The sequence below is a fragment of the Methylocapsa aurea genome, assembly GCF_000746085.1.
GTDB classification, from domain to species: domain Bacteria; phylum Pseudomonadota; class Alphaproteobacteria; order Rhizobiales; family Beijerinckiaceae; genus Methylocapsa; species Methylocapsa aurea.
Window position 1 is genome coordinate 173,015 of sequence record NZ_JQKO01000010.1, and the last position, 45,176, is coordinate 218,190.

Sequence of the window (45,176 nt, forward strand, 5' to 3'; positions counted from 1 at the left end):
GAGAGCCGGCTGGTCGGCCAGTCGCAGATCGTCTCGAAACCAGACGATGGAAGGTCTCGCTGAAGCATTCACCATGGCGACATTGGCAAAGGAGGTCCTTGCGCGGGCAGGAGCGATCGCCTAATCGAGCTTTTTGTCAGAAGGACGCGCTCGATGGCGGGTGAAGATCTGCATAAGGACATTGTCGGGCGTCGCGACAAGGTTTTGCACGACAAAGTTTTGATCGTGGATTTCGGCTCGCAGGTCACGCAATTGATCGCCCGCCGGGTCCGCGAGGCGGGAGTCTATTGCGAGATCGCGCCCTTTCAATCGGCCGAGAAAGCCTTCGCGGCGCTGGCGCCCAAGGCCGTGATCCTCTCAGGCGGCCCTTGCTCCGTGCATGACGAAGGCGCGCCGCGCGCGCCGGACGCGCTGTTTGAGGCGGGTGCGCCTGTGCTTGGCATCTGCTACGGCGAGCAGGTGATGGCGCTCCAACTCGGCGGCAAGGTGGCTCCAGGGGACCATCGCGAATTCGGCCGCGCCGAAATCGCGGTTTGCGCCGACAGCGCCCTCTTCGAAGGGGTGTGGGACAAGGCCAAACGCTACCCGGTCTGGATGAGCCATGGCGACGCCGTGACGCAACTGCCGCCGGGATTTGCCGTCATCGCGACGTCGGAAAGCGCGCCGATGGCGGCGATCGCCGACGAGGCGCGGCGCCTTTATGGCGTGCAGTTTCATCTCGAAGTCATGCATACGCCGGACGGCGCCAAACTGCTCTCCAATTTCGTCCATAAGATTGCCGGCCTCAAGGCCGACTGGACCATGGGCGCGTTCCGGCAGGAGGCGATTGCTTCGATCAGGGCGCAGGTTAGCTCTGGCCGCGTGCTGTGCGGCCTCTCGGGCGGGGTCGATTCGGCGGTCGCCGCCGTGTTGATCCACGAGGCGATCGGTGACAAGCTGACCTGCGTTTTTGTCGATCACGGTCTGTTGCGCCAGGGCGAAGCCGAAGAGGTCGTCAGCCTCTTTCGCGGCCATTACAATATTCCGCTCGTTCATGTCGAGGCGCAGGCGCTGTTTCTCAACGCGCTGATCGGGATCAGGGACCCGGAGGAAAAGCGTAAAATCATTGGTCGGCTGTTCGTCGCGACTTTTGAGGCCGAGGCCAAGAAGATCGCCGCCGACGGGCGCGGCGCGCCGGAGTTCCTGGCCCAAGGCACGCTTTATCCGGATGTGATCGAGAGCGTCTCCTTCAGCGGCGGACCCTCGGTCACGATCAAGTCGCATCACAATGTCGGCGGTCTGCCCGAACGCATGAATATGAAGCTGGTCGAACCTTTGCGCGAATTGTTCAAGGACGAGGTGCGCGTGCTTGGCCGCGAACTGGGCCTGCCCGAGGCCTTTGTCGGGCGGCATCCGTTTCCGGGCCCGGGCCTCGCCATCCGCTGTCCTGGCGGCGTCACGCCGGAAAAGCTCGCGATCCTGCGCCAGGCTGACGCGATCTATCTGGACGAAATCCGCAAGAGCGGCCTCTATGATGAAATCTGGCAGGCCTTCGCCGTGCTCCTTCCGGTGCAGACCGTCGGCGTCATGGGCGATGGGCGCACCTATGAATTCGTCTGCGCGCTCCGCGCCGTCACCTCGGTCGATGGCATGACGGCGGATTTCTATCCGTTCGACATGGCCATTCTGGGCCGCGCCGCCACCCGCATCATCAACGAGGTCAAGGGCGTCAACCGCGTCGTCTACGATGTGACCTCGAAGCCGCCGGGCACGATCGAGTGGGAGTGATGTTTTCTATCAACCTGATATGGCCGCACGAATTACAGGCCGGCTCGAAGATCCGGCAAAGACCGGAACCCTCATTCTCATTGGCGATCCTGGGCGCGCTGATTTGCCCCGCGAAAAGCTTTGCTCGCTCGCCTTTTATGATGTTTCAACGCTGCTTGCTTTAGAAGATGCCATGATGAAGCGGACAGACGTTTGGAGCTTTGTCCGAAAGCTTGAAACATTCGGCGCGTCATGCCGCCGATAAGCGCTCATTCCACTGTCCAGCCGCTGTTGATCGAAAGAAAGGCGTCGAGCGAGGTCGTTGAGCCGCTGACCGCTACGCGACACGGACGATGATCCTTGAAAAGATCATCGACGCTCAACATCCGGGTTCGCTTCCTCAAAAAAACCGAGTTCGCGATAAATATGCCTCGTTTCAGCGGCTGGAGCCACGATCACGCTGAGGATATCAAACTCCTGGCCCTGCGAACAAGTCCGCGAAAGTCGCCGCCTGATTGGTTACAGCCCAGCAGCTGTAATTGCTCAGCAGGTTCACCTCAGTCGCGGTGAGCGACGTATCCAGCGTGTTATAGTGTGGAAAGTTGTTGGACGTGCGAGCCGCTGTCACAAGAGCAGCGACGTCCGGGTTATTTGCGAACAGGTCCGCCCAACTCTGGGCAAAATTCAAGTAGCACCACACTACCTTCACCGTCTTGCCGCCGGTGATGCCGAACCAAGTATTGCACATCACCGACAGGCTCTGCGTGAAGATCGCGCTATTCCTGGTGAAGCCCGCTCCGGCCGCAGCGGCGAGCCCCTGAAGCAATGCCGGGAACTGGTCCGATGGAAAAACTTGGTTTTGCGCGTAAGCGCTGAAATCGTTGTTCGTAGTGTCGGCATAAGGGACATAGCCCTGATATTGGCCGAGGCCGCCCGCTTCGTAAGGCTTGTAGCCAAATAGCGGTGGAATGCTCTCGTCGATGACGATCTGAGTGTTCGGGATGAAGCCGCCATGTCCATCCGAGACCCCAAAGTCGCCGCTCTGGATCGGCGCCTCGGTGTTCACGAAGGAAATCACGCTGTCGATGTCGGAATAGGCGAGCATGCCGTTGATTCCGGTATTCTCCAGGCTGCCGCCATCGGCGAAACGGGTCGGAGCCGGCTGCTGCACGACTTTTTGATGCGAGGGAGACCAATAATAATATTGCGGGATCAGGTCCTGCAGGTTCGGGAAGCTGAACTTCAGCGCGGACAAATCGGAGGGCCCGGTCGACGTCGCATAGCGCTGAATCATCGCGCGCGCCTCAGCTTGCTGCTGCAATGGCAGGTGCGATCGGATCCACTGTAGAAGTTCATCGAAGTATTCTACGATCTCCGCCGCGAATTCCAGAGGATTTTGCTCCCATATGGCAATCTGATTCTGTAGCGCATAAGCGATAGCTGCGCTGCTGGCGCCTACGGCATCGGTCAGCGACCATTGCCGCGTCTGCGCGATTGTTGCGGTTGTTGCTATCGCCCCTGCAAACAGAGAGTTGAACGCGAATGAGGTTACCGCGCCACCGCCAACGGGCAGCCCATTTCCGTCGACGCCGCTCGGCGCGCCCAGAATGCCCGTGATCAGGCCACCCGTCTGCACCGGCGCCAATGGCAGCACCCCCGTTTGATCAAGGAACATGGCCGTGTTGCAAATCAGGTAAGGCCGCGTCACCCGGCCTGTGGCCGCAGCAAAATGGTCGATGATTTCGTTCGCGATCGTTGGATTCAGTGGCGGATTTGCCGCGGAGTTTGTGACGGACGCGGCCTGGGTCGCCGCGTTCAAAGTAAAGGTGTCATCCGGCATCAGCTTGGCGGACATTGAGGAAAGGCCGTGCGCGGCCAGAATGTGTAGTGCGATTAGGGTCTGCCAGAGCATGTTCGGCGTAACTCCGAGCACCTCGTACAGGATCAACGCTTCCAGGGCGAGCATCGCAACACTAAACGAATCGGATGTTATTGGAGTCCCCGCGTTGCCGGCGGGCAGGACCGCTAGCTCCGCTGGCGTCAGCTTACTCTGCTCGGCGACATAGGGACCGAGATAGGCGTCGTCGCTTGCGGCGGTCGAGGGCAGGAAGGTGAATGGTACTCCGAGCCACGATCCGCCGGACACTGTGGACAGCGCACGAACCTGTCCGAGCACCGGTGCGCCGTTGACTGTCAACTGCTTCAGTGCGCGTAACTGGCCCATGCCAGCCGTCAATGCGCGCGATCCGCCCCCTGACAGGCACACGCCGACTCGTCCCGGCGTGGAGGGCAGAGTCAAGCCTGCCGCCTGATACAGTCTTTCGACCGAGAGGCCGCTCCCTGTTAGGGTGATATCGGTGGTAAAGCTGCCGGCCGCCATCTCATCCTCCCTCGCTGGCCTCAGCCGACGTTTCCGATTTAATCGGCTTTTTCGTGGGGGAGGCGTCTATTGGTAGCCGGCTTCATCGGCTTTGTCACGGTCCCAAAGAGAGTAGGTAGAAAATCAATTGGCAGGTGCTGTTCACGTCAGGGCTTGGACGCAATTGCCTAAAACCAAAAAGTGTGGGCTAGCAAGCCATTGATTTTTCGATACCCGATGTAGGGTGCTGCCTCGAGGCGGAGACTTCGCCAAGCTCAGCGGCTCCAGCTCGTTGCGCCATTCGCCGTCCGTCAAATCGCTTGCAGTGCGTTTAGAAATTACCCTACCGCCAATTAGCGCAATGGGGCGCGGCGGCTCCGGGCTCAGCGCGTGACGAGAGTCGCGATCAGGGCGTTCGCCGCATCGGTGAGACGGGAGAACATCGCGAAATCGACCCGGTTCACAGCGACGAACAGGCCAACGTTTCGGCCCGGCGCGAATGCTATGTAGCTCATAAAGCCGACGCCGCCGCCGCTCTTCGCCACAAGCGTCGGGTGGATGCTTCGGCCCGCCACGATCACCCAGCCGAGGCCGAGGCCAGCCATTGGTCCGGCCTCGTCAAAGCCGATCGCCGCCTGCAGGGCCTGGCGCTGGCGATAGACGGCATGGCTCAGCGCCAGCGCGCCGTCCGCGTCCTGAATATTGTGGCGCAGCCAACGCGCCATGTCGTTGCCCGTGCTGTAAAGCCCGCCGCTGCCGTCCGTCGCATGCGTGTTGACGCATGGGCCTGCGCCGCCGAGGCCAGTGCCGATCATCAGCCTGTCGCACTGTTCAGGCGTTGGCGCAAAGCCAGTGTCCCTCATGTCCAACGGCGCCGTGACATGCTTGCGGAGCAAGTCGGGATAGGCTTGGCCGCCGGCGGATGCGATAGCGTCGGCAAGGAGATCAAAACCGATATTGGAATAGGCGGCGATGGCGCCCGGCGCCCAGGGGAGCTTGTAGCTGGGGAGCCACTTCCAGCGATCCTCGCGCGTCGGCCAGGCGCGCGGGAGCGCGTCGGATGGGGCTTCTCCCATTTCGCGCGGCAATGCGGCTGAGTGGGTGGCGAGATCGAGCAGCGTGATCGGGCGCGCGCCGAAGGTGGGGACCGTCGCGTCACCGGCGTAGCGCTGCAGGGAATCGGTAAGGCTCAGCTTGCCCTCGGCGACGAGCGAGGCCAGCACCTCGGTCGCAAAGACCTTGGTGATTGAATTCAGGCGAAGAAGGCTGTCTCCGTCAGGCTTGCGCTTGTTGCCCTTCTTGGTCTCGCCATAGCCGAGGACGAGGCTATGATCGCCGCGCACGATCGCCAAGACCATGCCTGGGGCGCCGGACTCCATAAACATGACGGCGCCGGCGAGGTCGGTTGCTTCCGCGAGAACCGGATCGGCCGGCGGCGAATCAGCCGCGCGGGAGGGGGCAGTCGCCGCGATAGCTAGGATGAGTGTGAGGAAGATGGATCGCATTGCTACGGCGCTCCCTTAGCGCTAGCCGTCGCGTTAGCGATGCCTTCTCGGATGGCGGAAGCGCGCAGCAGGGAAGTCAGCGACAACGTCAATCGCTGGCCGAGCAGGATAAAAATATGCACGTTCCCTCCCATATGAGCGAGGCCCACTTGATCCCCACCGCATTTTCTATCCGTTTGTTCGGAATGAACCAGATTATCGCAACGATCACATAACGGGCGGGGCTCAGGTATGGGTAAATGAAGGCCAATGATAAGGAAACAAGGTAGATTAGCAGCGACGATTTTACCTTTTACATCCTTGCCCACGGCCTTTGCCAGCGCCAAGTCGTCGCCGTTGATCGAGCGCAGGGCTACGGCGATGACTCGGCGCGGCGAGCGATCTCGATCCGGTCGGCATATCCCTGCGCCACAACCTCCAGATGGCCGTAGCGCGTCGGCGCCAAGTAATTGCTATTCCTGTAGCGCGCGAGCGACATACTATTGCTGATTGCAGCCTAAATCAGCCTCTTGCCGTTAGCGTTTGACTGAATTGCGATATTCCATCTATGTCCCGCAAGTCCACGGTCATAGCTTGCGTCTGCGGATCGATGTTGACTTCACCGAAGAACTGGAAACCTGCAAACGGCGACATATTGGCGACGGGCGGGGCTTTTTGGAATACAACCTGCGGGCCAAAGGTATTGTCCAGCGTATTGGGACCAAAGCTGCCCGCGTTGAGCGGGCCAGCGACGAATTCCCAGAACGGGTCAAAGTTTTGGAAGGCTGCTTTCTCTGGCGCGTAATAATGAGCGGCGCAGTAATGGACATCGGCGGTGAGCCAGACGACATTGAGCACGCGAGCCTCTTTGATGCGCCTGAGCAGCCGCGCTATTTCGAGCTCGCGGCCGAGCGCCGGTCCATTAGCGCCGTTGGAAATAGCCTCCCAGCGCGCGCGTCCCTGGGCATCCTTGCCGTCCGGCACGTAAAGGCCGATTGGCATGTCCGCTGCAATCACTTTCCAGGTCGCACGCGACGACGCGAGTTTTTTCACCAGCCAATTGATTTGCTCCTCGCCGAGGAATGCGGTTTCGCTGCTTTCCGAGATTTGCAAGTTGTAGGTATTGGGGCCGCGATAGCTGCGCATGTCGAGGACGAAGACATCGAGCAATGGGCCATAAGGGATGTGGCGATATACGCGCTCGGGCAGTTTGTCCGAGTTAGATTCCCATGACTCCCTAAGAACCGTGGTCCGATGCAGAGCTTCCGGATACCAGCGCATCGGCGCATTTTCGAGGAAGGCGCGCCGGCCGCGCGCCACCAGCACGCTCACATCCTTTTCCGTGTAACGCGCATCGGCGGATAAATCCTTAGACCCAGACCAATTGTTGACGACTTCATGGTCGTCCCATTGCCAGATCTGCGGCACCTGTCTTGCAAATCGGCGCACATTGTCGTCCAGCAGATTGTAGCGATGACGGCCCCTAAATTCCTTAAGTGTTTCGGCCACCTTGCTCACTTCCTCGGTGACGATGTTCTTCCAGACGCGCCCATCCTCGGCGGTCACTTCGGCGGCTATTGGGCCATCGGCGTAAATGGTGTCGCCGCTGTGGATGAAGAAGTCCGGGTCGCGCTGACGCATCGCCTCATAAATGCGCGCGCCGCCGAATTCTGGATTGATTCCCCAGCCCTGCCCAGCCATATCGCCGGACCATTGAAAGCGTATCGGGCGGTGGGTGGTGAGCCCTGGAATGCGAAACCGGCCTTCGAGGTAGGGACCCTGTCCGCGGCGTTCGTTAGGGTTGTCAAAGGCCACACGCAAATAATAGGATCGCCCCGGTGCGACGCCGCTCAGAAACATGCGGGCGGTCAGGTCGGTGGCCTCTGTGGCCAAAGGACCGATGCGGCGTATGGGCCGGCGAAAATCGGGATCGAGGGAATATTCGACGACCATTTGAGCCGGGCGATCCGCGCGCGACCAGATCACCAGCCCGTCGAAGGACGGATCGCCAAGCTGCAATCCCAAAGGCAAGCCAGCGCGGCCGGCGGAGACGATCGCGGGAGCCGCCGGACTGGCGGCCGATGCGATGGAGGGCGTGCTGACGCCGAGCGCTCCAAGACCAAGGGAAACACTGGAATTGCGCAAGAATTGGCGGCGGTTTTGGTCTGAAGGTCTCATGGGCTGACGAATCCTGCTGCGATCGATAGAAAAGCATCGTGTGGAAGACGGTGGCCAAGGCGCCACGTGCTGGCGCTCACCATTCTTGCGATGTTCTATGACGGGCTGTTAACGCCTGATTCCGCGATTTTTGGCAGTGCTGCGGACCAATCCGCAATCATGAGGGTAAGAAGAGCCTCATGGAGGGGACACCTCAGGGTTTGTGCTCCAGACCGCACTAACTCAGACGAAACATGAATTATAAATCGCAGAGGCACAGTGTGCCGCGGCGGCTCCATCAGTCACCCAAATCGGGAGGCTTCGGCGGACGAGGGGGCATGGCTCTTCAAGAATCCGAGAAGCCACCGCTACCTACGATCTTCCCTTATTCTTGTCATCCATCCACTCGACGCAATAGTCCTGAACCGCGAAATGGCGAAGGCGGCGCCAACTTCAGGGATGTTTCTGCGCGAACGTCTCCGGCCTCCGCGTCCTTTCGCTCCCTTACGTATGGCTTACAGGGCGCCCCGCGTTTGCTTCCTCGGCTTCGAGGCGGCGGAGCGCATCCTTTGTGTCGACGTCGATTTCGATGGCGTCATCGTCGACCGGACATTCGAGCAGACCTTCACCGGCAGCCTCGATGAGGAGACGCGCGCCGCGGTCCCCTTCAAGATGAGCGACAGGATCGAACAAGGGGCGTCCGATCAGAACCGGATTGCCGCGCAAGCCGGCGCGCACTGGCGCTACCGCGTGCGGAGGTTTGACCGAGGCTTCGAATGCCTGGATCAGGCGATCTATGAGGGCGCCTGAAACGCGCGGCATGTCTGCGAGAAGGATGACCGCGCCTCGCGCCGTTTCGGGCAAAGCCGCGATCCCGGCTTTCAGGGAGCTCGATAGGCCGGCCTGGTGCTTCGGATTTTCGACCAAGGATAGATCGAGGCCCGCGAGAGCCGCCGCGATCTTCGGAGCGGCATGGCCGGTGACGACAAGGATCGGCCTTGCCCGCGAGGCCAGCGCGGCTTCGGCGACATGCCGGACCAAAGGCTTGCCTGAGAGGGGGACGACAAGCTTCGTATCATGCGGACCGGCGTTGAAGCGCGACGACCGGCCTGCGGCCAGGATGATCGCCGCGATCTCACCCATCGGATCGCGGCAGGGTCGAGACGACGCCGGCGCGAGGCGGGCAAAATGGCGCGACGCGGAAAGGCGATTCGGCGGCGACCGCCACTGCGGCGCCGCCGCTTTGGGCGACCGGAAAGGGACCAAATTTCACGCGGCCTTCTCCGTGTCGGCGCGCAAAGATTTGCGGCGCAGGGAGGCGATGACTTCGCCAAGGATCGCGATTGCGATCTCCCCCGGACTATCCGCCCCTATATCGAGTCCGATCGGGGCGCGTATGCGCGCGAGTCCCTCTTCGCTGAAACCTTTGCCGCGCATTCGCTCGAGCCTCTTGGCGTGAGTCTTCCTCGATCCCAGCGCGCCAATATAGAAGCAATCGGCCCGCAGGGCGTGGACGAGGGCTTGATCGTCGATGCGTGGATCATGGGTCAGCAGCGCTATGGCGGTATAGCGATCGAGCCGCAGGGCCGGCAGCGCCGCATCCGGCCATTCGGCGAGAAGCTGCGCATCCGGAAAGCGTTCAGGCGTTGCAAAAGCGGTGCGCGGATCGACGACGGTCATGTCGAAGCCGACGAGCTTGGCGGCCTGCGCAAGCGCCTGCGCAATATGAACGGCGCCGATCGTGATAAGGCGCGCGGGCGGCGCTGCGAAAGTGAGAAACAGCTCCTTGCCGGCCCAAATGGCCGAGTCGCTCTTGCCGAGCCGCAGCCGCTCGTCCAGAATTTCGGCCATAGGATCGGCGGCCAGATCCACGGCGCGGACGAGGCGCTGCTCGCCCGAAGCGACATCGGTTATGAGCGCGCACGGACGCCTTGCGGCGCGCTCGGCATTGAAGACCGCGAGGAGATCCGCCCGGTTCGCGTCAACGCTTTCGAGATAGACCCGGATCCGGCCGCCGCAGGAAAGGCCGACGCGCCAGGCCGTCTCGTCGGCGACGCCGAATTCGAGCATGCGCCGGCTGCCAATCTCGATCACATCCAGCGCTTCCGCGACGACATCGCCCTCGACGCAGCCTCCGGAGACGGAGCCAAGGAAATTGCCCTCGCCATCAATGACGAGATGGCTGCCGACGGGCCGCGGCGCCGACCCCCAGGTCTCCACGACGGTCGCAAGCGCGACGCCGCGGCCCGCCGTTTTCCATTCCTGCGCCTTGCGGAGAATGTCTTCATCGGATGCCAGCATGTGGCCGAGCCTTCCAAACATTGACGACATCAGCATCAAATCTCGATCGAATCTTATCGCCAATCGAGCCAAGAACATCGAGTCGCCATCCGCCCCTCATTCATTTTTTTGCGCGAACAGGTCGGCCCCTCGCCGAACTTGGAGGTCATACGACGCAGACCGCATGAGTCCAACTCACATCACCGCGAGCTCCTGTGGATCGACCGGCAGGGTGCGGATCCGTCGTCCAGTCGCCGCATAGATCGCGTTGCATATCGCCGCCGACACCGGAGGAACCCCGGGCTCTCCCACACCGCCCGGCGGCGCATCGCTTGGCACAATATGCACGCGCGTCTCCGGAGTTGAGTCCATGCGCGCAACCAGATAGTCGCCGAAATTGGTCTGCTGCGCCTGACCATTCTTGAACGTGAGCGAACTGAACATCGTGTTGCCGAGGCCCATGACCGCGGCCCCCTCGAATTGCGCCGTTACTCGGTCAGGGTTGAGCACCTGGCCGCAATCCACAGCCATATCGATCCTCTGCACGGAGGCGTTGCCGCGCACATCTACGGCCACCCGCGCAACCACCGCGACGTAAGTCAGAAAACTGCGATGGACAGCGATGCCGAATCCGGAGCGAGGCGGCAGCTTGCTTCCCCAGCCGGCGCGCTCCGCTGCGAGTTCGACGACGGCGCGATGACGGGCGGTGTCGATCGGGTAGTCGTCGAGAGAGGCGCCATAGTTGCCGTAGTTCACGCCCATGGCGCGCAGATCAACTTTACGCGGTTCGCCCAACAGTTCCAGAATATGCGCCACCGGGTCCTTGCCGGCGGCGGCCGCCAACTCGTCGACGAAGGAGCCGACAGCGAAGCCGTGCGGGATATTGTAGACGGAGCGGTACCAGCCGATGCGGATATGCGCCTTGGCGGGTCCGTTCTCGCATCGCACATTGGCGATGTCGTAGGGCAGGTCCACAACGCCCTGGTCCATCTCGCCTTGCGCGCCGTAGGTCACGTCAGGCTTGAAGGTCGTGGCAATGGACGGAAACACGCTGCGATGCAACCAGGCGACAGTCTTGCCGTCGGAGTCGAGTCCGGCTTCCAAATGATTGGCGCAGGCGGCGTGAAAGTAGTCATGCTTGATATCGTCCTCCCGCGTCCAGGTCACCTTCACCGGCGCACCGATCATGTTGGCGAGCACGGCGGCCTCGCCAACATAGTCGGGCTTCGACTTGCGGCCAAACCCTCCGCCAAGCAAAGTCACGTTGATCGTGACATTGGCCGGATCGACGCCGAGCGCCTCGGCGACAGTCTTACGCGCCTGCTGCGGGTTCTGGGTCGCGGTCCAAACCTCGCAGGCGCCATTCGTCACCTGAGCGACGGCGGCTTCCGGCTCCATCATGGCGTGCGCCAGGTGGGGGACGAAGTAATCGGCCGAGATGCGCTTGGCCGCGCCCGCCAGGGCCGCGTCGACATCGCCATTGTGGCGCATCACGCGCCCCGGCTTGCCCGCCGTTGCAACCAGCTCCTTGTAGTACGCGTCGGTGTCGAAGCTGCCGTTCGGGCCTTCGTCCCACTCCATCTCAAGCTGTTGGCGTCCTTGCTCGGCGGCCCAAGTGTTGCTGGCGATAACCGCGACGCCTCCGAGCGGCCTGAACCCGGCCGGCAGCGACGCGACGGGGATTTCCACCACGCGCTCTACGCCTGGCGTCGCCAGCGCCGCTTTTGCGTCATAACTCTTAAGTGTTGCGCCATAGACGGGCGGTCGCTCGATCGAGGCATATTTCATGCCCGGCAAGGTGAAATCGATCCCGTATACGGCTTTGCCGTGGACGATGTCGTCGAGATCGACGACAGGCAGCGGCTTGCCGATATAGCGCCAATCCTTGGACGGTTTCAAAATGAGGCTCTCGGGCGCCGGAACCGGCAGGCGCATCGCCGCCTCGACCAACTCGCCGTATCGCAGGCGTTGAGGCGCCTGCGGTCCAATCACTACCCCGGCCTGAGTTCGACATTTGGCGGGCAACACCTTCCACCGTTGCGCGGCCGCGGCGACCAACATTTGTCGCGCGGCGGCGCCCGCTCGCCGCAGCGGCAGCAGGAACTGCGTAACGCTGCGCGAGCCGTCCGTGTTCTGGTCGCCGTATTTTTCATCGCCTTGCGCCTGGATGATCTCGATATCGCTCCATTGGGCGTCCAGCTCGTCGGCCAAGGCCTGAGCCAGCGAGGTCTTGATGCCGGTGCCCATCTCGGAGCGATGGATGGTGATGCTTATGCGTCCCGACAGGTTAACGGCGACATAGACATTGGGCGCCAAGATCGCGTCGCGGCCCGCTGCGGCGGCGCTGAATATTGGATTGTAGCCCGCTACGTGGAAGCCAAGGACGAAGCCAGACGCTACGCCGCCGCGCAGCATGCCGCGACGGCTCAGATTCTTAATGGCGTCCATCATTCGGCCTCCCCTGCTGCGATCTTGATTGCGGCCTTGATGCGCTGGTAGGCGCCGCATCGGCAAATATTCCCCGCCATGGCGCTCGTGATCTGCTCGTCAGTAGGCTTTGGCGTCTGCGCCAGCAGCGCCGCGGCCTGCATGAGCTGGCCGGGCTGACAATAGCCGCATTGCGGCGCGTTGACTTGCTTCCAGGCGCGCTGAAGCGAATGGTCGCCATGGGCGCCGGCGAGGCCCTCGATCGTAGTGATGGCCTTGCCATGGGCCTCGGCGGCCGTCGTGATGCAGGCGCGGACGGCTTGGCCATCCAGATGGACAATGCAGGCCCCGCAAGCGCCGATCCCGCAACCGAATTTGGTTCCGCGCAGCCCAATAAGGTCGCGCAGCACCCAGACCAGCGGCATCTCGGGTGGGGCGTCGACCTGATGCGCCGCATCATTCACGCGAAGATCTAGCATCTCACTTAGCTCCTGTTCGACTTATCGGTGATAACGTCGCCTTTGCGGAATTGTTCGAGCCCGAACTATGCTGGGAGTTGGCGGTTGTGTTTGCCCATGACGGCGCGCAGCAGCGAGTCGGCGTGGGGCGCTGAACGATCTTGTGCCGCTACGAGCTAGAGGCCTTTGAGCAGGTTGACGACGTCCTCGATCTCGTCCCGCGTCGTGGCGCGGCCAAGGCTGAACCGGATCGCTCCCATGCCGATCTCGGGCGCGACGCCCATGGCTTCAAGGACAGGCGAAAGCTTGATCTCGCCCGAGTGGCAGGCCGAGCCTGTGGATGCGGCGACGCTCGGAATCTGGGCGAGGATGTCGGCGCCGACGCGGCCGACGAAAGAGACATTGAGCGTGTTTGGCAAACGATGCTCAGGATGGCCGTTAAGCACGACCCGGTCGCCGAAGGCCATGCGCAATTGCTCCCAAAACAGGTCTCGCAAGCGCTGTGTGGACGGCGCGCCGATCCAGGGTTGCGCGATCTCGCAGGCTTTGCCAAGGCCTGCGATCAGCAGCGCGCTCTCAGTGCCCGCGCGCCGCCCGCCCTCGTGTCCCGCCCCATGAATCAGCGGCTCGATCTCCAGCCCTCCGCGCACATAAAGCGCTCCGACTCCCTTGGGCGCATAGACCTTGTGCCCTGCGATGGAGAGCAGATCGACGCCAAGCGTCCCGACATTGGTTGAAATCTTTCCGACCGATTGAGCGGCGTCGGTATGCAATAAAATTCCATGCTCGCGGGCGATGCGAGAAATTGCAGCGATGGGCTGGATGGAGCCGACCTCATTGTTGGCGTGCATGATGCTGATCAGGAATGTGTCCCTGGTGATCGCTTTGCGGATCTCATCGGGATCGACGAGTCCCGCGCCGTCCACTGGGACGTAGGTTACCCTGGCTCCAAGTCGCTCCAGAAAACAGGCCGGCGCGATCGTCGCTGGATGCTCGATCTTGGAGACGATCAGATGCGATGGCCGCCCAGCCCTGGCAAAGAACAGTCCCTTGAGCGCGAGATTATTCGCTTCGCTTCCGCCGCTGGTGAAGACGATCTCCTCGGGCCGGCAGCCAAGGAGGCGAGCCACTTGAGCGCGCCCGGTCTTGATGGCCTCCCGCGCGCCATGAGCCGCCCAATGCAGGCTGGAGGGATTGCCGAAGTCGCCGGCAAGATATGGCCGCATCGCCTCGACGACCTCTGGGGCGGCCGGCGCGCTGGCGTTGAAGTCGAGGTAGATCGGCTTCATCGCCGCACACTTGCAACCGCTACGCGCCCGCGGCGCCCGCCGCGATTGGAAGTCCGCCGACCCTTCACGTACGAACCCGGATTTCCGGCGGGCCCGCCTCGACAGTCCCGATGATCCGGGCTGCCTGATAGCCGGCGTCGCAAATGGTTTGGAGCAGGCTCGCCGCCCGGCCGGGCGCGCAGGCGACGAGCAATCCGCCCGAGGTTTGCGGATCGGTCAGGATTTGTCGCCGCCAAGTCGGAAAGTCGTCCGGCAGCGCGACCTCGGCCCCATAGCTCGCCCAGTTTCGCTCCGAGGCGCCGGTGACGAATCCTTGCTGTGCGAGGTTCCTGGCGTGCGTCAGGAGGGGGAGGTCGTCGGCGCGGATTTCGAGCCGCGCCTTGGAGCCGCGCGCCATCTCGAGGCCGTGGCCAAGGAGGCCGAAGCCGGTGACGTCGGTGATCGCGTGGACGTCGGGTTCGCGGGCGAGATCGGCGCCGATGCGGTTCAATTGCGTCGTCGATGCGATCATTTCGGCGTAGGCGTCGCTCGTCAGCGCGCCCTTCTTGAACGCAGCCGAATAGATGCCGACGCCCAGGCCCTTGGTCAGGATCAAGGCGTCGCCTGGGCGCGCGTCGCAGTTGCGGCGCAGATCCGCTAAAGCGCAGACGCCGATGACCGCAAGGCCATAGATCGGCTCGGGCGAATCGATCGAATGACCGCCCGCCACCGGAATCCCCGCCTCGGCGCAGATCGCCGCGCCTCCGTTCAGAATTTCGCGCACCGTCTCGGCCGGGATCTTGTCGATCGGCATGCCGAGAATGGCGAGCGCCATGATCGGCTTCCCGCCCATCGCATAGACGTCGGAGATCGCATTGGCGGCGGCGATCCGGCCAAAATCGAATGGATCGTCGACGATCGGCATGAAGAAATCGGTGGTTGCGATCACGCACGATTTATCGTCTAGCCGCCAGACAGCCGCGTCGTCGCCGGTCTCCGCGCCGACCAGAAGGCGGGCGAAGGGGCCGGCAGGCGGCTGGTCGGCGAGCAGGCGTTGGAGCACCGATGGCGCCAATTTGCAGCCGCAGCCGCCGCCATGGGCAAGCGCGCTGAGGCGGAACGGCGATGGCGTCCCGATGTCGGCGCCTGTTCTCTCTTCCAGCCTTTCGCCCTGTGTGGTCAAACCGCGACCTCGACCGATTTGATCGTATATCGGAACGCGTCGGGATCGAGGCAGTCGAGCCGCACTGCGCCGACCTCAGCTTGAGGATACATGAGGAAGCCGATTTTCGAGCCGGCCGACCTCGGCAAGGCGACATCATGCGCGGCGTTGTAGGCGATCCAGTTGCCCTCCCACGCGCCAAACAGCTTTTCGCGAACGGCGATCACCTTGGGATCACTCGCCGGCAGGCCGCCGTCGGCCTCCTCCAACATCACTTTGCGAACGTCGGCCGGATCGACCGGAACCCAGCCGAAATCGGAGAGATAGACCTCGGCGCGGCAATGTTGCGCCTTGGTCACAATCTCGGATTTCGCGCCGAGGCTCTTGTAGCCGAATTTCGAGGGCGCCACGCGCAGGCCATAGACGTCGCGGGCGGGAAGGCCGGCGGCGCGGGCGAGCCCGACATAGAGCGCGTTGATGTCGGCGCATTTGCCGCCAAGATTGCCGCTTCGCAGCATGGCGGCGATGTCGCCGGAGCCGCAGCCGCGCGTCTTGGCGTCGCGGAAGGTGTTTTCAATGATCCAGGCGTAGATCAGTCGCGCCTTGTCGAGATCGGACGCCGCGCCGCCAACGATCTGGTCGGATGTCGCCTTCACGATGCCGTCGGTCGGAATCAAATCGGTCGCGTGGAGGTAGCGCGCGCGCTCCGCGCTGGAGAGTCGGGCGGCGCGGGGCTTGGCCAGATCGACTGCGCGGTCGCGGACGGCGACGCGGCTCGTCACCTCGACGACCGGGGCGGTCTCGCCCTCCTTCCAGTCCACGACGAGCATCCTCGCTCCATAGGCCGGGTCGCTTGCGATTGCGGCCTTGGCGGCGTTGGTCGTCCATTTGACTTTCGCGGGGCGGTTCCAGTCCTCGGCGGTAAAGCCGGGCAGCGGCACAAAGGCGCGGGACGGCCCCGCGGCATTCAAAAGTTCAACGCGGGTCACGACGTCGAAGCTGCGCCAGCCTTCTGGACGCGGTGCGAAGGCGGCCTGCGCCCAGGCAAATCGCGGCGTCGCCGCTGTGGCGGACAGCGCGGCTCCTGCCGCCAACAATTTGCGACGGTCGATCATGGCGTTCTCCCAGATTGCGCTGCAGGTGGTTGCAGCAGACGAGATCGAGATAAGTGTGGCGGGCGCCCGCCGATCGAGCGCGCCGCTGGAGATGTTGGCGAAAGCTGGTCAAACAGGCGATCGATCGCTGGATCGTCCCACTCGACATCGCCGACGGCGACCCGAAGGGGTCCTAGCGCCGCATCGAGTACGACGGTCGTTGGCAAGGCATAGATGTCCCAGGCCTTGGCGACGGCGCGGTCGCGGTCGAGCAGCACGCAAAAGGCGAGGGGGCCAGCGCCAAGAAAGCGCCGCACGGCTGGCTCGACCTCGCCGACAGCGATTGCAACGACCCTCGGACCCTTTTGCGCCCGGCGGGCGGCGAAGCGATCCAGCGCCGGCAACTCGGTCCGGCAGGGCGCGCACCAGGTCGCGAAGAAATGGACGAGCAGAACGGCGCCGCGATAGCTGGAAAGCCGCGTCTCGCCGCCGTCGAGCGCGTCCAGAATAAAGGCAGGCGTCGGTCCGCTGGTCCAGGGCTCAAGAATTGCCGAGGGCGCCGCATTGGCGGCGGCCGAGAAGGCGGTCACGGCGAAAGCCGTGTGCAGGAGGCGACAAAGGCGTGCGAAAACCCGGCGAGCGCCTGATGGGCGATTGCCGCGGCGGAGCTTGCGCGCGAACACAAGAGAGCGGCCCTGATCCACAGGAGCAGCGGAAATAGTCACGCGCGAATTTTCGGCGTTCTGGAGGCCGCTGTCAATTCGTCGCGTGGAAGGTTGGAGCAAGCTTAGACGGCCGCGAATTCATACGCTCGTCATAATCATTATATGACAAAGGCGGCGCTAATTATGTATTCATAATATATTGCCAGATGCGTGTATGCGATAAGACTTGAACGGCGCGCGATTAGTTGCCCTGTTGTAGCTCCGTGACATCGGAAGAGACAACCTTATTGGTTTGACATCGGGTCGAGTTGGCGTAGCATGCGACCGCAAGTTGAAATGAGGTCCAATGCCTCGGCGATCGCAAGGTGCGCATGCTCCCTGTGGGGTCGCCGCAGAGCGGATCGAAAGGGAGGCATTTCGCGATGAATATGGACCTCTCGCGACGCCAGTTCCTCGGAACGGCCGGCGCGGGTCTCGCTGGCGGGGCGCTCGGAGCTTTTGGCTTCGGGGAGATCGAAGCGGCCTTTGCCGATTCGATTCGGCCCTTCAAACTCGTCAATACGACCGAGACCCGAAACACCTGCCCCTACTGCTCGGTGGCGTGCGGCGTCATCATGTATTCCAAGGGCGACCTGAAAAAGGGCGAACCCGCCGAGATCATCCACATCGAAGGCGATGTCGATCATCCGACCAATCGCGGGACGCTTTGCCCGAAGGGTGCCGCGCTGCTCGATTTCGTCAAAGCCGAGACGCGCCTTAGGTATCCGATGGTCCGCAGGCCCGGCTCGGACAAGTTCGAACGCATCTCCTGGGAGCAGGCGCTCGACCGCATCGCCCGCCTGATGAAGGATGATCGCGACGCCAATTTCATCGCGGCGAATGCCGATGGCGTGACCGTGAACCGGTGGACGACCACTGGGTTCCTGGCCGCTTCCGCCACAACGAACGAGACGGCCTTCGCGACCTACAAGGTCGTGCGCAGCGCCGGCATGGTGGTCTTCGACAATCAGGCGCGCGTTTGACACGGCCCCACGGTGTCCAGTTTGGGCCCAACATTTGGCCGTGGCGCGATGACCAATTCCTGGACCGATATCAGGAATACGGATCTTGTCGTCATCATGGGAGGCAATGCCGCCGAGGCGCATCCTTGCGGCTTTAAATGGGTCACGGAGGCGAAAGCCAATAGGGGCGCCAAGCTGATCGTCGTCGATCCGCGTTATACGCGCTCGGCTGCGGTGTCGGACGTCTACGCGCCAATCCGGCAGGGCGCCGACATCGCCTTTCTTCTCGGCGTCATCCGCTATTGCATCGAAAACGACAAGGTGCAGTGGGACTATGTCAAGGCGTTCACCAATGCCGCCTACATCGTCAAGGATGGCTTTGCCTTCGAGGACGGCTTGTTCACCGGCTATGATGAGAAGAAGCGCGACTACGACAAATCGACCTGGGACTATGTGATCGGCGCCGATGGTTATGCCGTCGTTGACAACAGCTTGGAGAATCCGCGCTGCGTCTGGAACCTGCTTAAGGAGCATGTCTCAGTCTATACGCCGGAAATGGTCGAGCGCGTCTGCGGCACGCCGAAGGCGAAATTCCTCAAGATCGCCGAGATGATCGCCGAGTGCTCGTCGCCGACCAAGACGATGACGTCGATGTATGCGCTCGGCTGGACGCAGCACTCGAAGGGCTCGCAGAACATTCGCGCCATGGCGATGTTGCAACTGATCTTAGGCAATATCGGCGTGCGCGGCGGCGGCATGAATGCGCTACGCGGCCATTCCAATATACAGGGTCTGACTGACGTCGGCCTGATGTCGAATCTGATCCCGGGCTATATGAACCTGCCTACGGAGAAGGAAGTCGATTTCGACGCCTATATGAAGACCAGGGGCTTCAAGCCGCTCCGGCCCGGCCAGACGAGCTATTGGCAAAACTATAAGAAGTTCTTCGTCAGCTTCCTCAAATCCATGTATGGCGCGGCGGCGACCCCCGCCAATCATTTCGCTTATGATTGGCTGCCGAAACTCGATGTGCCGTTCTATGACGTATTGCGCGCGTTTGAGCTGATGCACCAAGGCAAGATGACCGGCTATTTCTGCCAGGGCTTCAATCCGCTCCAGTCGTTTCCGAACCGGAAGAAGATTTCCGATTCGCTTTCCAAGTTGAAGTTCCTTGTGGTGATGGATCCGCTCGATACGGAAACCGCGCGTTTCTGGGAGAAGCACGGCGACATCAACGACGTCGACCCGGCCAAGATCGCGACCGAAGTGTACCAGCTTCCCTCGACCTGCTTCGCCGAAGACGATGGATCCCTGACCAATTCCGGGCGCTGGCTGCAGTGGCATTGGGCGGGCGGGACGGCTCCGGCGGAGGCCAAGAGGGACACCTGGATTCTGGCGCAGCTCCACCTCCGCCTGAAACAGCTCTATCGGGAAGAGGGCGGCGCCTTCGCCGATCCGATCCTCAATCTCGAATGGCCCTACGCCGACCCCGGCGATCCGACGGCGGAGGAGATCGCCAAGGAAATTAACGGCAAGGCGCTTGGCGTCGTAAAGGATCCGGCTGATCCGACCAAAGTGCTGGTCGAGGCCGGAAAGCTCGTCCCGAGCTTCGCCGCCTTGCGCGATGATGGTTCGACGGCTTGCGGCTGCTGGATCTACTCCGGCTGCTTCAATGAGAATGGCAACAACATGGCCCGTCGCGACACGACGGACCCGGACAACACCGGCGCCTACCTGAAATGGGCCTTCGCCTGGCCGGTCAATCGCCGCATCCTCTACAATCGAGCCTCGGCTGATATCAACGGCAAGGCCTGGGATCCGAGCCGCAAGCTGATCGAATGGGATGGGGCGAAGTGGTCGGGCTACGACGTGCCGGACATAGCGCCAACGGCGAAACCGAACGAGGTTGGGCCGTTCATCATGAATCCCGAGGGCGTCTCGCGCTTGTTTGTTCGCGGGATGATGCGCGATGGGCCGTTCCCGGCCCATTACGAGCCGTTCGAGAGCCCGGTCATCAACCCGGTCTCCCCGCGGATGCAGAGCAACCCCGTCGCCCGAATCTTCCAGGACGACCTCCGCCAATTCGCGAAAGCAGGGTCGACGGAATTCCCCTTTGCGGCGACCTCCTACCGGCTCACTGAGCATTTCCACTACTGGACCAAGCACGTCAGGGTCAATGCCGTGCTGCAGCCGGAATTCTTTGTGGAGATATCGGAGGAGCTCGCGGCGCTGAGGAAGATCAAGCTGGGCGGCTGGGTTCGGGTCTGGTCGAAACGCGGCTCGGTGCGGGCCAAGGCGGTGGTCACCAAGCGGATCAGGCCGCTCATTTGCGACGGGAAGGCCGTCCACATCGTCGGCATTCCGCTGCATTGGGGATTCACCGGCGTGGCGAAGGAGGGCTTCGGACCGAATGCACTGACGCCATTTGTTGGCGACGCCAATATAGAGACGCCGGAATACAAGGCTTTTCTGGTCAATATAGAGCCTATCGACTGGCCGGAAGCGTGAGGGAGGCGGAGTAATGTTTCCACCAATTCCGAATCCCACGACAAAGCCTCAACGGCCGACGTTTGGCGCGCAGGATCTGATCCGCCGGTCGGCCTCCACGATCACGCCGCCGGCGCAGCGCCAGACCGAAGTGGCGAAGCTGATCGACGTCTCGAAATGCATCGGCTGCAAGGCGTGCCAAGCCGCCTGCCTCGAATGGAACGATCTGACCGAGGAGGTCGGAGTCAATGTCGGCGTCTACGACAATCCCCATGACCTCACCGCCAACACTTTGACGCTGATGCGCTTCACCGAATGGGTGAACCCCGAGACCGACAATCTCGAATGGCTCATCCGCAAGGACGGCTGCATGCATTGCGAGGATCCGGGCTGCCTCAAGGCCTGCCCGGCGCCCGGCGCCATTGTGCAATATTCGAACGGCATCGTCGATTTCGACCATGATAAATGCATAGGCTGCGGCTATTGCGTGAAGGGATGCCCCTTCAACATCCCGCGCATTTCCGAGGTCACCCACAAGGCCGCCAAATGCACCTTGTGCTCGGACCGGGTCGCCGTTGGCCAAGGGCCCGCCTGTGCGAAAGCCTGTCCGACCCAGGCGATTGTCTTCGGCTCTAAGGACGAGATGAAGACGCATGCCGAAGGACGGATCGCCGATTTGAAGTCGCGCGGCTACGCCAATGCCGGCCTCTATGACCCGCCGGGCGTCGGCGGCACCCATGTCATGTATGTGCTGCACCATGCCGACAAGCCGGAGATCTACGCGGGCTTGCCGAACAACCCGAGGATCAGCCCGATCGTCGAGGCTTGGAAGGGCGTGACCAAATATGCCGGCCTTGCCGTCATCGGCTTCGCGGCGGCCTTCGGATTCGTCCATCATCTCATCGCCGGGCCGAATCGCGTTTCGGACGCGGATGAAAATGCGGCCGAGCGGCTTGCGGACGGTCGGAGATGGAGATCATGAGCGCAGACGACATCGAGCCCGGCGACGCCATTCACCGGGGTCATCCGGTCATCGTCGACCGCTACACCAAGGGCGCCCGGATCAACCATTGGATCACGGCGGCGAGCCTCGTGCTCCTCGCCTTGTCCGGACTGGCGTTGTTCCATCCAAAACTGTTCTTCCTCACCGGCCTGTTCGGCGGCGGCCAGACCACGCGGATGATTCATCCATGGATCGGCGTCGTCTTATTCTTCAGCTTCTTTGGCCTGTTCCTGCGTTTCTGGAAGGCCAATCTCTGGAAGCGGGAGGATGGCACATGGCTTGCGCGGATTCGTGACGTGCTGACCGGTCACGAGGAGCGGCTGCCAGAACTTGGCAAATATAACGCCGGCCAGAAATTCGTGTTCTGGTCGATGTCGGCGCTGATCCTGGTCCTGATTACGAGCGGCGTCGTGATCTGGGATCAGTATTTTTACGAGTTCACCACGATTGAGCAGAAGCGCGTCGCGGTGCTCGTCCATGCGATCGCGGCGGTGCTTGCGATCTCGGTCTGGATCATCCATGTCTACGCGGCGATCTGGGTGCGCGGCACGATCCGGGCAATGACGCGCGGCTCGGTCACTGGCGGCTGGGCGTGGCGTCATCACCGCAAGTGGCTGCGTGAACTCGCCGCGAAATTGCCGAATGGCCGCTCGAAAACGACTCATGCCAAATGAGCGGGATTTCGGGCCGCATGCCGGCGCCTCTCTCGAACTGTCGCGACGGCTCTGACGAGACGACGTTTTGTGGCGGGAACCATGGGTCGGCCCCGCCGCCCATGATATAAGGTCCACGTGGCCCGGTGGGTTCGTGAGGAAGCGATATGACGCGCAAGGGTGAGGTCTCGCCGGATCCGACGGCGATTGGCGATGTCGCCGCGCCGCCCTTCGTCGTCCTGCCGGACCCGATGCGCCTTTTCGCTCTGCGCGCCGCGCGGCTCCGCGCCTTGGCCGAAACAAGCGCGCTTGCGCCTTATCTGCGTTTCTTGGCCGATCTCGCCGCCGCGCAGAATATGACTCTCGACGGATTGCCCGAGCCAACCCGCCCCGATGCCGACGCGCTCGCCCGCGCAAAAAAATTCGAAATGCCGCCGCTGGACCGAAGCCGCATCCTCGCCGACGCGGCCTTGGCCGCGACATTCGACCGACTCTTCGCGGCGGCGCAGAAAATCGAGCAGCCGGCGGCGGCGGCCGACGCCCTTGCTCGCGTGATGCAGGCGGGGCTGGCCGAGCAAGAAGCGATGGCGCGCGCCGTGCTCGCGGATGCGCTGCCGGTCGAGGCGATGGCCGAGCACGTCTATATCGCAGCGGCGCTCCAGATTCACTTTGCCCGACTCGCCGCCGGGCTCGCCGCGGGGTCGCTCGTTTCCCTCGGAGATGGGACCTGCCCAGCCTGCGGCGGCGCTCCGTCTGCGACGATGGTGGTCGGCTGGCCGGGCGCCCATGGCGCGCGTTTTTGCACCTGTTCGCTCTGTGCGACCCTTTGGAACGTCGTTCGGATCAAATGCGTGCTCTGCGGCTCGACCAAGGGGATCGGCTATAAAGAGATCGAGGGCGGCGCGGGCGCCATCAAGGCCGAGACCTGCGACCAATGCCGCGGCTGGGTAAAGATCCTGCATCAGCACAAGGATCCCGGGATCGACCCCTTCGCCGACGACGTCGCGAGCCTTGGCCTAGACTTGTTGATGCGCGACGGTCCTTATCGGCGCGGCGGGGTCAATCCCTTTTTGGCGGGCTATTGAGGCCACCATGTCGGATGCGATCGCGCGCCTGCGCAAACTACCTTCCGTTGATCAGCTGCTGCAGACCGAAGCTGGCGCCGCCGCCGTCGACCGTTTCGGCCGGCCGGGCGCGACAGCGGCGATCCGATCCGTCCTCGCCGAAGCGCGCTTGGCCGTTCGCGAGGGACAGATGCTTCCCAAGACCGACGCCCTCGCCGTCGCGGCGTTGGAGCTGCTCGAGATCGGCGAGCGATCGCCGCTGCGCCAGGTGTTCAACCTTACTGGCACTGTGCTCCATACGAACCTCGGCCGCGCGGTGCTCGCCGAGGCGGCGATCGAGGCGGCGACGGCGGCGATGCAGGCGGCGGTGGCGCTCGAATATGATCTCGATACAGGCAAGCGCGGCGAACGCGACGACCATTTGCGCGGCCTCCTTTGCGAATTGACGGGGGCGGAGGACGCCACTGTCGTCAACAATAATGCGGCCGCGGTGCTGCTTGTGTTGAACAGCCTCGCCGCTGGCAAGGAGGCGATCGTCTCGCGCGGCGAATTGATCGAGATCGGCGGCGCGTTCCGGATGCCGGACATCATGGCGGGGGCCGGAGCGCGGCTCATCGAGGTCGGCACAACCAACCGGACGCACCTCAAGGATTATGTCGGCGCGATCGGGCCGCAGACCGGCGTTGTGCTCAAAGTCCATCCGTCGAACTACCGGATCGAGGGATTTGTCGCCGAGGTCTCCGCGCGCGAACTCGCCGAAGTCTGCCGCGTCACGGGCGCGCCGCTGGTCAACGATCTCGGCTCCGGCACGCTCATTGATCTGCGCCGCTTCGGCCTCGCGCATGAGCCGACCGTTTGGGAAGCCGTCGCCGACGGCGCCGATCTCATAACCTTTTCCGGCGACAAGCTGCTCGGCGGCCCGCAGGCTGGTTTTATCGTTGGCCGCAAGAATCTGATCAAGACGATCAATCAGAATCCGATGAAGCGGGCGCTGCGCGTCGACAAGATCCGGCTCGCCGCGCTCGAAGCGACTCTGAAGCTCTACCGCGATCCGGACCGGCTCGCCGAACGTCTGCCGACCCTGCGCCATCTGGCGCGTCCTTTAGAGGAAATCGCGGCTATGGCGCAGCGTCTCGCTCCAGCCGTGCAGAAGGCGCTCGGGGAGGGGCTCATGACATCTTGCGCCGAATGCGCCAGCCAGATCGGCTCGGGCGCGCTGCCGCTGTCGAGCCTCCCGAGCGCCGGCCTCGCTCTTGCGCCGAAGAAGGGGGGCGGAAGGGCGCTGGATCAGCTAACGGCTGCGTTCCGGCGGCTGCCGATTCCTGTGATCGGCCGGATCGAGAATGGCGCGCTCCTGCTCGATCTCCGCTGCCTGGAGGATGAGGCCGGCTTTGCCGCCAATCTCGCTTCGATCGATCCGGCGCTTGGCGCGGGAGGCTTCGATGAAATGGCTTGACCATTTGACCAAAGGCCTGGGGCGAAGCAAGAAGCAAGCTCCCAAGACGCTTGCCGCCGAAACCATCGCTGAGACCATGGCGGCGGCGCTGAGCGCGGCGAAGGCGGGCGATTACAGGCTGGCGCTTGATCTTTGGGAGCCGCTGGCGCGGGCGGGACAGGCCCGCGCCCAGAACAATATTGGCGCCTGTTTCGCCGAAGGGCTCGGCGTTCCGCGCGATCCTCTTCTCGCGCAAAAATGGCTCACCCTGGCGGCGGAGGGCGGCGATCCGGTCGGGCAGCGCAATCTGGCCGCGCTTTGGTTCAAGGGCGAGGGCGTCGAGCCGGATCAGGCCCGCGCCGCCGGTCTCTATCGCAGGGCGGCCGAACAGGGCGATGGACCGGCGCAAGACATGCTGAGCTTTATGCTGCTCGAAGGCGAAGCGATGGAGCGGGACGTCGTCGAGGCGCGGCGCCTGGCGCTCGCCGCCGCCGAGCAGGGCGTCGCCCCCGCGATGACCCGGATGGGCATGATTTTTCACAATGGGCTCGGCGTTGAGCGCGATCCGGTCGAGGCCGCGCGCTGGTGGCGGCAAGGGGCCGAGGCGGGCGAGCCCGATGGGCAGGCGATGCTCGGCGCCGCTTGCCATCTCGGCTCCGGCGTCCCGCGCGATGGCGTCGAGGCCTTCGCCTGGCTGCTGCGGGCGCGCGAGGGCGGCAGCGCTCTCGCCCAGCCCTTCTTCGAGGCGGTGCGGGCGTCGCTGACGCTCGATGAGGAGAGCGAGGCGAAGCGGCGCGCCGCCTTGCCTCTGAGGGCGGCGGTTGGGGGGGCGGCGGGATGATCGTCGGCACGGCTGGCCACATCGACCACGGCAAGACCTCGATCGTCAGGGCGCTGACGGGCGTCGACACCGATCGTCTGAAGGAGGAAAAGGCGCGCGGCATCTCGATCGACCTCGGCTTCGCCTATTTGCCGGTGGAGGGCGGCCAAACGCTTGGATTTGTGGATGTCCCAGGCCATGAAAAATTTGTCCACACCATGCTCGCGGGGGCGAGCGGCATCGACTTCGTCATCCTCGTCGTCGCGGCCGACGACGGCGTGATGCCGCAGACGCGGGAGCATCTTGCGATCGTCGACCTGCTCGGCATCGAGGCTGGCGTCATCGCGCTCGGCAAGGCGGATCTCGCGTCGCCCGACCGGCTCGCCGAGGTCGAGGCTTCGGTCCGGCGCGAACTCGCCGGGACGGCGCTTGCCGACGCGCCTGCGCTCGCCGTGTCGACCGTGAGCGGAGTCGGCATCGATGACCTCCGAAGTCTCCTCCTCGCCGCCGCCCGCAGGTTCGACCGGCGCGCGGCGTCCGGCCGGTTCCGGCTGGCGGTGGACCGCTCGTTCACGCTCGCCGGCTTGGGGACTGTCGTCACTGGGACGGTTCTTTCCGGGTCGATCGGCGTCGACGACCACGTTATCGTCAGTCCTTCAGGCCTCTCCGCGCGGGTTCGTTCGATTCACGCCCAGAACCGGTCGAGCGAACGCGGCGAGGCCGGCGAACGCTGCGCGCTCAATCTTACCGGCGACGCCATCTCCAAGGATGCGACCAGCCGCGGCGACGTCGTGCTCGATCCCGATCTCCATGCGCCGACCGATCGGATCGACGCAACGCTTCTGGTTCTGCCGAATGAGCCGAAGCGGATTGGCCATTGGTTTCCTGTGCGGCTGCATCATGGCGCCGCCGAAGTCGGGGCCCGCATCGTGCTTCTTTCCGATGACGCTGGCGCGCCGGGAACACGCGGGCGCGCGCAGCTTGTGCTTGATCGGCCGATCGCGGCGGCGGCGGGGGATCGCTATGTCATCCGGGACACCTCCGCCCAGCGCACCATCGGCGGCGGCCGGTTCCTCGATCTGCGCGCGCCCGGACGCAAACGCCGGACGCCCGAGCGAAGCGCGCAGCTTGACGCCCTTGCCCTGGCCGAACCGGAACAAAGGCTAAAAGCGCTGCTCGACGCCCCGCCGCGCGTCCTCGATCTGACCGCGTTTGCGCGCGACCAGGCGCTGGCGAGCCCGGAAGCCGACGCGCTTGCCAATCTTGTCGGCGCGACGCGGCTTTCGGGCAACGGATCGGTTTTCGCGCTGTCGGCAGGGGCCTTCGCGCGCTTTCATGATGATCTGCTGGCCAGGCTCGCAGTCTTCCATCTCGATAACCCGGACCTTGCCGGAATGGGCTTTGAGCGGCTGCGCCAGGAGCTCGAGCCGCGGCTGCCGGCGCCAGCGTTCAGGAGCGCGCTGCAGGCCTTCGCCCGCGACGGCGAGATCGGTCTCGACGGCGCGTGGGTGCGCCTCTTTGGCCACGAGGCGCGGATGAGCGCGAAGGATGAAGTGCTTTGGTCCGCGATTCGGCCCTTGCTCTCCAGCGAGGAGCGTTTCCGGCCGCCGCGCGTACGGGACGTCGAGAAGCTCGTCGGCGCATCAGAGCCGGAGATTCGCCGGCTCTTGAAACTCGCCAGCCGAATGGGCTTGGCGCATGAGATCGCGCAGGACCATTTCTTTCCGCGCGGCGTCGTGGCCGAAATGGTCGAGATCATCGTCGATGTCGCATCAAGGGCCGACGATGGCTGGTTCACGGCGGCGCAATTCCGCGATCGCGTGAACAATGGCCGTAAGGTCGCGATCCAAATTCTCGATTTTTTCGACCGCCATGGCGTGACCCTTCGGCGCGGCGATCTCCGTCGCGTCAATCGGCTCCGGCTCGATCTTTTCCGGCAAGAGCCAAACCTTGAACGGAGCCATGGCGTGAACGAGGCGGCGCGTTTTGGAAGAGAAGCGTCCCTGGTGGGGCGTCCGGACTTCAAATCCGGGAGGGGCCGCGAGCCGGTCCTTGGTGGGTTCGACTCCCACTCTCTTCCGCCAAACCGTTCGCCGCCCGGATCTCCTCAGAGAGGATCGTGAGGCGCATGTTAACGCTTTCGGCCGCCCCGGATGTGGCGACCATCATGGACCATGACCGCGCGGATCCTTTAATCTTCAAGATCAATCCTCGTCGCCTCATCCCGGAATCAAACACCTAAGTCTAACGCGCCTGGCGTTTTTCGAGGTCCAGAATCAACATTCGAAGCTGAATGTCGGTCGGATAAAGCGCGGAGAGTTCGCGCGCGTGCGTCAGCGCCGTCGCGAGATCGCCGGATTCGCGCGCGAGCGAGACGAGCGCGAGAAGCACGTCTCTGTCCGAAGGATGCCGCTTATGCGTTTGCTCCAGCAACTCCATTGCCGGTTCGCGCGCGCCAATGGAGTTTAGCGCGATCGCGTAGACATAGGCGTAACGCGCATTGCCGGGGGCAAGCTCGCTGGCTTTGCGAAGTTCGGGAAGCGCTTCGGCGTAGTTGCGCCGACGGACCAGCAGCAGACCGAGCGAGTGGCGGATATCGGCATTGTTCGGTTCGATCGTCAGGGCCTTGCGGATGAGTTCGGCGCCCTGCTCATCGCGGCCCCGCATTCGGTCAAGATCGGCAAGGTTGACGAGCGCGGGAATGAAGTTCGGGTCGAGCCGCAAGGCGGTTCGATATTGCTCCTCGGCGGCGGCCGGCCGGCGCATCCGGGTCTCCAACAGGCCAAGGTTCAGATGCGCCTCCGGCCGATCGGCGTCGAGCATTTCGGCGTCGAACAATTCAAGGTAGGCGGCCGCGAAAGCGGTCTGCTGCTCCGGCGTCATCATCTGTTGATCGGCCCCGGCCAAGGCCCGCGCCGCCTCGATCCGAACAGCGCGGACGGAATCGCCAAGCAGCGGCGCCATGGCCTGAACCATGGCGCGGGCAGGAGCGGCGGGCAGGGCGCGCGGAGCCGCCGCCCGCACAAGCGGGTCAGGATCGGCGATTGCGGCCTCAATGGCCGCTTGCGAGGCTGGCGTGGCGAAGGGTGGGAGCAGCGGCAGGGCGCTTGCCCGCGCGATTGCGGGTTGGCTCCGATCGAGAATGAGCGCGTCGAGCAAAGACTCAGCGTTGGCTGCGCCGGTCTGGCCGGCGTGGAGGGCGAGCCCAAAGTGGGGCTGGGTCTGCCGGCCATTTGGATGCCAAACTGCGAGCTTTTGCGCCGCCCAATCGGGGGTCTTATCGGCATGGCATTGGGTGCAGGCGTCCGGCGCGCCGATCGCGACGGCGAGGTCGGGCCGAGGGACTCGGATGCCGTGATCGCGGCGCTCGTCGACGACCATGTAGGTCTTCGGCGGCATGTGGCAATTGACGCATTGCGCGCCGGCGCCGCCCCCCTGGTGATGGTGATGTTCGGCGGCGTCGAATTTTGCCGACAGGTGACATTGGCCGCAAAGCGCGTTTCCCTCCGCGCGCAGCCCGCCTCCGTGCGGCTCGTGGCAATTCGAGCAGGCGACGCCGGCGCGATGCATGCGGCTTTGCAGGAACGAGCCATATTCGAAAACCTCTCCATCGATCTGCCCATCGGCATGATAGAGGCCGGGCTCAAGCAGCGCGGGGAGGTAGGAGTTGAGGAAAGGCGCTCCGGGAAGGGGGTTTTTGGCGATTGCTTTGCGCCGGGCGTGGCATCCGCTGCAGACGTCGATTTCCTGGGCAGCGGCTGTTTGCGAGGCCAATGGCCCGCCGCGCTCTGCTGTCCCGGTCGCGGCGTTCATGCGCCATTGGGCGTGGTCGGCGGGCGCGAGCCGGACGACAAGGCCCATATCGCCGGATGGGCTCGCGGCATGCGCCTTGGCCCATGCTACATGGCGGGAGCCGGGGCCGTGACAGGCCTCGCAGGCGACATCCACATCGGCCCAACTGGTCGCATAGGAATTGGTCGATAGATCGTAGTTCTTTTGCAGATTGGTGGAGTGGCAATTGGCGCATTGATAGTTCCAGGTCTGGTCCACACCGGTCCAGTGCAAGCGCTCGCCGGCTTTGAGGGTCTGGTCAGGGTAAAGGGGAAGCCAGCGTTGGCCGCCCTGCGCCTTGGGGCGGCTGTCCCAGGCGATGCCGAGCGCTTGATAGCGCCCGCCAGGAAAGGCGATCAAATATTGTTGCAGGGGGTGGACGCCAAATGTGTAGGCGATCTCATAGTCGTGCGGCGCGCCGTCCGGTCCTTCGGTCCGCACCATGAACTTGTCCTTGGCGCCGCTGAATGTTGTGACGACGCCGTGATGGGTGAGCGTAGCGTTGGCGAAATCGCCGAGGACCGTTGCCGGCGTCGCCGCCTGCATGGCCTTGGCGTGGTGCGACTTTTTCCAGCGCTCAGCCTCCGGCGCATGGCACCGGGCGCAGGATGCGGTGCCGACGAATTTGGCTGGAGAGGAATCCGGCGTCTCCTCGGCGTTCGCTGGCCAGGCGGATAAGCCCGCGGCCGCAAATATGATGAGGGCGAGGACGGCGATGCGCCGGATTAGAGTGAAGCGCATTTGCGCATGGACGGATCTCATCCGCATCCTTGGCTGGCGCATGCGCGCGCGACCGTGCAAATCCAATTTCGGCGCCGCCTGGTTTGTAAGTCTGTCGGCGGACGCAGGTCTCGAACTTCCTTTGCAACGCACGATCTCATTCAAAAAAGTCCACGCTTTTTTGGCGTCACGCTCTACAGCGGAAAACTAAGCGAGGCGAAGATCGAGTTTCCTCTGACCCGATGGGTGACGTCGAACTCATGAAACCATCGGCCGCTGAGGGTCAGTTGCTGCGTCCCTTCCTTGAACGTATAGCTGAGCATCGGTCCGATGGCGGCGACGCGGCCCCTGAAGGCGCCAAGCCTGTCCCCGGAGCCGCCATCCGCCGTCAACTGTTGATAATAATAGCCGCCGGCGCCGATGGCGAGGCCAAAGGGAAAGTGCTGATTGAGCGCGCCCTCGAAATGGAGCTCCGCGCCGCTCTGGTAATTGGTCGCGCTATTGATCGCGTTGACGGTGACGCCGAGCGCGGCGGAAGCCTCGATGCCGGTCTGGAGGCTGAGGTAGGTATAGCCGGCCTTAAAATCTCCGCCGGGACGGTGCAAGCCGGTGAACGCAAGCGCTGTGGAGGAATAGTAGCCTGTCGGGGCGAAGCCGGTCAGGGTCGCGTTCCAATGATGCTCTCCGGCGTCCCAGCCAAGGAAGGCGGCGAAGGCGCTGTCGCCCAAGGCGTCGACGGAGGCGGTCCGGCCTAAGTTCCGGTTGACGCCGAGCAGCCCGGTGAAGGAAAGGCTGGCCGAGGTGCGCTCCCCGCCAAAAGGCAGCAGCGCGGCGAAGCCGAGCGAACCGCCTAGAAGCTTGACGTCGGTGACCCAAGCGACCTGTGAGATGTTGAACAGGAAATTATAACTCACGCCGGCCACGGTGTTCCTGCCAACCGGAAACTTGACGTTGGCGCTCGCGCTGCCTTGGTACAGATAAAACGTGTTCGAGAAATAGACTCCCGGCGGAGGCGTATAGCCGGCCATAGGAAGACTGTAGCCGAGCAGATAGCTGCCGAGGCCATATTCCGTCGCGCTCGCCGGCTGGCCGAGGGACAAGCTGCCCGCGAGGCACAATGCGGCGCAGAAGGCGCTTGGAGCGGTGGGACGCGCGATGGCTCTCATGTTGCACTCCGACCATCGAGATTGCCGGATTTCCAGCACCTCATCCCTGGCGACAATGAAGAAAATGAAGGCCATTAGAAAGCGCGGCCCAATATAGCGCAACCGGCTGGGCCGCTTTCTTCCAGAGAGTTGCCGATTTGACACGGAGCGTGACCGCGCTCCGGTTGCTGGCCGCTATTTCCGAAACTCTATTCGAAAGAGAAGATCCGCTTCCAGTCGCTTTTCATGCTGACGATTTTCCAACCATCCTTCTTCGCTTCGTCGTAAAGCGCTTGGGTGAAGGCGCCGATCTTCGTGCCGGGCAGTCCTTGGGCGGGGCCATAGGCATATTCGCGGGTCGCGTCGTCATGGAGGACCAGGAGCGCCAGCCGGGCGCCGTCGCCGGCCTTTGTATATTCGAGCATCTGCCGGTCGCCGGTGGAATTGCCGAAGGCGATGATCGGCCGGCGTCCGATCATCAGGTGAATTCCTTCCGGTTTGCCCGCATTGTCGTCGTTCAGCAGCAGCTTGGGCTCTTTGACCAGGAAGGGTTTGCCGCTCTTGTCATAGCCATATTTCGTCGCGCCCGCTGTGCCCACGACCTGTTCGGGCGGGATGCCATAGACGCGCTCGGAATAGGCCCGCACGAAATCCTGGCCGCCGCCGGTGACGATGTAGGTTTTATAGCCATTATCGCGCAGATAGCGCATGACCTCGAGCATCGGCTGATAGGTCAACTCGGTGTAGAGACGATCCCACCGCGGGTGCTTGGCGGACGCGATCCACTTTTCCGCCTCCGCCTTGAATGCGTCCACGGACATTCCGGTGAGAGTGAGCGCGGCGATCTTCTCGAGATCCTTCAATGAGAGCTTCGCCAGCGCCGCACGGTTGCCGGAGAGCACAGTCTTGAACGGCTCGACGTTTTTCAGTTCAGGCTTCGCCTTCACGACCGCGGGAACCCGCTCCAGGCAATAGACGACCTGCGTGTATATGGGATGCGAAACCCAGGTCGTGCCGTCCTGATCGAATGTGGCGATGCGGGCTTCCTGCGGGACGAAGTTGGGGTTCGCTTGGTCGGTGGTCGCCTTGACGATTTCGACGATCGCCTGTTTGGCGGGACCCTCGCTCCAGGAGGGCAGCGGGTCGCTCTGCGCCTGCGCGCGGGAGCAGATGAGGAGCAGAGCGAAGAACGCGGAAGCCGGACGACCGGGCCAAAAAGCGTTCTTCATGAATTTCATCGAAGTCTCCTAGCGGCGTGAGATGTGGGCGCCGAGCTTTTCATAAAGCGTGCGCCTATTTGTTGCGCCGCGCCTTTCCGCCGGGATGGAAGGCGCGGCGCCGGGATCGCCTTATTGAGCCTGGAATTTTCGCTGGGCGGCCTCGATCTGCTGTTTCACCGCCTCCATGTTGAAGCTCGCGCCCTTCTGCATCGGCGGGAACTCGATGAAGGTTTGAGCGTAGGCCCCGACCTCCTTCTGGACGTAGACGAAGCGCCAGAATTCATGGACGAAGAAATCGTAATAGGCGAGCGATCCGTTGGTGGCGGTTGGCATGCCAAGCCGCTCGAAAGGATCGAGCCTCAAATTGACGATGCCGGGCCAATCGAGCTTCACCGTGCCGCCAAGCCAGCCATTCGGCTGGTCGATGAAGCGGTATTTGTAATCGTCGATCCGAACCGCGCCCAATGTGCCTTCCGCGAAATAGAAGATCTCATGGCGGTTGGAGGGGCCCTTGCCGGTTAACAAGCTGGTCTGGTCGTAGCCGTCGAGATGAACCTTGTAGGTGTGATCGCCAAGCTGCTTTCCTTCCAGCAACTCGCCGACGATGTTGGGATCGCCAGCTGCGGCGACGAATGTGGGAAACCAGTCGAGGCCGGACATGATCCCGTTCTCGACTTTTCCGGCCGGCACATGGCCTGGCCAGCGCACGATCATCGGCACCCGCAGGCCGCCTTCAAGCACGGTGCCTTTGCCGCCGGCGAAAGGCGTGTTGCCGCCGTCGGGCCAAGTGAAATTCTCGGCGCCATTGTCAGTTGAGAAAACGACAATCGTGTTTTTGTCGAGCCCAGAGTCCTCAAGCTTCTTCATTACGGAGCCGACGATGTCGTCGAGCTGCGTCATGCCCGCTTCTTCAGTGTAGTAGCCGTTCTCAGGCGTCTGCTTCGCTTGATATTTTGGCGAAAGATGCGTGATGACATGCATTCTCGTGGGATTGAGCCAGACGAAGAACGGCTTTTTCTGCTCCACGGCCTTGTCGATAAACTTGAAGGAGAAATCGAGAATCGCGTCGTCCACGGTCTCCATATTATATTTGACGCCCTGGATCGGGTGCGGCGGCAGCGGCCCGGCATCCTCAATTTTCTGCTTGCCAATCTTGCCCCAGCGCGGCTGCTCCTCGGGATCGTCGACGTCGGTCGCAAACGTATGCAGCAAGTTGCGCGGTCCAACCACATCCTTCAACTTGGGCGGGTAGGAGTGCCAGAACGGGTCCTCCATCGCATCAAGATGGTAGAGATAGCCAAAAAATTCGTCGAAGCCATGCACGGTGGGCAGGTATTTGTTGAGGTCGCCAAGATGGTTCTTGCCGAATTGTCCGGTGGCGTAGCCAAGCGACTTTAGAGCGGTGGCGATGGTCGGCGCTTCAGCCGGCATGCCGATGTCGGCGCCGGCTTGGCCGACGGTGGTGAGGCCTGTGCGGATCGGCAATTCGCCGGTAATGAAATTGGCCCGGCCAGCGGTGCAACTCGGCTCCGCGTAATAGTCGGTGAATCGTGCGCCCTCGGCGGCCAGCTGGTCGAGGTTCGGCGTCTTGCCGGCCATGATGCCTTGGTGATAGGCGCCGATATTGAACCAGCCGACGTCATCGCCCATGATGAAGATGATATTGGGCTTGTTCTCGGGCGCTGGAGTTGGCGCGGCTGGGCGCGTCTGCTCTTGTTTTTGCGTGGGTTTTGGTTCTTGCCTGCGCATCTGCGCCTGCGCCGATCCCGCCACCCCCGGCAGGGTCGAGGCTAGCGCTATCGCCGCAAGGCCGCAGAGCCCTGTTCGGAAATAGTTTGGCATGAATGGTTCCTCGGTGGTTGCGAAGGTCTTTGATCCGGACGGTTACGAAGGCGATCAGCGCCGCGAAGCCTCAGCCTGCGGCGCTTAATTTGTTCATTGCGCCCGCCGAAGGCGAATTGCGTTGAAGCGTTCGGAAACGGGACAATCAGCCTGAGCGACCAGAGCATGTTCGAAAAAATATTGGTCGACTTTTGCGATCCAAACATTTTTAACCCTTGTCCATCGGATGGCTCCATCCGATTGGGAAGCGCACGAGGCGGATGCGCAAAGGGCTCCCGAACGGAAGCGACCATGTGGTCGATCCATGACGCGCACGGACCGGCCACGCAGGCAAGGGAAAACCGGGCGTCAGGGCGCCGGTTCGAGGATTACCGCAGTGATTCCAGCCGCGACATTAATGCCTACCTGTCCTTCGACGGAGATCGGCTGCAGCGAGAATGCGCGGTTGGAGCCGCCGACGAGCACATTGGCTCCGACGCCTGCTCCAAAGCTCGCTTCGCCGCCAACGCCGCCGTAGCTTCCCGCAAGGGCGCCATGCGGAACGCCGCCGGAGACGGCCGAGAGGACGCCCCATACAAGATGTCCGGCGGCGACGCCGCCAAGAGCGACCCCGTATTCCGAGATCGAGCCGATGTAATGGTCTGGCGGCCCCCCGGCGTTGTTGGTGAAGGTGCAGCGAAGTTTCTGCTTTTGAACGAGGATCATGCCGATTCCGGCGGAGACGTCGCAAGACAGGAGGCCGGCCTTGGCGTAGGATTGGGCCATGACCGATCCGCTCATGAGGCTGAGCAGGATCGAGGCGATGAGGAGCGGGGACCGGGTGATTGGTGCAAGCAAGGCGTTTCTTCCTTCAATTGGAGGCGCATTATCGCGACGCCTGTCCGCCGCGCCGCTTGGGCGGAACAGGCGTCAGGCTTGACCTTACCCGACTACCGGCCGGCCGGCGAGGGCATGGCTTTTGATTTGAAGCGGGCGGCCTTGGCATTCTGCAATCGCACCGCCGAAGCCGTCTTCCGATCCAATTGAATCCCTTTATGCGATAGCAAAGCAGCCTTTCAAGGAAACCCGCCCGGCGTGCCTGAGCGAGCTTCTTGCGATCAAATGATCCATTCGAACGATAAAGAAGCGCGGCAAAATGCTAACCTTGCAAATTTGCGGATCGTAATGGCTACGGATCGCCGATGACTCAGCGGACGATGACCGCCCGGGCCGGAGGTCGCCGCACCGCAACAGCTCCTCTGGGGCCAACGCAACCGGCCCTGTACACGCCACGGGCGCAGACCGCGGCTTCTGCTTCCTTCACGGAAAATGCGCTTTCGGCATAAAAAATCGGCAGGGCGATCAAGGCGGCGATTAAATAGCGCATGGCGGCTCTCCTCAATGTTGGTTGCGACTGGGTTATAGGCTGCTTCACGAGTCCTTGTTGGACATTACAGGATCGGCTTGGTTACTGGACCAGCTTCCGGGAGAGGGGCATCGGCTGCAACGCCAAATTGCATAGCGCCGGAATCTCCAAGATATTGAGCAAGTCAAGACGATGGGTCTACTTGCGCGCCCGGATCTTGGTCTCCCAGACTTGCGCTCGTAGATCGAGCTACGCGTCAGGACCCTTGCCGCATGGAGTAGAAAACACAAGAGAAAATACAGGAAAAAACACAAGAGAAAATCAAGGCGCCAGATTGGACATGGCCGGCAAACCCGCTAGGATTTGCGCAGTGCGAAATGCGCGCGACTTGTGATGGGACTGGAGCGATCAATTGGCGCCCGAACTGATCCTCATGGGAGCCGGTGGCCAGCGCCCTTCGGTCCGCGCTTCCGGCAGTTGGACAGCCGCGCATGCGGAGGCGCTTGAGCGAAAGATTGATGCGCTCGAAATCGATGCGCAGCGCCCGGGCAGCCTTGATATTGACATCGCTGGCATCGGCGAACTCGATACATTCGGCGCCTGGCTTCTCGAACGTCTGACGCGCAATTTCGCAAAGCAGGGTTTCGATGCGCGGCTGGTCGAGGTCCCCGCGCGCTTTCGCGATCTGCTCGATGAGATTCACGCCTGCGGCCGGGACCAGCCGGTTCTGCAGAGGCAAAACCCCATTCTCGCCAAGCTCGAAGGCCTCGGGGTCGCGGCGACCGAGTTTGGCCAAGATCTTGTCCGACTCATCGACCTTTCGGGACGTCTGTGCCTGGTCATGGCGCTGATTCTCCGCCACCCAAGAAGATTCCGTCTTACCTCCGCCGTCCATCATCTCGATCGGGTTGGCTGGCAGGCGCTGCCGATCATTTTCCTGATCACGCTTCTGATTGGAGCGATCATCGCGCAACAGGGCATTTTTCATTTCCGGAAATTTGGCGCGGGCGATTATGTCGTGGATCTGGTCGGCATTCTTGTGCTGCGAGAAATTGGGGTGCTCATCGTCGCGATCATGGTCGCCGGGCGGTCCGGCAGTTCCTATACGGCCGAGCTCGGCTCGATGAAGATGCGCGAGGAGATCGACGCCCTCCGCACGATGGGGCTCGATCCGGTGGAAGTGCTCATGTTGCCGCGGATCGTCGCCTTGGTTTGCGCCTTGCCGATCCTCGCATTCTTCGGCTCGATGTGCGCTCTTTACGGCGGCGGATTGGTCGCTTGGCTTTACGGCGGGATGAGCCCCGAGATCTACATTGCCCGCCTGAAGGAGGCGGTTTCGGTGAAGCATTTTGAAGTCGGCATGATCAAGGCGCCTTTCATGGCGCTTGTGATCGGCCTTGTCGCCTGCTCCGAGGGAATGCAGGTCGCGGGAAGCGCCGAATCGCTTGGCTTGAAGACCACCGCTTCCGTCGTGAAGTCGATTTTTCTGGTGATCGTCCTCGATGGCTTTTTCGCTATATTCTTCGCCTCGATCGGGATGTGAGCCATGAGCGTCTCATCCGATCAAGCGATCATCCGCGTCCGCGACCTTGTGGTGGGGTTTGGGACTCAAACGGTGCTCAATGGCGTATCGCTCGAGGTCCGGCGCGGCGAGATCTTAGGGATCGTCGGCGCCTCCGGCGGCGGCAAGTCGGTTTTGTTGCGCACCCTCATCGGTCTTATTCACAAGCGCCGAGGCAGCATCGCTATTTTCGGCAAGGATCTCGACCGCGCGAGCGTTGAAGAAATGCAGGCGGTGGAGCGGCGATGGGGCGTTCTCTTCCAGCAGGGCGCGTTGTTCTCGTCGTTGAGCGCGCGGGAAAATGTGCAATTTCCGATGCGCGAGCATCTCACCCTTTCGCAAACGTTGTACGAGGAAGTTGCGACGGCGAAGCTCGAAATGGTCGGCTTGAACATCGAGGATTCGCGAAAATTGCCGGCGGAGCTTTCCGGCGGCATGGTCAAGCGGGTGGCGCTGGCGCGGGCGCTCGCGCTCGACCCCGAGATCGTTTTTCTCGACGAGCCGACCTCCGGCCTCGATCCGATCGCCGCGGGCGAGTTCGATTTTCTGATCAAGACGCTGCAGCAAACCCTCGGCCTGACCGTGTTCATGGTCACGCATGATCTCGACAGTCTCCACACCGTCTGCAATCGCATCATCGCCCTGGCCGACGGCAAAGTGGTCGCCTCCGGTCCGCTCGCGGCGATGCTCGAATGCGACCATCCCTGGGTGAAAGCTTATTTTCGCGGTAAACGCGCCCGCGGCGTTTCCGGGACGCCCGCTTCGACGCATTGAGGTCACGATGGAAACGCGCGCGCGATATATTCTTGTCGGTCTGTTCGTTCTTGTCGCTGGCATGGCCGGGTTCGGCTTCGTCTACTGGCTGCATGCGACAGGCGGCCTTGGCGCGCGCGCCGTCTATCGCGTGCGCTTCGAGGATTCGATCTCGGGATTGCTGATGGGCGCCGCAGTTTCGTTCAATGGCATCCGCGTCGGAGAAGTCACCAATCTGCAGTTGAGCGCCGAGAATCCCAAGCAGGTCTTCGTCACGATCGCTATCGATCCGGCAACGCCGCTGCGGACCGATACGAAGGCGCGAATCGATGTCCAGGGCCTGATGGGCAGCCCCTCGGTAGCGCTCGAAGGAGGATCGCCCGGATTGCCCGTGCTCAAGGGCGTACTTGGCGAGCCGCCTTTGCTGATCGCCGACGCCTCTGCTGGTCGCGATTTCACGCAGGCGGCGCGGCAGGTGCTTGGTCGGATCGATAAGATCCTCTCCGACAATTCGGACCAGCTCCACGATGCGATCGCCAATCTAGACACATTCTCTAGCGCGCTTTCTCGCAATGCGGGTCGCGTCGATGGAATCCTTGCCGGCCTTGAAAAAATGACCGGCGGCGAGTCGAAAAGCCCGACGCAGACCTTCGATCTGACCGCGCCCCGCGTCTTGGTGCCGCCGTCCAAGAAACCCGGCAAGCAACTGGTGATCGCCGATCCCACGACCTTGGTGGCGAATGATACGCAGCGCATAATCCTGCGGGCTAGCGATGGCGGGACATCATTTCTGGACAATGGTCAATGGGCTGACAGCGCGTCCAAGCTGCTTCAGGCCAAGATCATCCAAAGCTTCGAGAATGCGAATTTCCTCGCCGCCGTCGGACGCCCTTCGGACGGACTGAGCAACGAGTCCCAGATTCTCATCGATCTCCACAGATTTGAAATCTCGGTCGGGCCGCCGGCGAAAGCCGAACTCGAATTCATGGCCAAGATCCTGACGCAGAATGGAAAGATCGCCGATTCCAAGCTCTTTCGCGCCGAGGCGCCTGTGAGCGCCATGGACCCGGCATCGGCGACGCGGGCGCTCAATGAAGCTTTCATACAGGGCGCCACGGAACTTGTTCAATGGACCGCGCAAAAGCTCTGAGCACTTTCCGATCGAATGCGTCATTCGATCGATCAGAAATCGCTTTAGCGTCAAGAAGTCAGAGCATATTCCGAACAGATTGAACCAATCTGTTCGGAATATGCTCTGAGCGCTTCTCGATCAGGCGGCCTCATCTGATCGCATATTCGCGCTCAATGCGCGAAGAGCGTGCAGCGCGGGGTCCGCAAAATGAGATCGCGCGTGACGCCGCCAAGGACCCATTCGCGGAGCCGGCTGTGGCCGAAGGCGCCGACGACAATGAGATCGGCTTCTTCCTGGCGCGCGACCGCATCGAGTTCCTCGGAGGCCCTTGCGATCATGGGACGGACAGTTCCTGAGGCGTTCACGCCATGATGACGAAGCCAGGCGACGACGTCGTCGACATGGGCGCGGGCGACGTTTGGATCATCATTTTCATCGATCTCGGCGACGATCGCCTTTTCGCATCTCTGCAGCAATGGCAGCGCATCGAAAACCGCGCGGCGGGCCTCGGGGGCGTCTTTCCAGCCGATGATGACCCGGTTCGCTGCCAAGACCTCCACCTCCTGCGGGATCACAAGGATCGGCCGGCCGGCGACAGTGACGAGATCGCTTGGAACCAGCTGTCGCAAGGGATCGAGACGCACGCCGTCGCGATTGGCGCCGATGATGACGAGATCGGCCGCGCGGCATTGCTCGGCAACATAGGCCGTCGGCGGCGTCATGGCGCATCGCCACTCGATGCGTTTCGCCCGTCCCGCGAGACTGGCGCGAAAGCGCTCTTCCGTCGCGCAGAGACGCTTTTCGATCTCCGCCCGATCCTGGTCGATGAGCGAATCCGCCACGAATCCATCGGTGAAATAGAGCGGCATGGTTTGCAAACATGCGGCGACGCCGATGACGCTTGCCTCGAAGCGCTCGGCGAGGGCGCCGGCGATGTTCAAGCGGGCGTCGTTTGAATGATCCAGGTCGAGATAGACCATCAATGTTGCGTAGGACATGGCCGGTTTCCCTCGACGTCGGTTTCAGGCTGCGCTCGTTGGATCTAGACTTTCGGATTGCCCGCCGCCTTGATCTTGGTCAAGTCGGATTGCGGGCCGCTAGAGCATTTTCGAGCGAAGTGGATGCCGGTTGGCATTAAGAAAATGCGACAAAACAAAAACCTAGAGCTGCTTTCTGATTCCGCCGAAACTAAAAGCGCCCTAGCTGGCCTAAGGCGCCTTGGCGAAGACCGTTACAGCCTGTTTCTCCGAGTCGACGAGATCAAACTGATTGGGTGTGAACTCTCTAAAAGTCGCCGTGAACGTTTTTCCGTTCTTCAGTGTGACCGAAACGATCCCGCCGGACGCCAATTGATAGGCGCCGGGCTCCGGGTCGGATGAATCGCCGATGGTCATGCCAAGCGTCTTGTCGGCCCGAAATATGATGCGCCAGGGCTTGTCGGCCGCCCGCCATTCTCCCAAGATCGAGCTGTCGCTCACGGAGCCGGCCGTCTGCAAATGCCTTTGCTCCATGAAGCCGGTGACGCCAACGCCGATCAAGACGAAGACGGCGAGGCCAATCAAAGGAATGAGCGAGGCGGAACTGCCGCCTTTCCGCGGGGTGGAGGGGGAAGCCATTCATCGCCTAAAAAGTGAGCCGCAGCGCTGCGGGCTTTGAGGACCGCCAGCATGCGCGTCATCCTGATCCCGCTTGGCCCGCCCGTCAAGGAACTGCATCGTCGGGCGAGTGCGATGAGAAGATGCGGGCTCGGATAGGAGCGCTCTTAAGCGATATGCGCCTTGAGGGCGTCGAAGGTCTCGGCCATTTCCTCGAGGCTGACATCGGCGATGAGAGCGGAGGCGAAGACGTCTACGCCCTGGGCCCAAACAGTCTCGCAGGCGTCATCCGCAAGAGCGATATGCAAGGCTTGGTTGAGTTCGTAAACGCCCCAGGCGCGGCCGGCGTCGCGCAATGCCGCCTGCATCGCATTCTGCACAAGACTTCGAACCGTCATATGCAGCGCGGAGATCGGCACGTCGCAGGCGCGGCCAGCCAGGGCGTCGATACAGGCCCGCTCGTCGAAAGAGGCATGTCCGCGACAGGCCAAGGGCCGCACCGAATAAATGACGCAAAGGTCGCGGGCGATGAAAGGGCAGGCAAAGCCAGATTCCATGCGTTGCCGCTCGTCCAGCTGCTGCGTCGCGCGATCGGCGCCGGCGATTTTGCGGCTGAGTTCAAATTCCATGGTTTTTGGCGAGGATTTGATGGCGCGCGCGATGAGCAGAATTTCTGGCGCCGTGGCCGCGACGCGGATCGTGCAACAGCTCGCGCACCCGCCGTGGCAGGCGAGCGCGGCGAGATTTTCTGGAGCATGCTCGACGCCGCGCTCGAAGCTTTCAAAAGCATAGGTCAAGATGTCTTCGATCGAATCGCGACGATCCGCCGGGCTTCCCAATCTTGCGTTGAAGCCGTGATAGAGGGACTTGAAAAACGGCAGGGGATTGGACTGATCGAGGATTGGCATCTTCAATTTCCCGAGGGGACCCGCGCCGCTTTCGCTTAATTATACGGCAAAGCAAGGGGGCAAGTTAATAACCTTGCATCTTTTTACGGCGTTTCGCAATGCGCTCGGGTTTCTGCCCGATAGCATGATGTGTTCGAGCGGAATCGCGCTTGCTTCTATCTCATTATTTTAGCCTTGCTCGTGCGTCGGACAGCGTGATCAGACTGCGTTTTCTTTCCAGATGGCGTCGAAAATGTCGCTCTTGATGCGAAAGACGCCGCGTCCGCCCGCCAAGGGCTGATAGGCCAGGGGCGCCGCCCGGCACAGCCGATCGAACCATTCCTGTGGGCTGAGATGTTCGGGGCGCTGGTTGATGGAGTTGACAAGCCCGGTCGGATGGAAGCGGGCGTGGATGATCACTTCGCCAAGTTTCCCATCGCCCCGGCCGATGCGGGATGTGGCGGCTTCGGCAGCCGCCGAGGCCTCGTTGGTCTCCGCTAATTCCATGGTTGATTCGGTCGCTTGCGTCATTTTATGCTCCTGGCGCTATAGTGAGAGCCGCATCGTCTAGCTCGTCGCGACACGCTATAAAGTTATAATATATAACGAGTCAATGACAATTTTCGGAAATTGCGAGTGACGGGCATAGCTCGGGAGCGCGCGCGGGCTGGGCCTTTAAGTAAATGACAGGCGCGCGCGACGCGGCCAGCGAGGAAGAAAGCCGGGGCCGCGCGCGCCGTCAAGATGCCAAAGATGCGCCGCCATCCTCTGGGTGGCCCCCGACGGCGCGGCGCGGACATCTCGCGATGCGATAAGGGGTTGCGCATCGAAATATATTATTATTACATAATATCAGCCGCGTCACGTATTTTCGTCGTTGCGGCGCGCAAGAGGGCGTCGCTCAATCGGCGACGACAGGGCGCGTAAACCACGCAAATGCCATATCCGCGTTGGATGAGGCGCACAATAGCGGCGGCAAAGGAGGTTGAATAGATGGATTGGCGTGAAGAGTACCGCGATCAGGGGTTCGTCGTCGTCGAGAATGTTCTTCCGCACGATCTTATCGATGCGCATATCGTCGACGTCGCCGCGCTGCTGCGCAAATATGGCGTCTTCGACGCGGCGGCGCTTTCAGCGCTCCCGATGGCGGTCGATGATGAGCTCATGGTCGCCGTGCTCGATTTGCATCAGGAGGGCGAAGCCGCGCGCGGCCTGATCTTCAATCGCATTATTGGATCGCTTTTGCGTCAGCTTTTCGAAGCCGAGCCTTCTCTCGCCTTCGCGCGCAGCGCTTTGTGGGGGCCAGGCGACATGCGCGCGCATGTCGACACCGCCTTCCGCTCGCCGGAGCCGCCCTACGGCGTTTGCCGAACCTGGTGCGCGCTCGAGGATATTCACCCCGAAAGCGGTCGGTTCTATCTCCTGCCTGGCTCCCATCGCAGCCTCGCGCCGAAGCTCTGCGGAGAAGTGCTGGCGGAGCGTCCGGATCTGATGGCGCTCTACGAGCAGATGGTGCTTCAGCCTCAATCCTGCGACGCCAAATCCTGGATGCGGCTCCACAACCGCGCTTGGCCTTTCGTGAGCGCCAAGGTGGCGGACCGGATCGAGGAGGCGGAAAAAGTCGCCTTTCAATTGAACAAGGGCGATATCGTCTTCTTCAACCCCTCCATCGCGCATGGCGCCTTTTCCTGCGCCGACGCTTCGCTGACCCGCAAAATGATGCTCTGCGAATGGACGGCCAACGGCGCCTCCGATTTCGCGCTATCGCCCGAGGCCCTTCGCTCCTGCGTCCGATTGCCGTTGCGCCGCGAGGATAATCTCGTCGACATAGGGCCGAGGATAGCCGCCCGCGCCGCCCGTTGAGCGCACCGCGACGGAGGGCCCGTCGGCAATTACGCGCGAGACTTGGCCGAGACTTGGCCGAGATTTGGCAAGTCGGCGCAGCTTGCTATAGGCGACGCTCGCTGCTAGAGCATTTTCAAGCGAAACGGTCGCCGGTTCGCGTCAGGAAAATGCTATAAAACAAAGAGCTAGCGCTGCTTTCCGATTTGCGGAAAGGGCTCCAAGGGCAAGATCCTTCAAATGGAGGCGATCGTGCTCATTGTTCCTACGCATGATCTTGTCCGGAAATCCGCATCTTCCTTAAGATCGCGCATGAGTCTTCGCCCACGCTCGGGCGTTGGGCGGGGCGGCCGGCAAAACGGACGAGAGAGTCATGGCCTACGCGCAAGTCGGCGGCATCGGCATCGCCGAGGATCTTCGTGATTTCATCACCTGTGAAGTCTTGGCCGGGACCGGCGTCGGCGCCTCGAAATTCTGGACCGGCCTCGCCGCGCTGATCGCGGATTTTACGCCCCGAATCCGCGATCAACTGCAAATTCGCGGCGAGCTGCAGGAAAAGATCGACCAATATCATCGCGCCCCCGCCAGTCAGCCCTTCGATCCGGCGGCGTATGAGTCCTTTCTGCGCGACATCGGCTATCTTGAGCCTGAACCTGCCGATTTCACGATTCGCACCGAAAATCTCGACAGCGAGATATCCGTGCAGGCTGGGCCGCAATTCGTCGTTCCGGCGTCGAACGCCCGCTATGTCCTCAATGCCGCCAACGCGCGCTGGGGCAGCCTCTATGATGCTCTTTACGGGTCGGATGTCATTCCCGAAACCGACGGCGCGGAGCGCGGCAAAAGCTACAATAAGAAACGCGGCGAGCTTGTCATCGCATGGGTCCGCAATTTTCTCGATGAAACGGCGCCGCTAGCGGCGGGCTCCTACAAGGACGTCATAGGCTTCTGCGTGGAGGAGGGCGCGCTCCTGGCAAGCTTGCAAGGCGGCCAACAGGCAGGCCTGCGCCATCCTGAGCAATTCGTCGGCTATAAGGGACGCGCGACGCAACTTGCCTGCGCCCTGTTGCGCAATCATGGCCTGCATATCGAGATCGGAATCGATCGCAAGAGCCCAATCGGGCGCGACGATCTCGCCGGCATCGCCAATGTCATTCTTGAATCCGCGCCAAGCGCGATCATTGATCTTGAGGATAGCGTCGTCGCGGTCGATCCAAGGGACAAGGTCGCCCTTTACCGCAATTGGCTCGGGCTTATGAAGGGGAGCTTGAGCGCGCGATTCGACAAGAAGGGCCGCTTTGCCGACCGCCGTCTAGCGTCGGACCGCGGCTACATTGGTCGGGACGGGGAGCCGATGGCCTTGCATGGGCGCAGCCTTCTGCTGGTCCGCAATGTCGGGCATCACATGTTCAGCGACGCGGTGCTGGACGCGCAGGGACGGCCCGTCCCGGAGACGATCCTCGACGCCGCGATCACCGCCCTCATCGCCATGCATGATCTGGCGCCGGGCCGCGCCTTGCGCAACAGCCGCTCCGGGTCGGTCTATATCGTCAAGCCGAAGCTGCACGGGCCGGCCGAGGCCGCGCTCGCCAACGACCTTTTTGGCCGCGTCGAGGACCTGCTCCGCCTGCCGCGGCATACGTTGAAAATGGGAATCATGGACGAGGAGCGCCGCACCACGCTCAATCTCAAGGCCTGCATCGCGGCCGCCGCCGACCGGGTGTTTTTCATCAACACCGG

General features: G+C 62.4%; 36 protein-coding genes, 1 tRNA gene and 1 pseudogene (1 of these 38 cut by a window edge). 14 read left to right on the forward strand and 24 right to left on the reverse strand.

Features of this window, described 5'->3' with window-relative positions; all coding sequences use genetic code 11:
- Positions 1-75 carry the beginning of a cryptochrome/photolyase family protein gene (locus DL86_RS08475; protein WP_036260161.1) on the reverse strand. The gene continues 1,419 nt to the left of window position 1, outside the view, so only the first 75 of its 1,494 coding nucleotides appear in the window; the start codon lies at positions 73-75; its stop codon lies off the left edge, out of view.
- A 78-nt stretch (positions 76-153) separates the two neighbouring features.
- Between DL86_RS08475 and guaA the strand changes: the two genes are divergently transcribed.
- Positions 154-1,767: a glutamine-hydrolyzing GMP synthase gene (guaA, locus tag DL86_RS08480; RefSeq protein WP_051953003.1), complete on the forward strand. Its 1,614-nt coding sequence runs from the start codon at positions 154-156 to the stop codon at positions 1,765-1,767.
- Positions 1,768-2,215: 448 nt separating this feature from the next.
- On the opposite strand, the gene DL86_RS08490 is transcribed toward guaA, so the two are convergent.
- The 12 genes from DL86_RS08490 to DL86_RS08540 form a co-directional block, all read right to left on the reverse strand.
- Complete coding sequence (locus tag DL86_RS08490) at positions 2,216-4,126, reverse strand: hypothetical protein (RefSeq protein WP_156964540.1); 1,911 nt, start codon at positions 4,124-4,126, stop codon at positions 2,216-2,218.
- A 362-nt stretch (positions 4,127-4,488) separates the two neighbouring features.
- Positions 4,489-5,610, reverse strand: coding sequence for a D-alanyl-D-alanine-carboxypeptidase/endopeptidase AmpH (gene ampH / locus DL86_RS08495; protein ID WP_036260167.1), 1,122 nt, complete (start codon positions 5,608-5,610; stop codon positions 4,489-4,491).
- A gap of 501 nt (positions 5,611-6,111) precedes the next feature.
- Positions 6,112-7,767: an alkaline phosphatase D family protein gene (locus tag DL86_RS08500; RefSeq protein ID WP_036260169.1), complete on the reverse strand. Its 1,656-nt coding sequence runs from the start codon at positions 7,765-7,767 to the stop codon at positions 6,112-6,114.
- A 483-nt stretch (positions 7,768-8,250) separates the two neighbouring features.
- Positions 8,251-8,889: a nucleotidyltransferase family protein gene (locus DL86_RS08505; protein WP_036260170.1), complete on the reverse strand. Its 639-nt coding sequence runs from the start codon at positions 8,887-8,889 to the stop codon at positions 8,251-8,253.
- Entirely contained in the window at positions 8,882-9,019 is a 138-nt protein-coding gene (locus tag DL86_RS19760) for a hypothetical protein (RefSeq protein ID WP_156964541.1), read from the reverse strand. Before DL86_RS19760 ends, DL86_RS08505 begins: the two co-directional genes overlap by 8 nt.
- A complete protein-coding gene (locus DL86_RS08510; protein WP_036260353.1) occupies positions 9,016-10,047 on the reverse strand; it encodes an XdhC family protein in 1,032 nt (343 codons plus the stop codon). The genes DL86_RS19760 and DL86_RS08510 overlap by 4 nt, the downstream gene beginning before the upstream one ends.
- 174 nt (positions 10,048-10,221) lie before the next feature.
- On the reverse strand, positions 10,222-12,477 hold the full coding sequence (locus tag DL86_RS08515) for a xanthine dehydrogenase family protein molybdopterin-binding subunit (RefSeq protein WP_202899179.1): 2,256 nt from the start codon (positions 12,475-12,477) through the stop codon (positions 10,222-10,224).
- Positions 12,474-12,932 (reverse strand): (2Fe-2S)-binding protein, encoded by a 459-nt coding sequence (locus tag DL86_RS08520; RefSeq protein ID WP_036260175.1) that lies wholly within the window; start codon positions 12,930-12,932, stop codon positions 12,474-12,476. Before DL86_RS08520 ends, DL86_RS08515 begins: the two co-directional genes overlap by 4 nt.
- A 155-nt stretch (positions 12,933-13,087) precedes the next feature.
- The gene (locus DL86_RS08525; RefSeq protein ID WP_036260177.1) at positions 13,088-14,200 is read right to left on the reverse strand and encodes a cysteine desulfurase family protein; all 1,113 of its coding nucleotides are present in this window, start codon (positions 14,198-14,200) and stop codon (positions 13,088-13,090) included.
- A 64-nt stretch (positions 14,201-14,264) separates the two neighbouring features.
- A complete protein-coding gene (gene selD, locus DL86_RS08530) occupies positions 14,265-15,317 on the reverse strand; it encodes a selenide, water dikinase SelD (RefSeq protein WP_036260356.1) in 1,053 nt (350 codons plus the stop codon).
- A 41-nt stretch (positions 15,318-15,358) separates the two neighbouring features.
- Positions 15,359-16,456 carry a transglutaminase-like domain-containing protein gene (locus tag DL86_RS08535; protein ID WP_156964542.1) on the reverse strand — a complete coding sequence of 366 codons (1,098 nt, stop codon included), beginning with the start codon at positions 16,454-16,456 and terminating at the stop codon, positions 15,359-15,361.
- Complete coding sequence (locus DL86_RS08540; protein WP_162180410.1) at positions 16,453-17,025, reverse strand: TlpA disulfide reductase family protein; 573 nt, start codon at positions 17,023-17,025, stop codon at positions 16,453-16,455. Before DL86_RS08540 ends, DL86_RS08535 begins: the two co-directional genes overlap by 4 nt.
- Positions 17,026-17,522: 497 nt before the next feature.
- Between DL86_RS08540 and fdnG the strand changes: the two genes are divergently transcribed.
- The 7 genes and pseudogenes from fdnG to selB all read left to right on the forward strand — a co-directional run.
- Positions 17,523-20,609 (forward strand): formate dehydrogenase-N subunit alpha, encoded by a 3,087-nt coding sequence (fdnG, locus tag DL86_RS08550; protein WP_156964543.1) that lies wholly within the window; start codon positions 17,523-17,525, stop codon positions 20,607-20,609.
- A gap of 13 nt (positions 20,610-20,622) precedes the next feature.
- Positions 20,623-21,570 carry a formate dehydrogenase subunit beta gene (gene fdxH, locus DL86_RS08555; RefSeq protein ID WP_036260180.1) on the forward strand — a complete coding sequence of 316 codons (948 nt, stop codon included), beginning with the start codon at positions 20,623-20,625 and terminating at the stop codon, positions 21,568-21,570.
- The gene (locus DL86_RS08560; RefSeq protein ID WP_036260363.1) at positions 21,567-22,265 is read left to right on the forward strand and encodes a formate dehydrogenase subunit gamma; all 699 of its coding nucleotides are present in this window, start codon (positions 21,567-21,569) and stop codon (positions 22,263-22,265) included. The genes fdxH and DL86_RS08560 overlap by 4 nt, the downstream gene beginning before the upstream one ends.
- A 146-nt stretch (positions 22,266-22,411) precedes the next feature.
- Positions 22,412-23,329, forward strand: coding sequence for a formate dehydrogenase accessory protein FdhE (gene fdhE / locus DL86_RS08565; protein WP_036260182.1), 918 nt, complete (start codon positions 22,412-22,414; stop codon positions 23,327-23,329).
- Between the two features lie 7 nt (positions 23,330-23,336).
- Entirely contained in the window at positions 23,337-24,764 is a 1,428-nt protein-coding gene (selA, locus tag DL86_RS08570) for an L-seryl-tRNA(Sec) selenium transferase (RefSeq protein ID WP_036260185.1), read from the forward strand.
- The gene (locus DL86_RS08575) at positions 24,751-25,584 is read left to right on the forward strand and encodes a tetratricopeptide repeat protein (protein WP_036260366.1); all 834 of its coding nucleotides are present in this window, start codon (positions 24,751-24,753) and stop codon (positions 25,582-25,584) included. Before selA ends, DL86_RS08575 begins: the two co-directional genes overlap by 14 nt.
- Positions 25,581-27,413, forward strand: a pseudogene (gene selB, locus DL86_RS19210) (selenocysteine-specific translation elongation factor); the annotation flags it as partial. The gene DL86_RS08575 and the pseudogene selB, both read left to right, overlap by 4 nt.
- Here the strand turns inward: selB and DL86_RS20740 are convergent.
- Positions 27,336-27,527, reverse strand: a complete 192-nt coding sequence (locus tag DL86_RS20740) for a hypothetical protein (RefSeq protein WP_036260191.1) — start codon at positions 27,525-27,527, stop codon at positions 27,336-27,338. The pseudogene selB and the gene DL86_RS20740 sit on opposite strands and share 78 nt — an antisense overlap.
- Before the next feature lie 24 nt (positions 27,528-27,551).
- Between DL86_RS20740 and DL86_RS08600 the strand changes: the two genes are divergently transcribed.
- Positions 27,552-27,647, forward strand: a tRNA-Sec gene (locus tag DL86_RS08600).
- 160 nt (positions 27,648-27,807) lie between these two features.
- Here DL86_RS08600 and DL86_RS08605 read toward each other — a convergent pair.
- The 6 genes from DL86_RS08605 to DL86_RS08630 all read right to left on the reverse strand — a co-directional run bounded on the left by DL86_RS08605 (position 27,808) and on the right by DL86_RS08630 (position 35,687).
- Positions 27,808-30,156, reverse strand: coding sequence for a multiheme c-type cytochrome (locus DL86_RS08605; RefSeq protein WP_162180411.1), 2,349 nt, complete (start codon positions 30,154-30,156; stop codon positions 27,808-27,810).
- A gap of 152 nt (positions 30,157-30,308) precedes the next feature.
- The gene (locus DL86_RS08610; RefSeq protein WP_036260370.1) at positions 30,309-31,280 is read right to left on the reverse strand and encodes a SphA family protein; all 972 of its coding nucleotides are present in this window, start codon (positions 31,278-31,280) and stop codon (positions 30,309-30,311) included.
- Positions 31,281-31,468: 188 nt separating this feature from the next.
- Entirely contained in the window at positions 31,469-32,497 is a 1,029-nt protein-coding gene (locus DL86_RS08615; RefSeq protein WP_036260194.1) for an HAD family hydrolase, read from the reverse strand.
- A gap of 111 nt (positions 32,498-32,608) precedes the next feature.
- Positions 32,609-34,228, reverse strand: coding sequence for an arylsulfatase (locus DL86_RS08620; RefSeq protein WP_051953034.1), 1,620 nt, complete (start codon positions 34,226-34,228; stop codon positions 32,609-32,611).
- Positions 34,229-34,669: 441 nt separating this feature from the next.
- Positions 34,670-35,158: a DUF992 domain-containing protein gene (locus DL86_RS08625; protein ID WP_245276308.1), complete on the reverse strand. Its 489-nt coding sequence runs from the start codon at positions 35,156-35,158 to the stop codon at positions 34,670-34,672.
- Positions 35,159-35,507: 349 nt separating this feature from the next.
- Entirely contained in the window at positions 35,508-35,687 is a 180-nt protein-coding gene (locus DL86_RS08630) for a hypothetical protein (protein WP_036260196.1), read from the reverse strand.
- Between the two features lie 391 nt (positions 35,688-36,078).
- Here DL86_RS08630 and DL86_RS08635 point away from each other — a divergent pair, with 391 nt between their 5' ends.
- Genes DL86_RS08635 through DL86_RS08645 form a run of 3 tightly spaced genes read left to right on the forward strand, consistent with a single transcriptional unit; the run spans position 36,079 to position 39,130 of the window.
- Complete coding sequence (locus tag DL86_RS08635) at positions 36,079-37,209, forward strand: ABC transporter permease (RefSeq protein ID WP_425348907.1); 1,131 nt, start codon at positions 36,079-36,081, stop codon at positions 37,207-37,209.
- A 3-nt stretch (positions 37,210-37,212) separates the two neighbouring features.
- Positions 37,213-38,001 (forward strand): ABC transporter ATP-binding protein, encoded by a 789-nt coding sequence (locus DL86_RS08640; protein WP_051953010.1) that lies wholly within the window; start codon positions 37,213-37,215, stop codon positions 37,999-38,001.
- Positions 38,002-38,008: 7 nt separating this feature from the next.
- Positions 38,009-39,130, forward strand: coding sequence for an ABC-type transport auxiliary lipoprotein family protein (locus DL86_RS08645; protein WP_036260199.1), 1,122 nt, complete (start codon positions 38,009-38,011; stop codon positions 39,128-39,130).
- Between the two features lie 152 nt (positions 39,131-39,282).
- On the opposite strand, the gene DL86_RS08650 is transcribed toward DL86_RS08645, so the two are convergent.
- The 4 genes from DL86_RS08650 to DL86_RS08665 all read right to left on the reverse strand — a co-directional run bounded on the left by DL86_RS08650 (position 39,283) and on the right by DL86_RS08665 (position 42,125).
- On the reverse strand, positions 39,283-40,110 hold the full coding sequence (locus DL86_RS08650) for a universal stress protein (protein WP_036260201.1): 828 nt from the start codon (positions 40,108-40,110) through the stop codon (positions 39,283-39,285).
- A gap of 210 nt (positions 40,111-40,320) precedes the next feature.
- Complete coding sequence (locus DL86_RS08655; protein ID WP_036260203.1) at positions 40,321-40,728, reverse strand: hypothetical protein; 408 nt, start codon at positions 40,726-40,728, stop codon at positions 40,321-40,323.
- Positions 40,729-40,874: 146 nt separating this feature from the next.
- Positions 40,875-41,615, reverse strand: coding sequence for a YkgJ family cysteine cluster protein (locus tag DL86_RS08660; RefSeq protein ID WP_036260205.1), 741 nt, complete (start codon positions 41,613-41,615; stop codon positions 40,875-40,877).
- 198 nt (positions 41,616-41,813) lie between these two features.
- Complete coding sequence (locus DL86_RS08665; protein ID WP_245276309.1) at positions 41,814-42,125, reverse strand: hypothetical protein; 312 nt, start codon at positions 42,123-42,125, stop codon at positions 41,814-41,816.
- 462 nt (positions 42,126-42,587) lie between these two features.
- Between DL86_RS08665 and DL86_RS08670 the strand changes: the two genes are divergently transcribed.
- Together DL86_RS08670 and DL86_RS08675 are read left to right on the forward strand one after the other, a co-directional pair.
- Positions 42,588-43,457 carry a phytanoyl-CoA dioxygenase family protein gene (locus DL86_RS08670; protein WP_036260207.1) on the forward strand — a complete coding sequence of 290 codons (870 nt, stop codon included), beginning with the start codon at positions 42,588-42,590 and terminating at the stop codon, positions 43,455-43,457.
- Between the two features lie 352 nt (positions 43,458-43,809).
- Positions 43,810-45,176: malate synthase G (locus DL86_RS08675; RefSeq protein WP_036260384.1), on the forward strand; the 1,367-nt coding region annotated here is incomplete at its 3' end.

Coding starts and splice junctions, on each gene's coding strand:
- DL86_RS08505 (WP_036260170.1), bottom strand. CDS start 8,889: ATGGGTGAGATCGCGGCGATCATCCTGGCCGCAGGCCGGTCGTCGCGC.
- DL86_RS08645 (WP_036260199.1), top strand. CDS start 38,009: ATGGAAACGCGCGCGCGATATATTCTTGTCGGTCTGTTCGTTCTTGTC.
- DL86_RS08520 (WP_036260175.1), bottom strand. CDS start 12,932: ATGCTAGATCTTCGCGTGAATGATGCGGCGCATCAGGTCGACGCCCCA.
- DL86_RS08655 (WP_036260203.1), bottom strand. CDS start 40,728: ATGGCTTCCCCCTCCACCCCGCGGAAAGGCGGCAGTTCCGCCTCGCTC.
- guaA (WP_051953003.1), top strand. CDS start 154: ATGGCGGGTGAAGATCTGCATAAGGACATTGTCGGGCGTCGCGACAAG.
- DL86_RS08515 (WP_202899179.1), bottom strand. CDS start 12,477: ATGATGGACGCCATTAAGAATCTGAGCCGTCGCGGCATGCTGCGCGGC.
- fdhE (WP_036260182.1), top strand. CDS start 22,412: ATGACGCGCAAGGGTGAGGTCTCGCCGGATCCGACGGCGATTGGCGAT.
- DL86_RS08510 (WP_036260353.1), bottom strand. CDS start 10,047: ATGCTGGCATCCGATGAAGACATTCTCCGCAAGGCGCAGGAATGGAAA.
- DL86_RS08640 (WP_051953010.1), top strand. CDS start 37,213: ATGAGCGTCTCATCCGATCAAGCGATCATCCGCGTCCGCGACCTTGTG.
- DL86_RS08490 (WP_156964540.1), bottom strand. CDS start 4,126: ATGGCGGCCGGCAGCTTTACCACCGATATCACCCTAACAGGGAGCGGC.
- ampH (WP_036260167.1), bottom strand. CDS start 5,610: ATGCGATCCATCTTCCTCACACTCATCCTAGCTATCGCGGCGACTGCC.
- fdxH (WP_036260180.1), top strand. CDS start 20,623: ATGTTTCCACCAATTCCGAATCCCACGACAAAGCCTCAACGGCCGACG.
- DL86_RS08670 (WP_036260207.1), top strand. CDS start 42,588: ATGGATTGGCGTGAAGAGTACCGCGATCAGGGGTTCGTCGTCGTCGAG.
- DL86_RS08660 (WP_036260205.1), bottom strand. CDS start 41,615: ATGCCAATCCTCGATCAGTCCAATCCCCTGCCGTTTTTCAAGTCCCTC.
- DL86_RS08650 (WP_036260201.1), bottom strand. CDS start 40,110: ATGTCCTACGCAACATTGATGGTCTATCTCGACCTGGATCATTCAAAC.
- DL86_RS08630 (WP_036260196.1), bottom strand. CDS start 35,687: ATGCGCTATTTAATCGCCGCCTTGATCGCCCTGCCGATTTTTTATGCC.
- DL86_RS08615 (WP_036260194.1), bottom strand. CDS start 32,497: ATGAAATTCATGAAGAACGCTTTTTGGCCCGGTCGTCCGGCTTCCGCG.
- DL86_RS08610 (WP_036260370.1), bottom strand. CDS start 31,280: ATGAGAGCCATCGCGCGTCCCACCGCTCCAAGCGCCTTCTGCGCCGCA.
- DL86_RS08605 (WP_162180411.1), bottom strand. CDS start 30,156: ATGAGATCCGTCCATGCGCAAATGCGCTTCACTCTAATCCGGCGCATC.
- DL86_RS08575 (WP_036260366.1), top strand. CDS start 24,751: ATGAAATGGCTTGACCATTTGACCAAAGGCCTGGGGCGAAGCAAGAAG.
- DL86_RS08560 (WP_036260363.1), top strand. CDS start 21,567: ATGAGCGCAGACGACATCGAGCCCGGCGACGCCATTCACCGGGGTCAT.
- DL86_RS08500 (WP_036260169.1), bottom strand. CDS start 7,767: ATGAGACCTTCAGACCAAAACCGCCGCCAATTCTTGCGCAATTCCAGT.
- selA (WP_036260185.1), top strand. CDS start 23,337: ATGTCGGATGCGATCGCGCGCCTGCGCAAACTACCTTCCGTTGATCAG.
- DL86_RS08535 (WP_156964542.1), bottom strand. CDS start 16,456: ATGATCGACCGTCGCAAATTGTTGGCGGCAGGAGCCGCGCTGTCCGCC.
- DL86_RS08525 (WP_036260177.1), bottom strand. CDS start 14,200: ATGAAGCCGATCTACCTCGACTTCAACGCCAGCGCGCCGGCCGCCCCA.
- DL86_RS08665 (WP_245276309.1), bottom strand. CDS start 42,125: ATGACGCAAGCGACCGAATCAACCATGGAATTAGCGGAGACCAACGAG.
- DL86_RS20740 (WP_036260191.1), bottom strand. CDS start 27,527: ATGGCTCCGTTCAAGGTTTGGCTCTTGCCGGAAAAGATCGAGCCGGAG.
- DL86_RS08620 (WP_051953034.1), bottom strand. CDS start 34,228: ATGCGCAGGCAAGAACCAAAACCCACGCAAAAACAAGAGCAGACGCGC.